Origin of the sequence: Streptomyces sp. NPDC088766 (assembly GCF_044750845.1) — a bacterium.
Classification (GTDB): Bacteria; Actinomycetota; Actinomycetes; order Streptomycetales; family Streptomycetaceae; genus Streptomyces.
Map to the genome: position 1 here is coordinate 161,258 of NZ_JBIVKQ010000004.1, position 55,228 is coordinate 216,485.

Sequence of the window (55,228 nt, forward strand, 5' to 3'; positions counted from 1 at the left end):
CACGACCCCGAGCCGTCCGCGGAGGACGATCCGCAGGTCTGGGGCGGACCGGTGGCGCCGGGGGACGCGCGGGCGTCGCTGGCGACGGTACGGCTGGAACTGGCCCGCATCCTGGGCCGCAGCTCGTTCCCCGCCGGACCTCAGGAACTGGCGGGGACCCTGCGTCGCAAGAACGCGCCGGACACGCTCGTCGAGGCGGTACGGCAACTGCCGCACAAGCAGCGCTACGCCACCGTGCAGGAGCTGGCCGAGACCCTGACCAGGGCCTGAACAGGGCCTGAACAGGGGCAGCGCCCGAGCGGAAACACCGGGAAACACCAGAAAGGACGTTGAACGATCATGCGCATCGCGTTTCTGACGGCCCCCGAGGGCGTCGAGCAGGTGGAGCTGACCGACCCCTGGCAGGCGGCGGTGGACGCGGGACACGAACCCGTGCTGGTGTCGACCGAGCGGGGTGAGATCCAGGCCTTCAACCATCTCGACAAGGCGGACACCTTCCCCGTCGACGAGGTGGCCGGCGAGGCCTCGGCGGACTCCTTCGGCGGCCTGGTGCTGCCGGGCGGGGTCGCGAACCCCGACGTCCTGCGCGCCGACGACAAGGCGGTGGCGTTCGTCAAGGCGTTCTTCGAGCAGGGCCGGCCGGTCGCCGCGATCTGCCACGCCCCGTGGACGCTGGTCGAGGCGGACGTGGTGCGGGGCCGGGTGCTGACCTCCTGGCCGAGCCTGCGGACCGACATCCGCAACGCCGGCGGCGACTGGGTCGACGAGCAGGTCAAGGTCTGCGACCACGGCCCGAACAAGCTCGTGACCAGCCGCAAGCCGGACGATCTGAAGGCGTTCTGCGAGACCTTCCTGGACGTGTTCGCCCAGGAAGCCGCCTGAGGGGCTGCCGCGCGCCGGGAGATCAGGTGGGCGGAGCGGCTCCGGCGGGGTTCAGACCCGGCCGGGGCCGTTCGCCGTGCCGGGACCCCACTTGCCGACGGGCGTGCCCGGGCGGTCGGTGCCGTCGGCCCGGCCGGCGCGTTCCCGGGCACCGTCGCGGGTGCGGCCGGGCGAGACGAAGCGGCGCGGGTTGCGGCGCAGGTACTCGCCCTCCAGCTTCGCCATCCGGTCGTTGTGGGCGCGCAGGGCGTCGTTCGAGCCGTACAGCAGGGTGTCGTGGCGGGTGCGGTGGATCGTCTCCAGCTCTTTCATGAGCTGCTGGTCGTCCAGCCGGTCGGGGTCGACTCCGGTCATCGTGGTACCCCACTCGTCGTGTGCGTCCATGGGGTCCGGGTACCCGCCCGCGCGGCACGGACGTCCGGCCGGCATCCGGGAGGGGCCATGGATCTCGCATCCTTGAGTCCACTGTACGAACAATCCGGCTCCCGGGCCTCCGGCTGCGTCGGCACCTCCCGGCACGCCGGGAACCCGGCCTCCGAGCCCCACCTGACCGCGGGCCGCCCAGGGACGCCCCTGCGCCGGGCGTGCGGGCCGCCCCCGGCCGCTACCGGACGCGCTCCACGCGGCGCTCGTCCCACACCGGCTCCGGGGTCTCGCGGACCCGGCCGTCGCTGCCGAAGACCAGGTAGCGGTCGAAGGAGCGGGCGAACCAGCGGTCGTGGGTGACGGCCAGGACCGTGCCCTCGAAGGCCTCCAGCCCCTCCTGGAGCGCTTCGGCGGACTCCAGGTCGAGGTTGTCGGTCGGCTCGTCGAGGAGGAGGGCGGTGACGCCCTCCAGCTCCAGCAGCAGGATCTGGAAGCGGGCCTGCTGCCCGCCGGACAGCCGCTCGAAGGCCTGCTCGGCCTGCTGGGTCAGCTCGTAGCGGCGCAGCCGGGACATGGCCGCGCCGCGGTCCTGGGAGTGCTCCTGCCACAGGATGTCCAGGAGCGTGCGGCCCAGCAGTTCCGGGTGGGCGTGGGTCTGCGCGAAGTGGCCCGGCACGACCCGCGCCCCCAGCTTCCACTCCCCCGTGTGCGCCACGGTGTCGCCGGCCAGCAGGCGCAGGAAGTGCGACTTGCCGGAGCCGTTGGAGCCGAGGACGGCGACCCGCTCGCCGTAGAAGACCTCCAGGTCGAAGGGTTTCATCAGGCCGGTCAGTTCGAGGCCCTTGCAGGTGACGGCGCGCACGCCGGTGCGGCCGCCCTTGAGGCGCATGGTGATGTCCTGCTCGCGCGGCGGCTCGGGCGGCGGTCCCGCCTCCTCGAACTTGCGCAGGCGGGTCTGGGCTGCCTGGTAGCGGGAGGCCAGCTCATGGCTGACGGAGGCCGCCTGACGGAGGCTCAGCACCAGCTTCTTGAGCTGGGCGTGCTTCTCGTCCCAGCGGCGGCGCAGCTCCTCGAAGCGGGCGAAGCGTTCGCGCCGGGCCTCGTGGTAGGTGGCGAAGCCGCCGCCGTGCACCCAGGCGTCGGCGCCGGCCGGTCCCGGCTCCACGGAGACGATCTTCTCGGCGGCCCGGGAGAGGAGTTCGCGGTCGTGGGAGACGAACAGGACCGTCTTGCGGGTCTCCTTCAGCCGCTCCTCCAGCCACCGCTTCCCGGGCACGTCGAGGTAGTTGTCGGGCTCGTCGAGCAGCAGCACCTCGTCGGTGCCGCGCAGCAGCGCCTCCAGCACCAGCCGCTTCTGCTCGCCGCCGGACAGGGTGCGCACCTGACGGAACTGGGCCTTGTCGTAGGGCACGCCGAGGGCGGCCGTGGTGCACATGTCCCACAGCGTCTCGGCCTCGTAGCCGTGCGCCTCGGCCCAGTCGGACAGGGCCTGCGCGTAACCCATCTGCGCGGCCTCGTCGTCCACGGTCATGATCGCGTGCTCCGCCTTGTCGACGGCCTTCGCGGCCTCCTGGATGCGCGGCGAGGACACCGACACCAGCAGGTCCCGTACGGTCGTCTCGTCCCGTACGGAGCCCACGAACTGGCGCATCACGCCGAGCCCGCCGCCGACGGTGACGGTGCCGCCGTGCGGTTTCAGCTCGCCGGAGATCAGCCGCAGCAGGGTCGTCTTGCCGGCGCCGTTGGGTCCCACCAGGGCCACGACGGCCCCTTCGCCCACCCGGAAGGACACGTCGCCGAGCAACGCCCTCCCGTCGGGGAGGTAGTACTCGAGGTGCGCGGCTTCCAGATGTCCCATGAGGGTGCATTCTGCGGGCCGCCCACCGGATGCGGCAAACCCTTATCCATGCCTCGCCGACGCGGTCCCCGCAGGCGGGGAGATCATCCGGCCGCGCCGAGCGGCTCGCCGGCCGGTCCGTTCCCGCCCGCGGGTGCCACGGTCGCGCCCGCCCAGGTCAGGGCCTCGAATCCGGCGGTGTGGGTGCCGTCGAGGACGATGACGCCGGTGTTGGCGAGTCGGTGGGCGGCGGCGAACGGCACGTCCACGTTGCGGGCGCGGGCCGCCGTCCAGGTGCGGATCGCGGCCCCGTGGCCGACCAGGGCGACGCAGCGGGCGCCGCTCGCGGCCGGCCTCGGCGACCACGGTGTCGTAGCCGGGGGCCGCCGCCGGCACCCGTCCGCCCGGGAGGCTCGCGCCAGGGGCCCGGCCCTGGGCCGCCGCACTGGACTGACGAACCGTCAGTCCATCTTACGGAACAAACTGTCTCACCATGCGGTTGTGGGCGTACGGTGACGCGCATCAGCCCCCGGGCTCCGCCGAGCCCGGGGACCGGACCGTGAAGAAGGGGCTGAGCCATGCCGGAAGCGCGGGAGACCGCCGTCTACACCCACGGACACCACGAGTCGGTACTGCGGTCGCACACCTGGCGGACCGCCGCGAACTCGGCTGCCTACCTGCTCGGTTCACTGAAGCCGCACATGAGGATCCTGGACATCGGCTGCGGTCCGGGCACCATCACCGCCGATCTGGCCGCCCTCGTCCCCGACGGCCACGTCACCGGCGCCGACCACGCGCCCGGCGTCCTGGAGCAGGCGCGGGCCGCGGCCGCCGGCCGCGGCCTGACGAACGTCGACTTCACGGTCGCCGACGTCCACGCCCTCGACCACCCGGACGACACGTTCTGCGTGGTCCACGCCCATCAGGTGCTCCAGCACGTCGGCGACCCCGTGCAGGCGCTGCGCGAGATGCGGCGCGTCACCAGGCCCGGCGGATACGTCGCCGTCCGCGACTCGGACTACGCGGCCATGACCTGGTACCCGGCCTCGGCCGGGATGGACGACTGGCTGGACCTCTACCGTGCGGTGGCCCGCGCCAACGGCGGGGAACCCGACGCCGGACGCCGGCTGAAGGCCTGGGCACGGGAGGCGGGCTTCACGGACGTCACGGCCACCTCCGCCACCTGGACCTTCAGCACCGCCGAGGAGCGGGCCTGGTGGAGCGGCCTGTGGGCCGACCGTACCCTGGCCTCCGCCTACGCGGAACGGGCCGTCGAGGGCGGGCACGCCGACGCGGAGCGGCTGAGGGCCGCGTCCGAGGCCTGGCGGGAATGGGGGCGGCAGGAGGACGGCTGGTTCGCCGTTCTGCACGGGGAGATTCTGTGCAAAAAGGACGCCTGAATCGCGAATTCGGGGAAACCCGGGCGGCAGGAGGTCGAAACTATGGTTCCCATCCTGCTGGTACTGCTTCTGGTGCTGATTCTTTTCGGTGCCGGATTCGCAGTGAAGGTGCTCTGGTGGATCGCGATCGCGGTTCTCGTTCTCTGGCTCCTGGGGTTCCTGATGCGCGGTACCACCGCGAGCGGGGGCCGAGGCCGTTGGTACAGGTGGTGAATGAGCCCCGGTGGTGAATCAGCCCCGGGAGCGTCCCACCGGCGCCCCCTCGGGCGGCGTCCCGTCGTCGGGGTCCCGTCGGGCGGCGTCCCGTCGGGCGCCTCATTCCCGGGGCAGCAGCGGTCCGAGCGGCCCGAGGTCCAGGTTCAGGTCCTCGGGCCGCAGGCCGTAGCGGTCGCGCAGTTCCGTCATCCGGTCGTCGAGCAGCATCAGCGTGAGCCCGATCCGCTCCTCCTGCTCCTCGGACAGGTCGCCCTGGTCGAAGCGGCGCAGCGCCTGCCGTTCCATCAGCTGACGCAGCAGCTCGACGACGGTGAGGACGAGCTTCATCAGATCCCGCTCGACCGTGTCGGGCTCGAGATCGACATGACGCTTGCGCGGCGTGGTCACGAAAGCTCCTCCCAGGGCGACGGAACATTCTCGTTCACGGAGCTGATCAGCGCGTTCAGGTCGATGCGGACCAGGTCGACGTCCGCGATCCGCAAGGTGATGTCGCCCTTGATGACGACCCCGCCGGCCAGCAGCCGGTCGAGCAGGTCGACGAGGGCGATCTCGCGGCGCTCCACGACGGTCATGAGCCCGCCTCCCCCGCGGTCCCGCCACCGCCCGCTTTCTGCGTGCCGCTCCCGGCGCCTTCCTCCGCGGCGGGCTCCACGAAGGAATACGCCGCCCACGGTCCCGTGAGTTCGACGCGCATTCCGGGTTCCTCGTCCTTCGTGCGGTCCACGAGTTCCACGAATTCCTCGGATTCCGTGCGGGGCACGAGATAGGCGGCATTCAGCACGTTCTGCCCCGAGGAGCGGGAGAGGGCGGAGTTCTGCGGTGCGTGGAGGCGGGCCGCGTCCGCGTGTTCCGACAGCAGGGAGTGCAGCCGGCCGGCGAACCGTTCCGCCCGCTGCCAGGTGTCCTCCTGCGCCCTCGTCTTCCTGCGCCGCTGGAGGAGGTAGTCGCGCCCCGAGGCGGGTTTCGCCGCCGCGGCGTCCGGGCCGGCGGCCTCCTCGCCCGTGGGCTCGACGTAGACCTTCACGCCCCATTCCACGCGCCCCTCCAGCCGGTCCAGGGTGCGGCGGAAGAACTCTTCGCGTTCCTCCATCATCACGCGGACGCCGCTGTCGTCACGGAAGACGGTGGCGAGCCGCAGGGGCAGGGGGGTGGTGACCGCGGTGAGCGCGTCGATGACCTGCTGGTGGCCGCGCGCGGTCGCGGCCAGCCAGTCCAGGTCCTCCAGGTGGGCGCGGAGCGGCTCCTCGGCGAAGTCCTGTGCGGGCACGTCGCTGACGACGGCGATCAGGCCGTGGTGGTGCAGCATCTTGGCCGGTGCGCCCGCCACACCCGTCAGCTCGGCCTGCAGGGGCGCGCCGACCGGCCGGCAGACGGCGTACACGTACCGCAGTCCGGTCATGAGGACTCCTCCCCGGTGCGGGCACGGCCCGGCTCCAGTTCCTCCAGGCGAGCCAGTCGTTCACGCAACTCGGCGTTCTCCTTGGTGAGTTGGTCACGTCTGGCACGGGTGGACAGTGCCGGGTCGTCCTCCCACCAGTCGATGCCCATCTCCTTGGCCTTGTCGACCGAGGCGACGATGAGGCGGAGCTTGATCGTGAGCAGTTCGATGTCGAGCAGGTTGATCCGGATGTCACCGGCGATGACGATGCCCTTGTCGAGGACTCGTTCCAGGATGTCCGCGAGGTTGGCGCCGCCGCCCTGGCCGTACGGTTCCGGCATCCGGCTCGGCATGCTCATCGACGGCTCCTCCTGTCCTCGTCCTGCGGGGCCTCTTCCTCGTCTTCCTCGTCGTACTCGTCGTACTCGGCCTCGGGCTCGCCCTCCTCGTCCTCTTCGTACTCGGCCTCGGGCTCGGGCTCACCCTCCTCCTCGTCCTCTTCGTCCTCCTCGTACTCGCCCTCGGGCTCCTCGTCGTACTCCGCCTCCGGCTCGTCCTCGTCGTACTCGCCCTCGGGCTCCTCCGACTCCTCCGACTCCTCCGACTCCTCGGGCTCCTCCGACTCCTCCGACTCGCGCTCCTCCTCCTCGAGGGCGTCCTCGTGGGAGCGGACGACCTCGCCGTCGCGGATCTCGCCGCGCCAGCCGTCCTCCGCCTCCCCCTTGATGGTGATGAAGCGGGCGAAGTTCTTCAGGTCGAGGCGGGCACGACGGCCCTGGGCACGCCAGATGTTGCCGGTCTTCTCGAACAGGCCCGTCGGGTAGTACTCCATGACCAGCACGACACGGGTGAGGTTCTCGGCGATCTCGTGGAAGGAGACGACGCCCTTGGTGGTGCCCTTGGCGCCCTCGGACGTCCAGGAGATCCGGTCGTCCGGGACCTGCTCGGTGGTCTTCGCCTTCCAGCTCCGGTTGGACCAGAAGACCTTCAGCTGCCAGTCGCTGGTGGTGTCGTCGGCGCGGCTCGCGCTCTTGACGCCCTTGGCGAAGGTGCTGAAGTCCTGGTACTTGGTCCACTGGTCGTAGGCGGTGCGCAGCGGCACGCCGACGTCGATCTGCTCCATGATGACGGTGGGCTTGGAGCCCGACCCGCTCTTGCCCTTGCCCTTGCCCTTGCCCTTGCCCTTGCCGCCACCGAGGTTCTTGAAGGCGCCGGTCACCTTGTCCTTGATGTTCGAGGCGCCGAGCTCCACGGCGGTGCGCATCGGGCTCTTGCCCTCGGCCAGCTTGCGGCCTCCGTCGAGGGCCATCTTGGCCAGACCGGGGCTCTTGCCCTCGGCGATGTCGTTGAGTTTGCCGGTGGTCTCACCGAGCTTGCGGCCGAAGCCGACCAGCACGCGCTGGGCCTGCGCGGCGAGGTACTCCTGCGCCTCCGCCTTGAGCCGGTCGGCGGCCTCGCTCTGCGCGAGGTCCGTCAGCGGGTTGCCGCCTGCCTTGTCCGTCGCCTTGCCGGCCGCGGACTTCGCCGATCCCAGTGTCTCGGTCATCACTCACCGCCTCCCTTCGGCCGCCGGGCCCGCGACGCGGTCTTCGCGGCCGTCTTCCGGGCCGCGCCGGCGGTCTTCCGCGAGGCCGCCCCGCGCGCGGGCGCCTTCTTGGCAGGGGCCTTCTTGGCAGGGGCCTTCTTCGCCGCGGTCTTCTTGGCCGCCGCCTTCTTGCGCGGCGGCTCCTCCTCTTCGGCCTCTTCCTCGTCGGCCTCGTCGGCCCGGTCCTCGGCGTCCTCGTCGTAGTCCTCGTCCTCGTCGCGCGCGGACTCGGGCTCCTCGTACTCGTACTCGTCTTCGTCGCCGTCGTCCGCCTCGTCCCGCGACTTCCCGCCCGGCACGTCGGGGACGACACCCTCGAGCTCGTCACGGACCCGGTTCGTACGGCTGTGCAGCCGGTCGGCGAGGGCGCTCATCTGCCGCTCGACCATCGCGCCCGAGGCTGCCTTGCCGACACCGCGCAGTTCTCCGCGGAGCTGTTCGGTGATCTCCTTGAACTGCGGGTTGTCCTTGAGCTGCTGGGACACCAGGTCGGCCACGCCGCGCGGGGTCAGGTTCAGCTTCTTGCCCGCGACCATCGAGCCCACGGCGAGCGCCAGTTTCATCTTCTTCGTACGTCCCAGGAGGTATCCGGCCCCTACCGCGAGGCCCAGTCCCACTCGGTTCATCGTGCTGTCCCGTCGTCGGTTCCCGTACTCCTGCGCATGGCGGTGTCCAGCCGGTCGAGGAGCTCGTCCTCCATCCGGTCGAACTCCTCCTCCGTGATCGACCCGTCCTCCAGCTGCTCCTCGAGGCGGGAGAGCTCGGCCCGAACCGTGGCGGGGTCGTAGTAGATCCGCTCGGCCTCCTGAACGACCTGCCGGATCACCCAGCCGCTGCCGCGCACCGGGGCGAACGGCAACAGCAGCACCTCTGAGATCAGGCCCATCTCCCTGCTCCTTCGCTGGTGTGCCCCCGCTAGCCGGCCGCCGGTACGGCGGGCTTCGCGGGGCCGGGCTCGACGAAGCTGTACGGCGGCAGCGGGCCGTTCACCCGCACCTCCAGGTGGGGACGGCTCTCGCGCAGTCCGTCCGCCGCCTCCAGGAAGCGCGCGGCCTCGTCCCGGTCCACCAGGAACGAGACGTTGGCGAGCCAGCCGGTGGACTCGGGACCCGGCTCGACGCTCGCCGCGAGGGGCTCAAGGACCCGCTGCACCTCCGCCGCGTCCTCGGCCTCGCGGGCCTTGACCGCGGCCGCCACCATCTCGCCGAGCTGGATCTTCTGCTCGTACGAGCCGCCGCCGGCCTGCCGGTTCGCCTCGGCCATGGCGCGCAGCTCGGGGCTGTCCGCCATCACCTGGTGCAGTACGGCGTCCTCGACGTGGGAGGCCTTGATGTTGTACTCGACCTTGTTCTCCAGGGCCCGCAGCCGCTCCAGGTAGTGCTCGGCGCGCTCGGTCAGGACGCCGGTGACCGCGTCGTCGTCGGGGGCGACGCTGCCGAACCGCATGGGCAGCACGCACCCCTGCGCGCCCGCCTCGCCGAGGACGGTCTGGTGGGCGAGGAGATCGCGGCGCTTGGGCCGGAGGTTCTCGGGGGCGTCGCTGACGACGGCCGCGAGATCACCGGCGTGCAGCACCCGTACCGGCAGCGGGGGCTCTCCCACCCCGCTCAGCCCCTCCGGGAGGGCGGGGTGCGAAGCGGCGGTGATGCCGTAGACGTAGGTGGTCACTCCTGCTCCTCCTTCCGGCGGGCGGACGTCGACTTGCGCGCACGCGGCCTGGACTGGGTCTCGCCTTCCTCACGGGCCTGCTTGAAGGCGCCGGAGATGGTCTCGGCGGCGCCGGACAGCGCCCCCTTGGACTTGCCGCGCGCTCCGGACTCGGTGACGTCGCCGACGATCTCGGGCAGGCCGGGGCTCTTGCGCGGGCCCGCCTCCAGGTCGAGGCGGTTGCACGCCTCGGCGAACCGCAGGTAGGTGTCGACGCTGGCCACGACGACCCGTATGTCGATCTTCAGGATCTCGATGCCGACCAGGGAAACCCGCACGAAGGCGTCGATGACGAGCCCCCTGTCGAGGACGAGTTCCAGAACGTCGTAGAGGCCACTGGAGCCGCCTCCGCCACCGGACTGTTGTGCCGGGACCACGGTCATGCCGACCGCACCTCCTTGTGTGTGATGAATGGATGAATGGTTGTGGAGCCGGGCCGTTCGACGGGCGAACGGCCTACCGGCCACCGGGCCGTGCGTCGGCCCGCCCGCGCTCGTAACGGCGGACGCGGCGGTAGCCGGTCAACTGGCCCTCCGGGTCGAGTTCGACCTCGTAGCTGCCCATGAGGCTCATGGTGTCGGGCACCCGCTCGAGCTCGAGGACCTCAACCTCCAGGGACCAGCCGTTCTCGGTCTGCGAGAAGGACGAGACGCTCTCGGCGGTCATGCCGGTCAGCTCGGCGAGCTGGGCACGCGCCTGGCGCAGCACCTCCATGGGCTTCGGCCGGTCGTCCGTCACGGTGTCGTCCCTGCCCTCGTTCTGGTCGTCGGTCGGGGAACCGCCCTTCGGGCGTCTCCGCGAAGTCCGCGCGTTTCGTGAAGCCTGTGTATCTGCCGTGTTCTTCGTGTTGGACATGGCCACCTCTTCCTTCCGTGTGGCCGCAAGGACCATGGCCAAACCTTCAGGAGCGCACGCGTCTGCGCCGACCGCCGGACGTCCCGCACCCCGGCGGTACATGCATCAGCCACGCAGAGCGTCGAGGCGGCGCCGGGCGGGTCCCAGGGCACGTCCCCGGCCGCTCGTCCCGGACCACGGCCGGGTCCGGGCCTGCTCGAGGGCGTCGGCGAGGGTCCACCGGCGGGGCCCGAGACCGGGGTCGTCGAGCTGGTCCCGGCCGATGGGCATGGCGACGGGGGCGCCGGGACGGGCGCGCACGGTGAAGGGGGCGACGGCGGTCTGCGCGTAGCCGTTGCGCTGCACGTCGAGGTAGAGGCGCTCGCCCCGGTCCTTCTTGCGGGCGGCGGTGGTCAGCTTCTCCGGGTGCTCGGCGGCGAGCAGCTCGGCGGCGTCCCGCGCGAAGGCGCGCACCTCGTCGAAGCCGTGCTGTCCGTTCAGGGGGACGACGACGTGCAGTCCGCGCGAGCCGGTGGTCATCGGGGCGGAGGGCAGCCGCACCTCGTCGAGCAGGTCGCCCAGCCACCGGGCCGCCTCGCGCACGGTGGCGAAGTCGTCGCCGGAGGGATCCAGGTCGAAGACCATCAGGTCGGGGCGGTCGGCCCGGCCGGCCCGCGACAGCCAGCGGTGGAAGGTGAGGCAGGCCTGGTCGGCGAGGAACACCAGGGTGGCGGTGTCGTTGCAGAGGGTGTGCAGGACGGTGCCGTCCTCCTTGCCGACCCGCGCCCGGGTGATCCACTCCGGGTAGTGCCCGGGGGTGTTCTTCTGCATGAACCGGGGGCCGTCGACGCCGTCCGGATGCCGTTCCAGCATCAGCGGCCGGCCGCGCAGGTGGGGCAGCATGAACGGGGCCACCGACCGGTAGTACGTCACCAGGTCGCCCTTGGTGTACTCCTCGCCGTCGGGACCGGCCGGGAAGAGCACCTTGCCCGGCCGGTGGACCTCGACGGTGCGGCGTCCGGCCCGCACCCGGCGAACGTCGCCGTCCACGGGACGACTGTCATCGCCCTCAGGACGACGGCCGCCGTCACCGTCCGGACGGCCGCCGTCGTTCCGGGACCGACGGCCGTCGCTCACGGGACGACCGCCGTCTCCACCAGCAGCCGGGCGGAGGCGGCGATCGACTCGGCGTCGATGCCCGCCGCGTGCAGTTGCTCCTCGGGGCTCGCCGAACCCGGCATCGTCCGCACGGCGAGCCGCACGAGGCGGGGCACCGGACGTCCGTCGGTGAAGGCGTCGAGGACCGCGTCGCCGAGCCCGCCCTCCTCGTGGTGGTCCTCCACGGTCACCAGGCAGCCGGTCTCCTCGGCGGCCCGCCGCAGGGTGGCCCGGTCGACGGGCTTGACGGAGTACAGGTCGATCACCCGGACCGGGATGCCCTCGGCGCCGAGGGCGTCGGCGGCCTTCAGCGCCTCGTGCACGGTCACGCCGGCCGCGACGACGGTCAGCCGGTCGTCGCCGGAGGAGCGCAGCACCTTGCTGCCGCCGACCGGGAACTCCTCGTCGGGCCCGTAGATCACCGGGCTCTCGCCGCGCGAGGTGCGCAGATAGCGGATGCCGTCGAGCCCGGCCATGGCGGCGACCAGGTGGGCGGTCTGGTTGGCGTCGCACGGGTACAGGACCGTGGAGCCGTGCACGGCCCGGAACATCGCCAGGTCCTCCAGGCCCATCTGCGAGGGCCCGTCCTGGCCGATGGCCACCCCGGCGTGCGAGCCGACCAGGTTGATCCCGGCGCCGCTGACCGACGCCATGCGCACGAAGTCGTACGCCCGGGTCAGGAAGGCCGCGAACGTGGAGGCGAAGGGCACCCAGCCGCGGGTGGCCATGCCGACCGCGGTGGCGACGAGCTGCTGCTCGGCGATGTAGCACTCGAAGAAGCGGTCGGGGTGCTCCTCGGCGAAGAACTCGGTGCGGGTGGAGTCGCCGACCTCCCCGTCGAGGGCGACGACGTCGCCGCGGGCCGTACCGAGGGCGGCGAGGGCCTGCCCGAAGGCGTCGCGGGTGGCGACGCCCTTCTCGGGGTCGCCCTTGTGCCAGCGGGGCAGGTCGAGACGGCCGGTGGGCACGGAGTGCAGCATGCGGGTGGCGGGCGGCTCGTGCACCTCGACGCGCAGGTCGCGGACGCCGCCGAGTTCCGCGATCGCCTCGTCGGCGTCCGGCAGCGGCTTGCCGTGCAGCCCCTCGCGGTCCTGGACGGCCTCGACGCCCCGGCCCTTCAGGGTGCGGGCGAGGATCGCGGTGGGCCGGCCCTTGGTGGAGACCGCCTCGCCGTACGCACGGTCGACGGCGTCCACGTCGTGCCCGTCGACCTCGACCGTGTGCCAGTCGAAGGCCTGGAAGCGGCGGGCGTAGGCGTCGAGGTCGTGGCCGTGCCGGGTGGGGCCGCGCTGGCCGAGCCGGTTGACGTCCACGATCACCGTGAGGTTGTCCAAATGCTCGTGGCCCGCGTGCTCGGCGGCCTCCCACACCGAGCCCTCGGCCATCTCGCTGTCCCCGCACAGCACCCACACCCGGTGGTCGAAGTGGTCCAGCCGCTGGCCCGCGAGGGCGATGCCCACGCCCACGGGCAGTCCCTGGCCGAGGGAGCCGGTGGCCGTCTCGACCCAGGGCAGGCGCTGCGGGGTGGGGTGTCCTTCGAGGCGGCTGCCGAGTGCGCGGAAGGTGAGGAGTTCCTCGTCGTCGATGGCGCCGGCCGCCTTGTACGCCGCGTACAGCAGCGGGGAGGCGTGGCCCTTGGAGAGGACGAAACGGTCGTTGGCCGGGTGTGCGGGGCGGTCGAAGTCGTAGCGGAGGTGGTTCGCCAGCAGGACGGCCATCAGGTCCGCGGCGGACATCGACGAGGTCGGATGCCCGGACCCCGCGGCGGCGGAGGCACGGACGCTGTCCACTCGCAACTGCTGTGCGAGCTCGCTGAGTTCGGCGGTGTCCATCGGGTTACTGCTCTCCTTCTCGGGGGAGGGGACGCGGCTGGTCACCGGCGGGCCCCGGGCCGGGCCGGTTCCCGGCGGGCTCGCCGCCGGGCCGGTTCCTCGCCGGTTCGCCGCCGGGCCGGTTCCTCGCGGGCTCACCGCCCGGCTGGTTCCTCGCGGGCTCACCGCCGGGCCGGTTCTTCGCGGGCTCACCGCCCGGCTGGTTCCTCGCGGGCTCACCGCCCGGCTGGTTCCTCGCGGGTTCGCCGCCGGGCTGGTTCCTCGCCGGCTCCGGTGCCTGGCGGTTCCTGGCCGGCTCGCTCTTCACCGGCTCGGGGGTCGGTGAGGTGATCGTCCGGGAGGTGTCGTCACCGCCGCCTCCGCCCAGGGCCTTCTGCCCGCCGGTGGCGGGGACGCCGGCCGCGGACGTCGCGTCCCGCTGCCGTTCGCGCCCGTCCGGCATCCGTGCCAGTTCCGGCGAGGCCGTGTCCAGGGGCACCGACCAGGACCGGACGAGGCCCAACTGGACGGCCTGGCGCGGCAGTACGGCGTCCAGCAGCCAGTCGGCCGCGACGCGCACGCGGTTGCCGGGCATGGCGGCCAGGTGGTAGCCGCGGGTGACCGCGCCGGCCGGCAGCCCCGACAGCGGGACACCCAGCGGGTTCGCGGCGGCCTTGACCCCGCCGAGGTCGACGACGAAGCCCAAGTCCTTGTGCCGGTAGGGCCGCAGCTCGCGCCCGGTCAGCGAGGCGGCGATGTTGTGTCCGGCGACCTTGCCCTGCCGCCAGGCGTGCTGCGCCGTCATCGGCGTGTACGCCCCCGGCTTCTCCAGATCGGGGACGGCGGCGGCGTCACCGCACGCGAACACCTCGGGCCGGCCCGGCACGCGCAGGGTCGGCTCGACGAGGAGCCGCCCCCGCTCCATGGGCAGCCCGAGGGACTCCGCGAGGGGATCGGGCCGTACGCCCACGCACCACACGAGGGTGCGGGTGCCGACGAACTCGCCGTCGGTGAGCAGGACTCCGTCCGGGGTGGCCTCCTTCACGGAGGTCCCCATCCGCACGTCGACACCCCGTTCGCGCAGCACCCGGTCGGCGGTGGCGGAGAGCCGTTCGTCGAGTTCGGGCAGGACCCGGTCGGCGACGTCGAGCAGCAGCCAGCGCGGCCGCATGCCCTTGCGCAGGGGGTGGGCGCGCACCAGCGCGTCGGTGAACAGCTGCCCGTGGGCGGCGACTTCGGTACCGGTGTAGCCGGCGCCGACCACCACGAACGTACAGCGGGCCGTGCAGAGTGCGGCGTCGTCGGCGGCGGGGGCCAGTTCGACCTGGCGGGTCACGTGGTCGCGCAGGTAGAGCGCCTCGGGCAGGCCGCGGAAGCCGTGCGCGTGCTCGGCCACGCCGGGGATGGGCAGCAGTTTGTTGACGCTGCCGGCGGCCAGCACCAGCCGGTCGTAGCCGAGGGTGCCCGTCTCGCCCTCGGGGCCGGTGTAGTGCACGGTGCGCCCGTCGAGGTCGATGCGGCCGGCCTCGCCGAGCACCAGCCGCACGTCCGGCAGGGTGCCGGCGAGGGAGACGGTGACCCGGCGCGGTTCGAGGATGCCGGCGGCCACCTGGGGCAGCAGGGGCAGGTAGAGGAAGTAGTCGGTCGGGTTCAGCAGGATGATGTCGGCCCGGCCGCGGGCCGCCCGCGCGAGGGTGCGGGCCGTGCGGTACCCGGCGAAGCCGGCTCCGACGATCACGATGCGGGGTCGACTCACGTTCGCCTCCGGTGGCCCCGCGCCGTCCGGGCCGCGGGGAAGTGTGTCGTACGGGGGTTTCCGCGTCCCCCGGGGCAGGCCCGCCAAACGTCCGCCGGTCCCTGCGGGGGCGCGGTTTCCCGCTCGCGCGCGGGGTAACCCGGACCGCGACCGCCCACCCGCCGCACCCCAGCGGAGGTCCCCCATGCCCGAGTACGGCTGTTTCCTGTCCTGCGGGGAGCTCGGCCCCGCGGACCTGGTCGAACAGGCGCGGACGGCCGAGCAGGCCGGCTTCACGGCGCTCTGGATCTCCGACCACTACCACCCGTGGAACGACGCACAGGGCCGGAGTCCGTTCGTCTGGTCGGTGATCGGCGCGCTGTCGCAGGCGGTGTCGCTGCCTGGCGAGATGGGCCAGGTGCTGCCCACACCGAGCCACTTCGAGCAGCTGGAGCCGCTGATCACGGAGGAGACGGTGGCCGGGAACACGGTGTGCGGCGACGACGTGGACGCCCATGTCACGGCGCTGAAGGCGTTCGCCGACGCGGGCTTCGACCGGATCCACGTCAACCAGATCGGCCCCGACCAGCGCGGCTTCTTCGACTTCTGCCGCACGAAGGTGCTGCTGCAGCTTCCCTGAGCCGCGGTTTCCCCGAGCCGCCGGACCGGGCCGGGGCCGAGGGCTCGGCCCCGGCCCCACCCGGCCCCGGTCACCACGACGGTCCTGCCAGGCGTCCACATCGTGCGTCAGGCCCGGTGGTGGGGTGTCCCGGGGGCGATACCGCCGGGCCGCGGCGCCTCGCCCGGCGCGGGGACGCCCACGCCGGGCGCGGTGGGCGGCATCGGCGGGTAGGGCGTACCCGGGCCGGTCGCCGCGCCCGTGGACGGTGCGGCGGGTCCCGGCCGTGCGGACGGGTCCGTACCGTGGTGGGCCGGGTGCGGGCGGGCGGCGCCGCGCAGGACGTGGGCCAGCACGCCGAGGAGGGCCGCGGTGATCAGCGCGGCGGCCCAGCCGGGCAGCCCAATGTCGAGGGCGAGGCCCACGGCCAGCGCGAGGGCGGCTCCCGCGTACAGGGCGAGCGCGCCGGAGGCGGCGTACAGCGCGGCCCTGCGGCGCTGCTTGCGGGTCTGTTCGCGCAGTTCCTCGCGGATGGTCTCGCGTGCCACCTGCGCCAGCTCGTCGACGAGGTGCTTGTCCAGATGCTCCAGGTGATCGATGCGTTCCATGCCTCCCGGGTACCCGGCGCCATCGGCCGGTAACGCGGTGCGGTGCGGGTGCGCGGGCCCTGCGGGGGCCGCCGAGGGGATCGGGTGAAGGGATCTCCGCGGCCCGTCCGGCCCAACTAGGCTTTCGTGCATGAACATTCTGGGAGCCACCCTGCGTGTCTGTGTGGACGATCTGGAAGCCGCCGTCCCCTTCTACGAGCGTCTCTCGGGCGCCCCGGCGCTGCGCTTCGAGCGCGGCGGCGTGCGGGTCGCCGCGGTCGGCTGCTTCCTGCTGATGAGCGGGCCCGCGGCCGAGCTGGAGGTGCTGCGCAAGGTCGCCGCGACGATCGCCGTGACCGACGTCGACCAGGCGCACAAGACTCTGGACGAGCTGGGCGCGGACATCATCGCGGGGCCGGTGGCGACCCCGGCGGGCCGCAACCTGATCGTGCGGCATCCGGACGGCGCGGTGTACGAGTACGCGGACCGCCGCCCGGCGTGAGGCAGGCGGCGTGAGGCAGGCGGCGTGAGGTAGGCGGCGGGCGGCGGTTCAGGAGCGGCCGAGGGCGGCGACGACGAGGTCGGCGAGCAGCACGCCCGCGGTGCCGTCGGGGTCCAGGTCGGGGTCGTAGACGGTGACGTTGAGGCCCGCGCAGCGCGGCGAGGCGAGCAACGGCCTGAGCAGCGCAACGAGTTCGTCGGGGAAGAGGCCGTTGGGGTCGGGGCTGTCGACGGCGGGCATGACCGTCGGGTCGAGGACGTCGGCGTCCAGGTGCACCCAGAAGCCGTCCAGCTCGGGGATCCCGAAGGCGCGAGCGGTGGCCCCGCCGAGCGCCTCGGGGCCGTGCTCGCGCAGTTCGCCCACGGTGACGACGGGCATCCCCAGGGCCGCGGGTTCGGCGGTGTCGTCGGCGAACTCGTCGCGGATGCCGAGGAACCGCACGTCCTCGTCGCGCAGATAGGGCTTGAGTCCCTCCAGGTCGGTGAGGTCGTCCTGGCCCCGGCCGGTGGCGAGCGCGACCTCCTCGCCGGCCGCCGCGCCGACCGCGGTCGAGTTGCCGGGGTGACGGAAGTCGTGGGAGGCGTCCACCGCGGCCAGCCCGTACCGGCCGATGCGGCGCAGCGCGAGGGAGGCGCCGAGCTGGATCGAGCAGTCGCCTCCCAGGACGACGGGGAAGTCCCCGGCCCGCACATGCCGTTCGACGCGGTCGGCGAGCCGGCGCGTGTAGGAGGCGAGGGCGGCCGCGTTGAAGACGCCGTCGCCCTCCCGCCAGTCCCCCCGGTCGTAGCGCGGGGGGACGACGACCCCGCCCTCCGCGGCGCCCAGCCTCCGCACGATCCGCTGGTCGCGCAGGGCGCCCGCGAGCTTGTGGCAGCCGGGCACGGTGCCGGGGGCGGGCGGGCGCAGCCCCAGGTTGGAGGGAGCGTCGAGCACCACGAAATTCCGCATGCCCGGCATCCTCGCCGACGTACAGTCGGGCGTTCAACGGCTTTCCCGCAGGACGCGCGGGACACGCGGGACACGAAGGAGCGGACGCGGTGAGCGAGCAGACGACCGAGCGGCACACCTACCGGGTCATCGTCCGGGGCACCTGGGACGGTCTGACGGAGGTGGCGCGTGCCCGGCTGCTCGCCGGGGCCGGCGAGCACGGCCTGACGAGCATGCGGTTCACCGAGGAGGGCTCGCTGACGTACGAGCCGGCGCCGCTGAAGCACTTCTCGCTGCGTTACGTGGTGGTCTCGGACGCGGCGGACGGCGAGGAGATGGCGGGCGCGCTCGCCGAGGAGCGCGCCGAGACGACGCTGCGGGAGCTGGGCTACGGCTTCACCGGTCTGAAGTCGACGGTCACGGACCTGGACACGATGAAGATCAACCGGAAGGGCGGCCGGTCCCGGGGGAACGCGGGGCATCCGGGGAACGCGGGGCATCCGGGGAACGCGGGGAGCGCATCTCGGCGGTGAGCGCCCACCGCTCGTGGTCGCGCCAGTCACCGTCGATGTAAATCATCTTCGGGGAGAAGCCCTCCAGCCGGAACCCGCAAGCCCGCGCGAGGGCGATCGAGGCGGCGTTGCCGGGCTGCACGTTGATCTCCAGCCGGTGCAGCCGCATCGGCCCGAAGGCGTGGGCCACCACGAGGCCGAGCCCCTCGCGCATCAGTCCGCGCCCGGCGGCGTGCGCGAAGGCGCCGTAGCCGAGCGCGCCGCACTGGAAGCCGCCCCCGACGATGTTGTTGATGTTGATGAACCCGGCGAGGGCCCCGTCGTCCAGGGTGCACACGAGGAACCCGGCCTTCGTCGGGTCCTCGATGAGCCGTCCCGCGTAGGCCCCGTACGCCTCGGTGGTGGCCGGCGGGAACAGCCACGGACGGTGCAGGTCCCTGCTCTCCCGGACCCGGGCCGTGAACTCGGCCGCGTCGGCGTGGGAGAAGTGGCGTATGCCGACGCGGGAGCCCTCGGCGAGGTGGCGGGATGTGGGGTGCGGCATCGGGCCAGCGTACGGCGTGGTCAGTCGCGCCGTCTGACGGCGTACGCGCCGCACAGCGCGCCGACGGCCCCGGTGGCGAGCATCGCCGTCCACAGCGGCACCGTCACCGTCGCCTCGGGGACCAGCAGCCTGATCCGGGTGGAGCCGGTGTTCTCGAAGATGAAGATCAGTGCGAGGAGGGCGAGCGCCAGGACGGTGATCCGGGTGGGCGTCGGCGCGCCACCCGTCCCGCTGGTCTTCCCGCCGCTCTCGGAGGTCTTCGGACTCATACGACCAGGGTGGGCCCGCCGGAGCCCTCCCGCGCGGCGGAGGACTGCCCGCGGGTGACACCCCGGCCACCCGCCCCGGCCACCCGCCCCGGCCACCCGCCCCGGCCACCCGCTCCGGCCGGCGGTGGCCGGGCGGGTGACGGGCCCGGCCGGGGGTCAGCTCAGGGCGGACGTGGCGAGGGTGAGCGTGCCGGTGTCCGCGTCGAGTTCGGCGGCGACCCCGAAGGGCACCGTCAGTGCGCCGTCGCAGTGGCCGAAGCCGAGTTCCTCGACGACCGGCACGCCGAGCCCGCCGAGCCGGTCGGCCAGCACGGGCCGCAGTTCCGCGTAGGGGCCGCACTGCGCCCAGGAGCCCAGCGCGATCCCGGCGACGCCGTCGAGCCAGCCGGTGCGCAGGAGGTGGGTGAGCGTGCGGTCGACGCGGTACGGCCGTTCCCCGACGTCTTCCAGGAGCAGCAGTCCGCCGCGGGCGCCGGACCGGGTGTGCGGGGTGCCGTACCCGGTGGCGAGGAGGGTGAGGCAGCCGCCGAGGGTGACGCCGCGGGCCCGGCCGGGAGCGAGGGCGGTGCCGGTGGAGGTGAGGGTGCGGACGGTCTCCGGGGCGAACAGGGTGGCCTTGAGGTGTTCCTGGGCGCGGGTGTTCTTCACGAAGTCGAGGCCGGCGGCGACGGGGCCGTACAGCGTGACCAGGCCGAGGCGGACGGCGAACGCCTCGTGCAGGGTGGTGCTGTCGCTGAAGCCGAGGAACACCTTCGGTCCGGCGGCCCGCATGGCCTCCCAGTCGAGCAGGTCGACCATGCGCTGGGCGCCGTACCCGCCGCGGGCGCAGATCACCGCGTCGACGGACGGGTCGCACCAGGCGCGCTGGAGGTCGGCGGCCCGGTCGGCGTCGGTGCCGGCCAGGTGGGGCAACGCGCCGTGCACGTCCAGGACATGGGGTGCGGCGAACGGGTCGAGGTCCCAGCCGCGCAGCAGGTCGAGGCCGGCCTGGAGCCGTTCCTCGGCGACGGGTCCGCTGGGCGCGACGACCGCCACCCGGGCGCCGGGGGCGAGCCGGGGCGGCCGCACGAGTTCCTTCACTTCGACAGCTCCAGGACGGGGATGCCGGGCACGTTCAGCCCGAACACCTGCGCGTACAGGGACAGTTCGGCCTCCAGGGCGCGCGCCACCGTCTCGGCCCGCCGGAAGCCGTGCTCCTCGCCCTCGAAGGCGAGGTAGGCGTGCGGCACCCCGCGCCCCGCGATGCGGGCGAGGAGCCGTTCGGCCTGGGCGGGCGGACAGATCACGTCGTCGAGGCCCTGGAGCAGCAGGAACGGTACGCCGATGCGGTCGGCGTGCTCGACGGGCGAGCGTTCCGCGTAGCGGGCGGGCACCTCGTCGAGGGGGCCGACCAGGGTGTCGAGGTAGCGCGACTCGAAGTCGTGGGTCTCCCCCGTCGCCCAGGCCGTGAGGTCGAGGACGGGGTAGCTGATCGTGGCGCAGGCGTAGACGTCGGTGCCGGTCAGGGAGGCTGCGGCGGTCCAGCCGCCCGCGCTGCCGCCGCGGATCGCCAGCCGGCCGCGGTCGGCGGTGCCCTCGTCGGCGAGGGCGAGGGCCACGGCGGCGCAGTCCTCGACGTCGACCACGCCCCACTGCCCGCGCAGCCGGTCCCGGTACGCGCGCCCGTATCCGGTCGACCCGCCGTAGTCGACCTCGGCGACGCCGATGCCGCGGGAGGTGAAGTAGGCGATCTCCAGGTCCAGTACGAGCGGGGATCGGCCGGTGGGCCCGCCGTGCGCCCAGATCACGTAGGGCGGCAGTTCGGCGCCGGGGGCGACGCAGCCGGGGTTGTGCGGCGGGTGGACGTGGGCGTGGATCTCACGGCCGTCGGGGCCGGTGAAGGTGCGGATCCGCGGTTCGGGGTAGTACGCCGGGTCCACGGTGTCCTCGTGCCGGGCGCCGATCGCCCGGGCGCGGCCGGTGCGCGCGTCCAGCTCGACGACCTCGTGGGCGCTGCGCGGGCCGGCGCCGACGGCGACGACCCGCTCCCCGTGCACGGCGAGGGTGGAGGCGAACTCGGTCCAGGGCCCGGCCACGTCGACGACCTCACCGGTCTCGGGGTCGAGGACGCCGAGCGCGGCGGCCCCGCGGCCGTGCACGACGGCGACGAGGCCGTCCGCCAGCGGGGCGAACCAGCGGTGGCCGAGCTTCCAGAGCGCGCCGCCGAACTCCTCCTCACGCGGGCACACGGGCCGGTGGTCCCGGTACAGGTTCCACCAGCCCGTACGGTCGCTCGCATACAGCAGACAGCCGTCCGTCGACCAGTCGACCTGCGCGATCGACTCCTCGGGACCGCCGGCCACCACGAGGGGTTCCCCGAACGTCCCGTCGGCACCGACCTCGGCGACCAGCGCCTCCGTGCCGTCCCACGGCATCCGCGGATGGTCCCAGGCCAGCCAGGCGGCCCGCCGGCCGTCGGGCGACAGCCGGGCCCCGGTGACGAACCGCCGCCGTTCGTCGGTGAGTTCGCGCACGGCACCCCGGTCCGATGCCGCCGACCCGTCCAGCGGTACGGCGGCCAGGACCCGGCGCACGTCGGTGGGACCGTCGCCGGTGAACTCCTCCAGCACGCACCACACTTCGTCGCGCCCGGCCGGGAACTGCGGTTCCGCCCAGCGCAGTCCGCCGCCCACCTCCGACACCGGGGTCAGCGGACGGGGCTCACCGCCGGGCTCGCAGGCGTACAGGCGCTGGTCGGCGAAGTGCACGAACACCACCAGGGCCCGGCCGCCCAGCACCTGGCCCGCCCAGGGCTGTCCGCCGTACTCGAGGACCCTGCTGCGCACGTTCCACGGCGCAGGCAGGACCGACTCCTCGGTGCCGTCGGCCCGCCGTCGCACCAGCGTGCGCCGACCGCCCTCGGTGGGCCGGGGGGCCGTCCACCACACCTCGTCGCCGACGAAACCGACGTACTCGGGGCGCCCGTCGTGCGCGGCGGCGAGACGCGCGTCGAGGGGGGAGGGCCAGGTGCCGTACGGCAGGTTCTGCACGTCTCGCTCCTCTAGGCCGTGCGCAGGAAACGGTCGAGGACGTCGACGCCGAAGTGCAGCGCCTCGACGGGGACCCGTTCGTCGACACCGTGGAAGAGGGCCTGGTAGTCGAGGCCCTCCGGCAGCCTCAGCGGGGCGAAGCCGTAGCCGGTGATCCCGAGCCGCGAGAACTGCTTGGCGTCCGTACCGCCGGACATGCAGTACGGCACCACGTGCCCCTCCGGTGCGAACTCCTCGACGGCCGCCCGCATCCTGGCGTACGTCGGCGAGTCCACCGGCGCCTGGAGGGCGACCTCGCGGTGCTCGAACTCCCAGTTCACGTCGGGCCCGGTGAGCGCGTCTAGGGTGGCGCGGAACTCGTCCTCGCAGCCCGCGAGATACCGTCCGTCGACGTACGCCACCGCCTCCCCCGGAATCACGTTGATCTTGTAACCGGCGTCCAGCATGGTCGGGTTGGCGCTGTTGCGGACGGTCGCCTCGACCAGTTTGGCCGCCGGGCCGAGCTTCTCCAGCAGACCGTCCACGTCGTCCAGGTCGGCCTCGATGCCGTAGAGGGCGGCGAGTTCGGTGAGCGCGGCCGTCACCGTGGGGGTGAGCCGCAGCGGCCACTCGTGCTCGCCGATGCGGGTGATCGCGGCGGCCAGCCGGGTCACCGCGTTCTCCCGGTTGACCTTGGAGCCGTGTCCCGCGCGTCCGCGCGCGGTCAGCTTCAGCCAGCCGGTGCCGCGTTCGCCGGCCGCGATGGGGTAGATCTCGCGTCCGGTGCCGTCGTGGAAGGTGAACGCGCCCGACTCGCTGACGCCCTCCGTGCAGCCTTCGAAGAGGTGGGGGTGGCGGTCCGCGAGGAACCCGGAACCGTCCTCGGCGCTGGCCTCCTCGTCGGCGGTGAAGGCGACGACGAGATCGCGCCGGGGCCGGACGCCCCGGCGGGCCCAGGACCGGACGACGGCGAGGATCATCGCGTCCATGTTCTTCATGTCGACGGCGCCGCGCCCCCACACGACGCCGTCGCGCACCTCCCCGGAGAAGGGGTGCACGCTCCAGTCCGCGGGCTCGGCCGGCACCACGTCCAGGTGCCCGTGGACGAGCAGGGCGTCCGCGGACGGGTCGGTGCCCTCGATGCGGGCGACCACGTTGGTGCGGCCCGGCGTGCGCTCCAGCAGCGTCGGCTCCAGTCCCGCCGCGGCGAGCTGTTCGGCCGCGTACTCGGCGGCGGGCCGCTCCCGGCAGTCCCCGCCGCCCCGGTTGGTCGTGTCGATCCGGATGAGGTCCGAGGTGAACCGGACGACCTCGTCCCTCGCCTGCCCGTCAGCCATACTGTTCCTCCACCGCGGCCGAGACGACCGTCGTGACCGCTTTGAACGTGCGAATGCCCTCGTACATGGTGCCGCTGGTGTAGGCGACCCTGCGCTCCCCGGTCCGCGCCACGCCCGGCACCACGGTCGCGGCCATCGCCAGGTGCTCGGCGTCGAACTCCACGGCGACGGTGAACGGCCCCGCGTCCACCGGCTCCCGGCGCACCGCCAGCCGGGCGGCCTCCCTGGCCGCGGCCCGGATGTCGGCGGCGGTCCTGGCCGGGGTCCGGCACACCGCCGCGTACCGCGACACGTGGTCCTTGACGGCGACCTTCAGCGCCTCGGGCGCGTACCCGAGCGCGTCCTCGCAGGCCACGTCGTCGCCGGTGACCAGCACGACCGGCACCCCGTACTCGGCGACGACCCGCGCGTTGAGCAGCCCCTCGCTGGCCCGTACGCCGTTCAGCCACACCCCGGTGATGGAGTTGGCGAGGTAGGTGTGGGCCAGGACGCCCTCCGCGCCGGCGCCGGCGTGATAGCCGACGAACGCGATGCCGTCGACGTCGCCGTGCTGGACGCCCTCCACCATCGACAGCGACTTGTGCCGCCCGGTGAGCATCTGCGCCCGCTCGTCGAGCCGCTCCAGGAGCAGGTTGCGCATCGTCCAGTGCGCCTCGTTGATCAGGACCTCGTCGGCACCGCCGTCGAAGAACCCGAGGACGGCCGCGTCGACGTCGGAGGTGAACAGCGCCCGGCACCGCTCCCACTGCGGCGTCCCCGGCAGCACGTCGGCCGGCCAGGTCACGCCGGTGGCGCCCTCCATGTCGGCGCTGATCAGGATTTTCATGCGCGCGTCCGTCCTCTCCCGGAAAACCCCCTGAGCTTAACGGTCCGTCGCCGAAGCCTGTCGCGCCCCGGGCACGGGTGTGTCCGTCGTGGAGGTGGGTGAGGGGGAGCAGGGCCCGCCGGGCCGCGGCCGGACGCCGCCGTCGGGTACCAGGGGCGCGGCGATGTTCCCCCGGGGTGCCGGCCGGACGACCGCGACCGGTCCCGGCGGTAACGGCCGGCCCGGCCGTTACCGGGACGCGCTCCCGGCGATGCCCGCGGGCCCGTAGGCCGCGGTGAGCAGGGTCGGAAGGTCGTCCGGGGCGACGTCGTAGGACTGGGTGCCGACGGCCGCCAGCGCGAGGCTCGCCAGGACCGAGCCCGTCCGCGCGCAGCGCACCGCGTCCAGGCCCGCCGCCAGGGAGGAGAGGTAGCCGGCGCGAAAGGCGTCGCCGACCCCGGTCGGGTCGGCGACGACGGCCGCCGGGGCCGCCGGGACGTCCACGGGCGGCTCGCCCGCCCGCTCGACACGGCTGCCCTTCTCGCCGAGCGTCGTCACCCAGGTGCCGACCCCGGCCAGGACGTCGGTGTCGGACCAGCCCGTCTTCTCGAGCAGCAGCCCGTGCTCGTACTCGTTGGTGAACAGGTGGTCGGCGCCCTCGACGAGTTCGCGGATCTCGGCCCCGTCCAGGCGGGCCAGCTGCTGGGACGGGTCGGCCAGGAAACGGACACCGGCGGCCCGGCAGGCCCGGGTGTGCCGCAGCATCGCGGCCGGGTCGTCGGCCCCGATCAGCACCAGGTCGACGCCCGCCCCCAGGACCCGCGCGAGGTCGATGGCGGAGGCCTCCGCCATCGCCCCCGGGTAGAACGACGCGAGCTGGTTGCCGTCCGGGTCGGTGGTGCACAGGAAGCGGGCGGTGTGACGGGTGGCGGAGACGCGTACGGCGCTCGTGTCCACCCCCAGGCCGCCCAGCCGGATCCCGTACGCGTCGAAGTCGGCGCCCACCGCCCCCACCAGCATCGGGCGGTGCCCGAGCCGGGCCAGCCCGTACGCGATGTTGGCGGCGACCCCGCCCTCCCGGATCTCCAGGGTGTCCACCAGGAACGACAGGGAGATCCGGTCGAGACGGTCGGCCAGCAACTGGTCGGTGATCCGGGCGGGGAAGGTCATGAGGTGGTCGGTGGCGATGGAGCCGGTGACGGCGATCCTCATCTCACACCCCGGCCGCGGCCCGCAGCGCGGCCGCCCGGTCGGTGCGCTCCCAGGTGAAGTCGGGCAGCTCGCGGCCGAAGTGACCATAGGCGGCGGTCTGCGCGTAGATCGGGCGGAGCAGGTCCAGATCACGGATGATCGCGGCCGGACGCAGGTCGAAGACGCCGACGACGGCGGCCTGGATGCGGTCCACCGGCAGGGTCTCGGTGCCGAAGGTCTCCAGGAACAGACCGACCGGCTCGGCCTTGCCGATCGCGTACGCCACCTGGACCTCGCAACGGGACGCCAGCCCTGCGGCGACCACGTTCTTGGCTACCCAGCGCATCGCGTACGCCGCCGAGCGGTCCACCTTCGACGGGTCCTTGCCCGAGAAGGCACCGCCGCCGTGCCGGGCCATGCCGCCGTACGTGTCGATGATGATCTTGCGGCCGGTCAGGCCGGCGTCTCCCATCGGACCGCCGACCTCGAAGCGGCCGGTGGGGTTCACCAGCAGCCGGTAGCCGTCGACGTCCAGTTTGATGCCCTCGTCCAGCAGCGCCCTCAACTCCGGCTCCACCACGAACTCGCGGATGTCCGGGGCCAGCAGGGACTCCAGGTCGATGTCGGAGGCGTGCTGGGAGGAGACGACGACCGTGTCGAGGCGGGCGGCGCGTTCGCCGTCGTACTCGACGGTGACCTGGGTCTTGCCGTCGGGGCGCAGGTAGGGGACCGCGCCGTTCCTGCGGACGGCCGTCAGCCGCTGGGAGAGGCGGTGGGCGAGCCGGATGGGGAGCGGCATCAGCTCGGGCGTCTCGTCGGTCGCGTAGCCGAACATCAGGCCCTGATCGCCGGCGCCGCCGGTGTCCACACCCTGCGCGATGTCGGGGGACTGGGCGCCGATGGACACCGAGACGCCGCAGGAGGCGCCGTCGAAGCCCTTCCTGGAGGAGTCGTAGCCGATCTCCAGGATCTTGTCGCGCACCAGCTGCGGGATCGGCGCGTACGCCTTGGTGGTGACCTCGCCGGCCACGTGCACCAGGCCGGTCGTGATCAGGGTCTCCACTGCGACCCGGGAGGCCGGGTCCTCGCGCAGGAGAGCGTCGAGGATCGTGTCGCTGATCTGGTCGGCGATCTTGTCGGGGTGGCCCTCGGTCACGGACTCCGAGGTGAACAGGCGACGGGACATGACGGGGACGTCTCCTTACCGGCGGGCGGGGGCGGCACCGCACCGCGAGGCCGCGGTGCGGTGCCGGACGAGTGCGGAGCGGACGGCGTCAGCCCTCCGGGTGGTGGACGGCGAAGACCGTGTACGCGTGCGGGTCGGGCTTGGCCAGCGCGGCCGCGCGGTCGCGGTAGACCTGGACGTCCGGGTCGTCCATGGTGGCCTTGATGGCGCGCTTGCTCTCCCACTGCGCGTAGTAGACGAGACGCTTGCCGTCGAGGCTGGTCATGATGTTCACCGAGATGCAGCCGGGACGGTGCCGGATGAACTTCTCGGCGCCCTCGCTGAGCACCTCGGCCAGCTCCGTCTGCTTCTCCGGCTCCACCTCGAAGACGTTGATCATCGCGAAGGTTCCGTCGTCGGTGCGGATGACGGTCTCGGACATGGTGTCTTTCCTCTCCACTGGGCTTGCTCACGGGGCTGCGGTCACCGGCTCCTCGAGGCGGACTCGAGGTGCCGTCGGGACGGGGGTCTTCACGCGGGCGGGTCCGCCCACGCGCGGGCCACCTCCACCGCCTGGGCGGGGTTGAGGCGGGGGTCGCAGTGGGACGCCGGGCCGCCGGTCCGGCCGGGCGCGGTGTCGAGTTCCGCCGGGTCCGCCCAGACGCACTCGGCGACGTCGTACGGCGTGGTCTCCAGATGCAGTCCGGCGGGCGTGCCGCCGGCCTCGGCGACGACCCGCAGGAAGGTGCGCACCTCCTCGATCACCGTGCGCACCGAGCGGACCTTGACGCCCGACGGCGACCTGACGGTGTTGCCGTGCATCGGGTCGCACAGCCACGCCACCGGATGGCCGGCCTCGCGCACGGCGGCGACCAGCGGTGCCAGCGCGTCGCCGACGGCCCCGGCGCCCATCCGGGCGATCAGCGTGAGCCGTCCCGGCTCGCGGGCCGGGTCGAGGCGGGCGCACAGCGCGAGCAGTTCCTCCGGCCGGGTCGTCGGACCGACCTTGCACGCGACCGGGTTGGTCACCTGAGCGAGCATCATGACGTGCGGCCCCTCCGGGTGGCGGGTGCGCTCGCCGATCCAGGGCAGGTGCGTGGAGGCCAGCAGGATGTCCCCGGCGGCGGTCCGCCGCAGCAGCGGCAGCTCGTAGTCGAAGACGAGCGCCTCGTGGCTGGTCCACACCGGCGCTCCCGCGGGCAGCGCCCAGGCGCTGGTGCGCTGCCGCAGGCAGGAAACGGCGCGGTGGGCCGCGTGGTAGCCGTCCAGCAGCCGGCGGGGGTCGGGGCGGCGGGCCGCCCGGGTCGGCTCGGGACCGTTGACCAGGTGGCCCCGGTACACGGGGAGTTCCACCCCGTCCACGACCTCGGTGGGCGCGCTGCGCGGCTTGGCGAACTGGCCGGCGATCCGGCCGATGCGCACCACGGGCCTGCCCGTGCCGGCGGCCATGATCCCGGCCAGCGCGTCCAGCAGCCCGGCCTTGCGCAGGACCGCCGGAGGTTCGCACTCCGCCGGGTCCTCGGCACAGTCGCCGGCCTGGATCACCAGGTAGTGTCCGGCGGCGGCCTCGGCGAGCAGGGTCCGCAGCAGGCGGACCTCCTCCGAGCCGGCCAGGCCCGGCAGCCGGGCCAGTTCGGCGCGGGCCGCCGCCACCTGGACGGGGTCGTCCCAGTGCGGCTGCTGTTCGGCGGTGCCCAGATCGCGCGGGAAGTCCTCGTCGAGGCCGTCGAGGGGGTGCTCCGTCGTGAGCGTGTGCGGCGGGTGTCCGGGACGGGGCGGCCCAGTCACGGTCGTCCTCCTGTGGGTCGGGGCGGCTGGTGGGGCGGGGCCGGGGATCCGGCGGGCGCCATCAGAACGGCGACTCTCCGGCAGGCAGCCGCCGTGCCATGGTCAGACCGTCCGCGACCGGCAGCATCACGAGCTGGACGCGCTCGTCCCGGCGGGCGTGCTCGTTGAACTTGCGGATGGCGGCCGCCTTCTCGCCGGGGAAGTCGGCGATCACCTCGCCGCTGAAGAGCGTGTTGTCGACGAGCAGGAGCGCGCCGGGCTTCATCCGGGGGACCAGTTCCTCCCAGTAGGAGATGTAGCCGGGCTTGTCGGCGTCGATGAAGGCGAGGTCCAGGTGCGGTTCGGCGGGCAGGGCCCGCAGCGTTTCCACGGCCGGGCCGAGCCGCAGCTCGATGCGGTCGTCGACGCCCCCGAGGGCCCAGAACTCCCGGGCCGTCGCCGTCCATTCGTCGGAGACGTCGCAGGTGATCAGCGAACCGCCCGGCGGCAGCCCGCGGGCCAGGCAGAGCGAGGAGGTGCCGGTGAAGGTGCCCACCTCGACGATGCGGCGGGCGCCGAGCAGCCGCACCAGGAAGGTCAGCAGGGCGCCCTCCTCGGGCGCGACGACCATGTGTGCCTGGTCGGGGACGACCGCCCTGGTCCGCTCCGCCATCTCCACCAGGAGCGGGTCGGGGGTCATCCGGCCGGCGGTGAGCAGGTAGTCGTGGAGGTCGGGGGTGAGCGCGATGTTCCTGAGCGTTTCGTTCCGCAGCACGGGGTGACTCCCGGTGGTCGTAGGGACGGGTGCGCAGGGTGGGGACGGGGGTGGGCAGGGACGGGGCACGCCCGTCTCAGACGGCCGGGCGGGGAACGGGGGGCGGCCACCTGTCGTAGGCCCGGCGGACGGCGTCGTCCTGGCGGGGAAGGGCCGCGGTGACCTCGCGCAGATCGCCGGCGCAGTGCAGTTCGAAGCGGCGCCGGCCCGCGGGGCGCGCGGGATCACGGACGAAGTACAGGACGGTCGAGCCGTCGGGTGTGCCCTCGTGCGGGTTGTGGCCGCCGCCCTCCCACAGCAGCCCGGCCTCGGCGTGCCAGGCGGTGACGAGCCGCCGCAGCAGCGGCCCCTGCGGGCGGCGGACCACGAACGCCGTGTGGTCCTCGAAGCGGTGCGCGGCCTCCGACTCCTCGATCCGCCGGTCGAACGCGCGGCTGTCGCGGGGGAAGAGGAACACCTCCACCGCGGGGTGCCGCCGTCCGTCCGGCAGATCGAGGCGCAACCGCGTGATGTGGACCTCGCTCCGGGCCGGGTCGAGGCCGTGACGTTCGCTCAGCCGCCCCCGGACCACCGTGCTCGGCACGGTCGGCGAGGGAGCCAGCCCGGCCCGCTCCAGGTCGTGCAGCCCGGCTGCGAGGGTGGCCGGGAACAGCAGCACCGCGCAGTGGTCGAACACGCAGTCACGTTCCGCCAGTGACACCGCCGCGCCCCGCGGCGGGACCGGCGCGAGGAGGTCGGACACCGGTGCCGTGGAAGCGAGGCGGGCGTCCCGGATGGTCTCGTCCAGCCGGCGCAGATCGGCGCCGGAGAATGCGCCGCCCCCGCGCCTTCCCGCGGACGTCAGCGCCATTTCCTCGGTTTTTCCAGAAGGACGAACGAAGGTCATTGATACCTCCTGCATCAGGGCCGACGGAATTCTGTGTCGGTCTTCGGCCGCCGGGCAAGAGCAACTTTGCGGGGTGCGGGTCACGGAGAGGGGAAAAGGGCGCACGGGACTCCAGCGCACCCGGCTGAACAGGAAAAACGCAGATAGTTCGCCCTTCTCGATGACTCTCATCGGACCAGCCGATCGACCGCGCCGACCCTCGTTCCGACCCCTTCCACAAACGGAACTCGCTATTTCTCTATTGAGATTCCTTACCGTCCGGGGAGCCGCGGGTTTCCCACGCGCAGCGAATCCCGCGACAGGGCTGCATTCGGTTCCGCCGATGGACCTCATCGGCGGAACCGAACAGAGGGTGCGGGCCGCCCGAAAACAGTTCCCACACCCAACCGGAACCGCTTCGATAAGGCTTCTCTATCCGGGCGTGGCGGCGAATGCCCATCAGGATTTCTTATCGGGTGCCGCTGGACGATCCCTTCGGCCGCCGCACAGAATCCGTGCCGCAAGGCAGTGACCGTTTCTCTGCCGCAGACGGAGGTTTCCTCGTGAACGCTCCCGCACTTCCCATGGAATCCCCGACGGCGTTCCCCACGTTCTCCGACGCGCTGGGACGTGCCGCCGCGCGCCGCACCGGGCCCGCCCTGTGGGACGGCGGCCGGTGGCGGACCTGGCAGGACTGCCTGCGCCAGGCCGAACGGACCGCCGGCGCCCTGCACCGGCGCGGGTTCACGGCCGGGGACGTACTGGCGGCCCAACTCCCCAACTCGTGGGAGCTGGTGGTGCTCCATGCCGCCACGGCCCGCCTCGGCGTCCTGCTGCTGCCTCTGCACCGCGCCTACGGCTCCCGCGAGGCACGGGTCCTCATCGAGCAGTCCGGCGCGATCGGCCTGGTCACCGACTCCTTCCGCCGCGGCCACGACCGCGTCGGCGAGATCCTGACCCTGCGCGAGCGGTGCGCCTCGCTGCGGCACGTGTGGGTGCGCACGACGGGGGCGCCCTTGACCGGCGCCGCGCTCCGCGACCACACCGAGCTGTTCGACGAGGAGCCGGAGCCGTCCTCGGAGCTACCGCCGGCGCCCCGGGACCCGCACGCGCCGCTGGTGCTGCTCGCCTCCTCCGGGACGACCTCGCAGCGGCCGAAACTCTGCGTCCACAGCCACGGCGGGCTGCTCGGCAACGCCGCGGCCGTCGCGGCGGACGGCGGGCTCGGTGCCGCCGACACCGTCGTCTCCGCGAGCCCCCTCAGCCACGCCTTCGGCCTGCTGTCGGTGCACCTCGCCCTGGTGACCGGCGGTGCCGTCGGACTCTTCGGCGCATGGGACGCCCGGCGTTTCGCGGACGCCCTGGCCGCCACGTCGGCGACCGCGGCGTTCGCGGTCCCCGCCCAGCTGCGCGATCTGATCGGCCTGCCGGCCGCCGACGGCGCCCCCGCAGGCCCGGTCCTGCCCGCCCTGCGGGAGGTTCGCACCGGCGGCGCCCCCGTGCCCCGCGAACTGGCCGACGGCGTACGGCGGACGCTGGGCGCGCGGCTCGTCGTGCAGTGGGGGATGACGGAGGTCGGTGCCGGCACCTACACCCGGCCCGGCGACCCGCCCGAGGCCGCGTTCACCATCGGCCGTCCGGCGTCCGGCGCCCAGGTCCGGGTGCTGAACGGGGACGGCGATCCGGCCGCTCCCGGCGAGACCGGCGAACTCCAGTACCGCAGCCCCTACATGTTCAGCGGCTACTTCCGCGCCCCGGAGCAGACCGCCGCGGCCCTCACCCCCGACGGCTGGCTGCGCTCCGGAGACCTCGCCGCGCTCGGCCCGGACGGGTCGGTCAGCTACCGGGGCCGTTCGGACGAGCTGATCAACCGCGGCGGGCTGAAGTTCAGCGCCCTGGAGGTGGAGGAACTCCTCGACGACCTCCCGCAGTTGGCGCAGCACGCCGTGGTGGGCCGGCCCGACCCCCGGCTCGGCCAGCGCTCCTGCCTGCTCGGCGCCCTCCGCGAGGGCGCGCGGCTGACCCTGGAGGACGTCACCGAGCACCTCTCCCGCAAGGGACTCGCGACCTACAAGCTCCCGGAACAGCTGGTCCTCGTCGACCGCCTCCCGACCACGGTCACCGGCAAGATCGCCCGCGCCCGCCTGAAGACGATCCCGCTGCCCCCGCTCGCCCCGCGTACGCCCCGCCGCGCGCCCGAGCCGGTGGCCGCACCGGCTGCCGGAGAGACGACGTGACGCCCCGGGACGTGACGCCCCGAGGACCCGTCCCGCCGTCCCGCCCGCCGACGGCTGCCGCCCGGGCCCCGGGCCACGGGGCCGTCCTTTCCGCCCCGCCGGCCTGTCCGTTCGCGTCCCGGGCCCCGCGCCGCGAGGCCCGGCCCTCAAGCAGCCAACTGCTTGCGCAGCACCGTCTGCAGTCCGATGAGGTTGGGGTTGGTGGAGTTGCGGTCCAGCCAGGTCATCGTGACCGGCGTGCGCAGATCGGCGTCGTCGACCTGGACGACCGCGACCTCGCCCCTCTCGGCCTGGGCGCGCACCGCGAGCGACGGCAGCAGCGCGCAGCCCATGCCGGCCGCCACGCAGGCCCCGAGCGTGCCGATGCTGGACACCTCCGCGACCGGCTCCTTCGCGGCGGACCCCGTGAAGGCGTTGTCGTACATCTCCCTGAACCCGCAGCCCCGTTCGGTGGCCAGGAAGGGCTCCGCGGACAGCTCCACGAGGCCGGCCCTGCCGCGGCCGGCCAGCGGATGCTCCGGCGGCACGATGACCACCAGCGGTTCCTCCGCCAGGGTCTCCGCCCGCAGACCGGCGTCCGGCGGCGGATCGCCGAAGGTCAGGCAGACGTCCAGGTCGCCCCGGCGCACCGCCTTGTACAGCTCGCCCCGGTTGCCCTGGGTCACCCGCACCCGCGCCTCCGGGTACAGCGAGCGGTAGCGCGAGAGCACCCCGGGCAACAGGTTCAGCCCCACCGTCTCCAGCGCTCCGACCGCAACCTCCGAGCCGGGCCGGGCGACTGCCCAGCGCGCCTCCTCCAGCAGTTTCAGGATGCGCTCGGTGTACTCCGACAGCGCCACTCCCTGCGGTGTCAGCCGTACCTGCCGCTGCGAGCGGTCCAGCAGCTCCACCCCCAGGTCGCGCTCCAGCGCCTGGATCTGGTCGCTGACGCTGGACTGCGCGTAGTGCAGTTCCTTCGCCGCCCGGGTGACGCTGAGCGTCCTGGCGACGGTTTCGAACGTCCGAAGATGTCGTAACTCCACGACCCCGGGTCCCCCTTGGCTGAACGATCGGCTGAGCCGATGTTACCCATAGGGCATTCCCGGCGTCAGCAGCGGCAATTCGCCTTTCCGGTCGGCTTGAATGGTTTGTGCCGCCGCCAACTCTTCTTGCGCGGACGCGATTTATCGAAACGGAAACGAAGGAGAAAACATGTCGACGCAGGCGGAACCGCAACGGGCTTCCGTCGCACCGGCACGAACCGACAAGCCCTCCCGGACCTTGCTGACCGGCCTCTCGCTCGGCTACTTCATGGTCCTGCTGGACATGACGATCGTTTCGGTGGCGCTGCCCGCCATCTCCACTGACCTGCACGTAGGGCTCAGCGGTCTGCAGTGGGTCACCAACGGCTACACCATCACCTTCGCCGCCCTGCTGCTCACCGCCGGCTGGCTCTCCGACCGCTACGGCGGCCGCCGGATCTTCCTCTGGGGGCTCGTGACCTTCGGGGTGCTGTCGGGCGTCTCGGCCGCCGCGACGACCCTGGAGACCCTGGTCGTGCTGCGGCTCGCGCTCGGCGTCGCCGGCGCGCTGCTGCTGCCGGCCTCCCTCGCCGTGATCACCAACGCCTACTCCGACCCCGCCGACCGCGCCCGCGCCGTCGGCAACTGGGCGGCGATCACCGGCGCGGCGCTCGCGGCGGGCCCGCTGGTCGGCGGCGCGCTCACCGACACCGTCGGCTGGCGCGCCATCTTCCTGATCAACGTTCCGCTGGCGCTGGTCAGCCTCGTCATCACCGTCCGCCTGGCCCCGGAGACCGCGCGCAAGCAGCGCAGCGGCCTCGACGTCACCGGCCAGCTCAGCGCCGTGGTCGCCCTGGGCGCCCTGGTGTACGCGCTGATCGAGGGTCCGGACAAGGGCTGGGGCACCGGCCCGGTGGTGGGATCCTTCGTGGTGGCGGCGGTCGCGGCCGTCGTGTTCGTCACCGCCGAGGCGCGGGGCGGCGACGCGGCGATGCTGCCGCTGCGCATGTTCCGCAGCAAGGGCTTCTCCGCCGCGCTGGGTGCCGGTCTGCTCGCCAACTTCGGCCTGTCGGGCCTGCTGTTCGTGCTGTCGCTGTACTTCCAGGAGAGCCGCGGCTACTCCTCCTTCAGCGCCGGCCTGGCCTTCCTGCCGCTGACCCTGCCCACCGCCTTCAACCCCATCTACACCGGGCGCTTGGTCGGCCGGATCGGCCCGCGCCGTCCCGCCACCACCGGCTTCCTCCTCATGGGCGTCGGCGCACTGCTCCAGGCGCCGTTCACCGACGACTCCGCCCTCGCGCTGGCGGCCACCGTGGTGGGCCTGCTCGCCTTCGGCTTCGGCGTCTCCTTCGCCCTGCCCGCCCTGGTGGCCGGCATGGCGAGCTCCGTCCCGACCGAGCTGGCCGGCATCGGCGCCGGCGCGCTCAACTCCGCCCGCCAGGTCGGCGCCTCCCTCGGGGTCGCCGTCCTCGGCGTGATCCTCAACCTGTCCTCGACCAACGCCGACGGCACGCGCTGGGCGCTGGTCGTCGGCGGAGCGACCCTGCTGCTCGGGGCGCTCATCGCCGGCACGGGACTGCGGGGGCGTTCCGCGAACTGAACGCACCCGAACCGGCCCCGTCGACGCGCAGCGCCCTGCTGTCCTGCCGCCATCCCAGGAGGAGCATTGGCTACCGCATCACCGTCCGCCCGTCCCCGCGCCGGCCGACCGGGCCTGCACGTCGACGGGGTCGACCACCTCGCCTTCGTCACATGGAAACCGCGCGCGACCGTCGAGTTCTACACGCAGGCCCTCGGCATGCCCCTGGTGCACGCGATCACCGCGACAGGCTGGGTCACCGACGACTACCCGGACTTCGTCCACTTCTTCTTCGACATGGGCGCGGGCAACCGCATCGCGTTCTTCTACTACTTCGGCCTGCCGGAGGAGGACGGCCCCAGCGACCTCATGCACCGCTCACGGCACCTCGCCTTCCACGTCGACACCGAGGAGGAGCTCCTCGCCTGGCGTGAACGCCTGAAGGCGCACGGGGTGCGGGTCACCCGTCCGCTGGCCCACGAACTCATCGAGTCGATCTACTTCGACGACCCCAACGGAATCCAGCTCGAGATCACCCGCCCGCTGCGCGAGATGTCCGGCGTCGACTCGCGGGACGCGAAACTCACGGTCCGCGCGCTCGCCGACGTCGCGGAGTCCCCGCGGCCCACGGTCCAGGCGCTGTGGCAGCGCAAGGCGGAGCTCGTCCGCAAAGACGCCCGGACGGAGGTGGCGCGGTGACGCTGGCCCTCTACGTGCTCGACGTCCCGGAGTTCGAACCCGTGGTCCGCACCGCCGAGGCCGCCGGCATGGCTGTCCGCCGCACCGGCGACTACCTCGAGCTGAGCACCGCCGAGGAGGAGATCGTGCTGCACCGCGACCCGGACACGATCCGCACCGCGTTGTGGCACGCCTTCCTCACCGGCGGCCTCGACGGCCGCATCGTCTCCTTCACCTCCGACACGCTCCACCTCGCCAAGGAGGAGGCATGAGCACCCGGCCCCGCCCCGGTACGACGCCCCGGCATCCGGTCCTGGTGGCGGGCGCGGGCCCGGCCGGCCTGAGCGCCGCCCTGGCCCTGCGCGCCGCCGGAGTGCCCGCCGTGGTGCTGGAGCGCCGTACGGAGGAGTCGGTACGGCCCGGCAGCCGGGCCGCCTATCTGCACGGCGCCTCGCTGCGTGAGCTGGAACGGCTGAGCCCCGGCCTCGGTCACGAGATAGCCGGCCGCGGCACGATGTGGGCCACCAAGCGGTCCTACTGGGCCGGTCGGGAGGTGTACACCCACACCTATCCGGTACCGGCGCGCGAGGGGCTCCCGCCGTTCACGAGCCTGCCGCAGGTGATCACCGAGGACCTGATGGCCGCCGCGTGCCGCAAGGCCGGGGTGGAGTTCCACTGGGGCGTGGAGGTGGCGTCCGCCGAGTCCACGCCCGACGGGGTGCGGCTCACGGACTCCGGCGGCGGCGAGTGGCTCGCGGACTACGTGATCGCGGCCGACGGCTCGCGCTCGGTCCTGCGGTCCGCCATCGGCAGCCCGCTGGAGGGGCCGCGCTCGCGGAACACCTTCGTGGTGGTCGACCTCGAGGACGATCCCGACCATCCGATGCCCAACGAGCGGGTCTTCCACTACCGCCACCCCCGGGCCGGCGGACGCAACGTGCTGACCGTGCCCTTCGCGGGCGGCTGGCGGCTCGACCTGAACCTCCTGGTCCACGACGACCCGGAGCGGTACGTCTCCCCGGAGGGCCTGCGCCGCTGGATCCCCCGCATCCTGCCGGAGGCGTACGGCGAGCGGGTGCGGTGGGTGTCGACGTACCGGTTCGCCCAGCAGGTGGCCGCCCGGTTCACCGACGCCCACCACCGGGTGCTGCTGACCGGCGAGGCGTCCCACCTGTTCGCACCGTTCGGGGCCCGCGGCATGAACTCCAGCGTCCCGGACGCCGTCCGGGCGGTGGACGCGGTGGTGGAGGCCCTGCAGGCCGACGGGGCGTCCGCCGCCGAGGCGGCGGTCGCCCGGTTCGCGCGGGAACGCAAGGAGGCGGCGGACTACAACCGCGCCTGCGCCAGCGCCGCCCTGGAGCACATGCTCGCGCACCGTCCCTCGCTGTGGCTGCGCCAGCGGGCCGCGGCGGCGGTGGCCACCGCGGGGCGCCGGGCGGGCGCGTGGCTGGATTCCGCGCCCTACGGGCCGAAGCTGGCCGCGCGCGGCGCCGCGCGCAGCTCGTACTGACCCGCTGTCCCCGCACCTCCTGGAACCGCCCCCGACGGCGGCGTGCCGGACCGGTTCTCCCCCGGACGGTCCGCGGGCGTCGCCGCCGGGGGCCCGCTCAGGGCGGGGACAGGGGTGCGCCCTCGAGTGTGGCGCGGGCCGCGGAGCGGGCTGCGTCGACCACGGACGGGCTCACCGTGGGCGAGAGCGCCAGATAGACGGGCAGCGGGGCCGGCGCCGGGCCGAGTGTCCCGGGCCGGGCGGGCCGCAGTTCGGGGTGGTTGTGGTGGGCGTTCTCGTCCAGCGCGGTGTAGGCGAGCCCCGCCTGTACGGCCGCCCGGACCGCCAGCGGGTCGGTGTTCCAGGGGACGGGGCGCCAGGCGATCCCGTGTTCGGCGAGCGTCTCGACGATGCGGATGCTCAGCGCCGACCGGTCGCCGGTCAGCGCGATCGGGACGCGCTCCCCGGGGGCGACGGGGACGTGGCCGTACCAGCCCAGACGCAGGTGCCCCAGCGTTTCGCGGCGGTCGGTCACCGTGCCCAGCAGCAGGGCCGCCTCCAGTTCGCCTTCGGCGACCTGGTCGGCGAGCGTGGCGCTGACGCCGGTGACCATGCAACATCGCAGGTTCGGTCTTTCGGCCGCGAGTTGGGTGAGCATGGTGCGTAGTCCCTCGGCGAAGTGGATCGAACAGCCCATGCGGAAGGACTCGTGGCTGCGGATCGCCGACAGTTTGTCGAGGACCTCGTTGTTGAGCAGGATGACGCGTCGCGCGTGCGCCACGAGTTCCCGGCCGGCCGGGGTCAGCCGTAAAGGACGCTTGGTACGTTGGAACAAAGGCGCCTGGATGATGGATTCCAGCCGCTGCATCTGCTGGCTCACGGTCGGCTGGGTCACGTGGAGCGACTCCGCGGCACGGGAGAAACCGTCTTCGTTGACCACGGCCAGAAGGGTGCGCAGGAGCTTCACCTCTATGTCTCGCTGTAACACCGCATCACACCTGTTCCGACGGGAACGGCACCGGAGCACCTGGAGAGGCGACGTTTCCGGTGGCGGTTTTTCCGGACGTGCGGCAGCACAACATGGGCCCCCCGTAGCTCGCATATCCAAAAGGCAGGTGGAGGTATTGATACCTGATCGCTCGGATGTGCGACGAGAGCCGCTTCGTGAAAAATGGCGATAAATGCCCGTGTCGTCCGCCAGATTTTACCGGTTCTTCGACTTGGGGGACTTGGCGGGGCCGGGAGCTCGAGGTAATACCCAGCCCGCTCGTCCCCGAAACGCGCATGTTCGGTGCGCCGTTTCCGGCCACCTCACTTTTCGCCGCCTCGCCGGAGAATACCGGGAACCGGAAAGCGGGAATGTGCCGGGGTTCGACACGGAGAGCGCCCGGGCCCGGAGCCCCCCTCCTCGGCCCCGGGTACGGACACCGCCCCGCCTCCGCGCTCGAGGGGTCCCGCGCGGCACCCGTCCCACCGCACCGGCCGGGCCACCGAACTCGTGCACCGCGGGAACGCCGGTCAGCGCCCGGGAAGGGCCAGTTCGAACCAGACCGACTTGCCCGCGGCGGTCCGGCTGGTGCCCCATTCCCTGGCCAGCGTGCTCACCACCCGCAGCCCGCGCCCGGACTCGTCGTCGGGTCCGGCGCTCAGCAGGGTCGGCAGCTCGTGGTCGTCGTCGTCCACCTCGCACAGCAGCGTCTCCCCGCGCACCAGCCGCAGGGTGACCGGCCGTCCGTGCGCGTGCCGTACGGCGTTGGTCACCACCTCGCTGACCAACAGCTCGGCCGGGTCGGCCAGCTGCGCGAGCCGCCAGTCGTGGAGCTGTTCGCGGACCGCGGCGCGGGCCCGGCCGGCCTGGGCGGGGTCGAGGGGGAGGGTCCACTCGGCGACGTCGCCGGGTCCGATGCCGTGGAGACGGGCCATCAGGAGTGCCACGTCGTCCTTGCGGCTGCCCCGGCCCGCCTTCGAGAACGTATCGGCGAGGGCGCGGACGATGGTGTCGCAGGCGTCGTCCATGGAGGCGGCCGGGTGGGCGGCGGACTCGCACAGGGCCGCCAGGCCCACGGCGATGTCCTCGCCGCGCATCTCGACGAGTCCGTCGGTGCACATCACGAGCCGGTCGCCGGGCGCCACGCGCACGCGTACCGCCTCGAAGGGCACTCCGCCGACGCCGATGGGGGCGCCGGTGGGCAGGTCGAGCAGTTCGCTGCGGCCGTCGTCGGCGCGCACCAGCACGGGCGGGACATGGCCCGCGTTGGCGAGGTGCAGCTCGCTCGCGATCGGGTCGTAGACGGCGTACAGGCAGGTGGCGAGGTAGGTGTCGCCGAGGCGCTGGGCCAGGTCGTCGAGGTTGCGCAGGAGTTGCGCGGGCGGCAGGTCGAGCGCCGCCATGGTCTGCACGGCGGTCCGCAACTGGCCCATCCTGGCGGCGGAGTGGAGACCGTGACCCATCACGTCGCCGACGACGAGCGCGGTGCGGGCGCCGGGGAGTTTCACGGAGTCGAACCAGTCGCCGCCGACCCGCCCCAGCAGGGTGCCGGGCAGATAGCGGGTGGCGATGTCGCAGCCCGCCATCCGCGGCGGTATGTGCGGCAGCATGCTGTCCTGGAGGGTCTCGGCGACGCTCTCCTGGTAGGTGTACATGCGCGCGTTGTCCAGCACCAGGCCCGCCCGGGCGGCGAGTTCGGCGCCGGTGACCCGGTCCATGTCGTTGAACTCGGCACGCTCGGGGTGGCGCAGCAGGACCATGAAGCCGAGGACGACGTGGCGGGCCTTCAGCGGGACGACGAGCATCGAACGGCCCGTGATCAGGGGCCGGAGGTCGCGCTTGTCGAACTGCGAGGCGACGGCGTGGCCCAGCTGCTCGCTGATGCGCGGGACGAGGACGGGTTCGCCGCTGGTCATGCACTGGAAGAACGGGGTGTGCTCCGGGAAGGGCATGGCCTCGCCGACGGGCACCACGTCGTCCCAGCGGCCGGGTTCGTCGGTGTGCTCCAGGGCGACCCGGTGCCACATGGTCCTGGTGTCCGGCACGCCCTCGGGGAACCCCTCGCCGGCGACGACCTGTTCGCGCAGATAGGTGCAGGCGACGTCGGTGAAGCGCGGTACGACGGCCCTGCTGACCTCGCCGATGGTGCGGGACAGGTCGAGGGAGGTGCCGATCCTCCCGCTGACCTCGTTGAGGAACTCCAGGCGCTCGCGGACGGCGGCGTGCTCGAGGTCCTCGCCCTCGTTGCCCTCGTCGCCCTCGTCCTCGGGCGCGGACCGACCGGCGGCCGCGGCGCGGGCGGCCCGCTCACGGCGGGCTCTGCGCTCGACGCGCCGCGCGACACCCCAGTCGGGGGTGACGGGCACTCGGTCGTTCTGGCTGAACTCCAGGATGGGATAGCCCAGTTCGAGGACCTGGGAGACGATGCGGGCGCTCTCCTCGACGCTCATGCTGGGCAGGATGTCGGGGAGCCTGCGGGCCAGGTCCTCGGCGCCGGGGAAGTCGGTGTGCAGGGCGAAGCCGGGCGCGATGCGCTCGACGCGCGGGCCGTCGTCCCGGTCGGGCCGGTGCAGGCCCTCGGCGTCGGCGGCCAGCACCAGCAGCCGCTCGCTGCCCGGTCCGACGAGGGGGTACGCCCACCACAGCACGTCGACGCGGGGCCTTTCCCACCCGGCGGGCCGGGGCTCCGTCCCGCCCTGCTCGGGCAGGGTCAGCCGGGCCCGCCCGGCGGCCGGGTAACCCAGCCCGCGGTCGAGGGAGTTCCCCAGCCCGGGTCCGAGGTCGTCGTAGGGCGCGTGGTCGTCGTACGGCAGGTGGTCGTCGTACGGCAGGTGGTCGTCGATGTCGGGGAGGGCGCCCGAGACGGGCAGCAGGTCGATGGCGGGCTCGCCGATCGCCTCTTCCCTGGAGACGCCGAACAGTCGGCGGGCGCCGCTGCTCCAGTGCGAGACGAGGCCGGCCCGGTCGACGACGACCACGGCGAGCGGGATGCGTCCGGTGTCCGCGGCCCCGGGTGGCGCACCACTGCCCGCTCCGCGGCTGGGAGGTGTGTCCCTCTCGGTGCCACGGTCCATGGCCCAGACCCTCTCTCCCCAGAGCTGCACATGATCTTCCCCGCAGTCACCACCGTACGGCGCGCGCCGCTCGGGAGTGCGATAATTCTGGAATTGGTTTCACCGGGGAAGTGCTGGGTAACGGGCTCCCCCGGGGTTCCCTCAGTCCTCGTGGCCCAGTTGCAGATCACGCTCCGTGCGGCCGCCGCCCGCCACTTGCAGCACGGTGGCGACCGGCGGGTAACCCGCGGCGATGACGGTGTACTCGCCGGAGGACAGGTCGACGAAGCGGAAGGTGCCGTCCGGGCCCGTGGTGAGGGTGTCCACCACGTTGCCCGCGGCGTCCAGGAGCGTCACGCGCGCGTCCTCGACGGGCCTCCCGCCGGTGGCCCGGACCGTGCCGCGCAGCACCGCGCCGCCGGCGAGTTCGACGTCCTGGCGGGTCTCCCGCGAGGCCTGCACGGTGACCGGCAGCGCGGCGGGGCGGAAGGCGGGGGCGCTGGCGGCGAGGGTGTACTCGCCGGCCACCAGCTCGGTGATGACGTACCCGCCCTCCCGCCCGCTGCGGGTACTGGCGACGACCTCGCCGTGGACGTTGGTGAGGGTGACGGCGGCGTCCCGCACGGGGGTGCCGTCGGCGGTGACGACGGCACCGGCGAGGCGTCCGGCACCGCCGAGGACGACGTCCAGCTCGACGGGGCGCTCACCGACGGTCACGGAGACCGCCTGCGGCTGGTGCCCGCCGGCGGCGGCGATCAGGACGTACGACCCGGAGCCGGGCGTGGCCAGCGCGTACCGTCCGTCCTCGCCGCTGGCGCCACGCCCGATCTGCTGTCCGGCCACGTCGATGAGGGTGAGCGCGGCGCGCGGCACGGCGGTTCCGTCGGGATGCTGCACCGTGCCGCAGACGGGGATGCCCGCGGTGTACGCGGCACGGGCCTGCGGGATGGGGGTGGTCACGGGCGCGGGCTCCGTTTCGGTGGCGTGGTGGGACACCAGCGGTTTCTCCTTGAGGAAGAAGGCGAGGACGAGGCCGAGGACGAGCACCGGCACCAGGTACAGGAAGATCCTCGGCATGGCGTCGGCGTACGCGCCGATGTAGGCGTCGCGCAGCGCCGGGGGCAGGGTGTGGACGAGCTGCGGGGTGATCGACTCGGGGTCGGGGAGGCCGGCGTCCGCGCCGCCGGGGAGGCGCTCGCGCAGGGAGTCGGCGAGTCGGTCGGCGAAGAGCGTGCCGAAGACGGCGGCGCCGACGCTGCCGCCGATCTGGCGGAAGTAGTTGTGGGCGCTGGTGGCGGTGCCGAGGTCGGCGGGGCGCACGGAGTTCTGCACGGCGAGGACGAGGACGGGCATCACCAGCCCGATGCCGGCGCCGAGGACCGCCATCCAGAGGCTGTAGTGCAGCCGGGGCGTGTCGGCCTCGAGCCGGGACAGCAGCCACATGCCGAGCACGGCGAGGCCGCCGCCGAGGACGGGGTACATCCGGTAGCGGCCGGTGTGGGTGATGAGCTGTCCGGAGACGACCGAGGTGACGACGATGCCGCCCATCATGGGCAGCATGAGCAGCCCGGACTCGGTGGCGGAGGCGCCGTCGACCATCTGGAGGAAGGTCGGCAGATAGCTGGCGGCGCCGAAGAGGGCGACGCCGGTCACCAGCCCCACGAGGCTGGTCAGGGTGAAGACGGAGTCGCGGAACAGCCGCAGCGGGATGAGGGGTTCGGCGGCGAAGCGCTCGGCGACCAGGAAGAGGACGGTGGCCAGGGCGGCGCCCGCGCCGAGGGACAGGACGAGGCGCGAGTCCCAGGCGTGCTCGGTGCCACCCCAACTGGTCAGCAGGACCAGGCAGGTGGAGGCGGCGGCGAGCAGCAGGGTGCCGAGCACGTCGAAGCGGGGCCTGGTACGGGGCTTGGGCAGCTCGAGGACGACGGTGACGACGGCGAGGGTGAGCATGCCGAAGGGGACGTTGATGTAGAAGCACCAGCGCCAGGACAGGTGGTCGGTGAAGTAGCCGCCGAGCAGCGGTCCCGCGACGGAGGCGAGGCCGAAGGCGGCGCCGATGAGGCCCATGAAGCGGGCGCGCTGCCGGGGCGGCACGATGTCCGCGATGATCGCCTGTACGCCGATCATGAGCCCGCCGGCGCCGACGCCCTGCACGGCGCGGAAGGCGATCAGCTGTTCCATGGTCCGCGCCCGTCCGGCCAGCGCGGAACCGACGACGAAGACGACGATCGCGAACTGGAAGACGCCCTTGCGGCCGAGGAGGTCGCCGAGCTTGCCGTAGACCGGCAGTCCGACGGTGGCGGTGAGCAGGTAGGCGGTGATCGCCCAGGACATCTTGTCCAGGCCGTGCAGTTCGCCGACGATCTTCGGCAGCGCGGTGGCGACGATCATCTGCTCCAGCGCCGCGAGGAGCAGCGCGAGCATCAGCGCGAAGAAGACCAACCGCACCTGGCGGGGGCTCGGTCCGGCGCGGCGGGCGGTCCCGGGCGCGGCGGGCGGTGGAGGTGTTGCCGCCGGCGCGCTCCGCGCTCCGTCGTGCAGGTCTGCCTGCACCAGAGTGGTCCCACCCACCTACCGCTCCCCTCGTCGCACCTGCCGCACAAGTCCCGCGTGAAGCGACAACTCCGAGCAGGCGCGACGAGTTACGGCGCCGACCCGGTCCGAAGGGAGAACCACTCGAACCGGTGAGGTGGAGCAACGGTCAGGAGCCGTCGGGCTCTTGACGTTCGGTGAACTGCTCGTCGACCGTGAGCTACTTCTCGAGCTCGGTGGCGAGGTTGGCGAGGATCGCGTCGTAGATCCGGCCGAGGCCCTTGGGGGCGAAGGTCCGCTCGAAGAAGCCGCCGATGCCGCCCGCACCGGTCCAGGTGGTGGTCACGACGACGCGGGACCTGCCCTCCCCGGCCGGGGTGACCCGCCAGACGGTGACCATGGAGGAGTTGCGGTCCTTCTCGACCAGCTCGCCGTCGGTGGGCTCGGTGACCTCCAGGAGACAGTCGCGGACGCGCTTGCTGGTGGCCTGGAGCTTCCAGTGGACGAGGGTGCCCTCTCCGTCGCCGCCCTCGCGCACCTCGTACTCGCTGAACTGCTCCGGCAGCAGCTTCGCGCGCGTGCCGCTGTAGTCGGCGATCGCGTCGAACACCGTGTCCGGGGCCGCCGCGACGACCCGCTCGGTGGTGGCCTCGACCTGCGCCATGGGGTTCCTCCAGGTCCTTGTTGCTCGGTGGTTCCTCGGATCGGGGCAAGCCAACCACCCCGGTCCCCGGCCGCCCAAATCGGGGTTGCGCAAGCGGTCGCGGGCCGGTCGGAAAACACCCTCGCACGATCATGGGAACAAGTGTTCTATTGTGAGTCCAGTGCTACCGAGGAGACGTCATGCGCCGGGAGAACCTCACCGCGGAACCCCGCCACGACCGGCCGGCGGACGCCGCGCTGTTCGGCGCGGACGCGGTCACCACCAGGACGTTCGACAGCCCGGAGTTCGCCGGGATCACGTTCCACGAGATCCGGGCCCGCACGATCCTCAACCGGGTGCCGGGCGCCTCCCGGATGCCGTTCGAGTGGACGGTGAACCCCTACCGGGGCTGCACGCACGCGTGCGTGTACTGCTTCGCCCGCAGGACGCACGGCTACCTCGACCTGGACACCGGCGTCGGCTTCGACACCCAGATCGTGGTGAAGGTGAACGCGCCGGAACTGCTGCGCCGCCAGCTGGCCTCGCCGCGCTGGCACGGCGAGCACGTCGCGATGGGCACCGACGTGGACTGCTACCAGCGCGCCGAGGACCGCTACCGGCTGATGCCGGGCATCCTCACCGCCCTGCGCGACCGGGCGAACCCCTTCTCGATCCTGACCAAGGGCACCCTGATCCTGCGCGACCTCGACCTGCTGAAGCAGTCCTGCGAGGTGACCGACGTCGGCATCTCCGTGTCGGTCGGCTTCACCGACACGGAGCTGTGGCGCACCGTCGAGCCGGGCGCCCCGGCCCCGCAGCGGCGCCTGGACGTGGTCCGGACGCTGACGGCGCACGGCATCGGCTGCGGGGTGCTGATGGCGCCGGTGATCCCCTTCCTCGGCGACCGGCCGGACCAACTGCGGGCCACCGTGAGGTCGATCGCGGCGGCCGGGGCCACCTCCGTCACCCCGCTGGTGCTGCACCTGCGGCCCGGCGCCCGCGAGTGGTTCATGACCTGGCTCGGACAGCACCACCCGCATCTGGTGCGCCGCTTCGAGCGGCTGTACGCGGACGGCGCCTACGCGCCGAAGTGGTACCAGCGCCGGATCACCCGTCAGGTCCACGACCTGGCCGAGGAGTACGGGATCGGCCCCACGCGCGCGGGAACGCCCCGCCGGATCCGGCCGCCCGGGCCGGCGGCTGAGCCCGGCGCGGCCGGACCGGCCCGGCTCAGCCTGCTCTGAGCGCGTTCGTGGGCAACCGGCGGCCCAATCGGGTCAAGTATCGGCAGAACAGGTTCTTCCGGGCGCCGATTCCGGGACGATGCGCCGAGGACCGTGATCCACGCGGTCCGTCGACCTCCGTCCTGGGAGGACCCCATGAGGAAACGCGCAGCAGCACTGTGCGGTGCGGCCGCCGTCGTGGCCGGGGCGTTGACCGCCGTGCCCGCCGGCGCGAGCCCGTCGCCCGCCGCACAGGCCGCGCCGACGGCCGGACTCTCCTGGAAGAAGTGCGGCACCACCGACCATCCGACGCTCCAGTGCGCGTCCCTGGCCGTGCCGCTCGACCACGCCGACCCGGGCGGGAAGCAGATCACGCTCGCGCTGTCCCGGGTGCCGCACACCGCCAAGGCGTACCAGGGGCCGCTGCTCGTCAACCCGGGCGGGCCCGGCGGCAGCGGACTGACGCTCGCCGGATTCGTCGCGTCGTCGCTGCCGAAGAAGGTGGCCGCGCAGTACGACGTCATCGGCTTCGACCCGCGCGGGGTGGGCCGGAGCACCCCGGCCCTGAACTGCCGGCCGGGCCACTTCGCCCCGGTCCGCCCGGACTCCGTCCCGTCCACCGGTGAGATCGAGCGCGCCAACCTCGCGCGGGTGAAGGCCTTCGCCGAGGACTGCGGGAAGAAGTACGCGCATGTGCTGCCGTACCTCGACACCCTGAGCGCGGTCCGGGACATGGACGCGATCCGCCGGGCCGTCGGCGCGCCGGAACTGAACTACTTCGGTTACTCGTACGGCACCTACCTCGGCGCGGTCTACGCCAAGCTGTACCCGGAGCGGGTGCGGCGCCTGGTGCTCGACTCGATCGTCGACCCCACCGGCGTCTGGTACGACAACAACCTGACGCAGAACCAGGCCTTCAACGACCGCCACCGCGCCCTGATGGCGTGGATCGCGCGGCACGACGCCACCTACCGGCTCGGCACCGACCCGGAACGCGTCGAGGCGAAGTGGTACGCCATGCGGGCCGCGCTGGCGAAGGAACCGGCGGGCGGCAAGGTGGGGGCCGCCGAGCTGGAGGACACCTTCATGCCGGGCGGGTACTACAACGGCTACTGGCCCTACCTGGCCGACGCGTTCGCCGCGTACGTCAACGACCGCGACGACGATCCGCTGATCGAGACGTACGAGAACTTCGGCGCCGTCGACGCCGCCGGGGGCAACGGCTACAGCGTCTACACGGCGGTGCAGTGCCGCGACGCCCACTGGCCGCGCGACTGGGACGAGTGGCGCTCCGACAACTGGTCGGCCTACCGGAAGGCGCCGTTCATGACCTGGAGCAACGCCTGGTACAACGCGCCGTGCGCGTTCTGGCCGACCCGCTCGCGAGGGCCGGTCGACGTCGCGAACGGCCGGCTGTCGCCGGCACTGCTGTTCCAGGCGACGGACGACGCGGCCACCCCGTACCAGGGGGGCGCGATGATGCACGCCCTGCTCGGCGGATCCAGCCTCGTCGTCGAGGAGGGCGGCGGCAACCACGGCATCACGCTGAGCGGGAACACCTGCCTGGACAAGCATCTGGCGGCCTACCTGGGCGACGGCACGGTGCCGCGCGGGACCGGTCGGGCCGACGCGGTGTGCGAGGCGCTGCCCGACCCGAAGCCGCTGAGCGCGAAGGTCGGCTCGGGTACGGCGCACGGTACGACGCTGCACGGGCTGCTCGGCTTCCGCGGCTGACGCAGCGTCGGCCGCGACCCCGTCGGGGGCGTTGTCACATCCGTGGTCCACCATGGACGCATGAGTGAGCTGACCAGGATTCCCGCCCCCGACGGCGTCGCCGCCGCCGCCCAGTACACGCACGTCGTGCTGGGCACGGGCCGTTTCGTGGCCGTCTCGGGCCAGCTGCCCCTGGACGAGCGGGGCCGGACGGTCGGCGAGGGCGATCCGCGGGCCCAGGCCCGCCAGGTCTTCGAGAACCTGCGGCGCTGTCTGGCCGCCGCCGGGGCGGGCTTCGACGACGTCGTCAAACTCACCTACTTCGTCACCGACATGGCGCACATGCCGGCGATCCGCGAGGCCCGCGCCGCGTACATACCCGACGACCGGCTGCCGGCCGCCTCGGCCGTGCAGGTGGCCGCGCTGGTCCGGCCGGAGTTCCTGATGGAGATCGAGGCGTTCGCGGTGGTCGGCGCATGACGGCCCTCCGGGTGCGCGAGATGACCCTCGGCGACTGCGACCGCGTCTCGGAGATCCGCGTCAGCGGCTGGCGGAGCGCCTACCGGGGCCTGATGCCGCAGTCCCACCTCGACGCCCTCAGCGTGACCGAGGACGCCGAGCGGCGCCGCGGCTGGTTCACGAGCGGCGACGGCAGCGTGGTGAACCTGGTCGCGGAGCGGGCCGGCGAAGTGGTGGGCTGGGCCGCGCACGGCGCCTACCGCGAGGGTGAAGTGCGCACCGAAGACGCCGAGTTGTACGCGATCTACGTCGACCCGGCCCGCGTCGGCGGCGGCATCGGAGGGGCGCTCCTGGCCGAGTCGGTACGGCGGAGCACGGCCGCCGGCCACCACCGCATGCACCTCTGGGTACTCAGGGACAACACCCCGGCCCGCCGCTTCTACGAACGCGCGGGCTTTCGGGCGGACGGCACGGAGGAACCCTTCGAGGTGGCAGGCACGTGGGTACCGGAGGTCCGCTACACCCGGTCCTTGACGGCCTGACGGCCTGACGGCCTGACGGCCCGGCAGCCCCAGCGGTCCCCTCCCGTCCTGTCGGTCCGGTGAGCCGCGGGACAGCCTCCGCGAGCCCGCGGCCGAGGCCCTGGCGCCCGGCCGACGCGACGCTCCGGCCCGGCGCCCCGTCCCGCCCCGCCCCTCCGCTCACCGCTGCCGGGGGATGCGGGCCAGCGCGCGTACCGCCGCCTCCGCGAGGACAGGGTGGGCGAGGGCGTCGTCGAGTACGGGGCGGGCGCGGTCGTCGCCCAGGTCGCCGAGGCCGTCCACGCACGCGAGGGCGACCCGCCGGTACGGGTCGTGCGGGCGCAGCCGCCGCCGCAGCGTGGTGATCAGCGCGGGCACCGCCTCGGGTGCGCGCAGCTCCACCAGGAGCCGGACGGGGTGCAGGGCGTAGGCGACGCGCAGTTCGTTGGTCGCGAGGGCGGCCGCCGCCCTGGCGGTGCGCGGGTCGCCCAGGCGGGCCAGGGCGTGGGCGGCGCAGGCGCAGCGGGGCGGGTCGCGGTGGTTGAGGAAGAGGACGAGGGCCTCGAAGGCGCGCCGGTCCCCGGCCAGCCCGAGGCGGAACGCGGCCAGTTCCCTTGCCCACAGGGGCTGTCCGGCGGCGGTGAGCACCTCCGCGAGCGCGTCGTGGTCCCCGGTCGCCGCCAACTCCTCGAAGGCGGCGGTCCCTCCCGACTCCTGCCGTAAGCGCTCCGTGAGCGCTCGCAACTCTTCGTCCATGGAGCCGAGCCTAGAGCGGTGGCACCGGCGTCGGGACGTACATCACAAACACGGGGGCTGGCGCGCTCGTTACCCACCGGTTAAGCTCATACGAGCGAGTTACCCACTCGCACCCCCGTTCGTGACGGCCTGGTGACGCAGCCGCCGCGACGGAGTCGGTTCGGTACCCCAGGTACCGCTTCGCCCGGCCACGGGACAGGGCCGGTCGTCATCACCGTTCCCCGGACGTGTGCACGTCCGCTGTGACGGCCCCGGGCGTGTGCGCTCGCAGCCCGGCAACACCCGCACCGAGCACTCCTCTTCACGCACCCCCGGTGCGTCCGGCCCGCCCTTCGGGGCCGCCGGGCGCACCCGGGGCCGCTTCCAGTCGTCACCCTCATTCCTGGAGTCCCGCCATGGCCACTCCCCTGTCCCCCGCCCCCCTCTCCGACCTGCGGACGATCGCCGTCGTCGGTCTCGGCACCATGGGCACCGGCATCGCCGAGGTCCTGGCCAAGGCCGGCCGCACCGTGATCGGCATCGACGTCAGCGAGGCCCAGGCCGCGCGGTCGTTCGCCGCCCTGGAGGCCGCCACCGCCCGCGCCGTGGAGCGCGGCCGGCTCACCGGTCGGGAGCGCACCGACGCCCTCGCCCGGATCCGTACCTCCACCGACCTCGCGGCGGCGGCCGACGCCGACCTGGTCATCGAGGTGGCGCCGGAGTCGTACGAGATCAAGCAGCAGATCTTCCGGGAGCTGGACGGGATCGTGCGGCCCGAGGCGATCCTGGCGACCGGCACCAACGCGCTGTCCGTCACCCGGCTCGCCGCCGACTCGGCGCGCCCCGAGCGGGTGCTCGGCCTGCACTTCTTCAACCCGGCGCCGGCGATGAAGCTGGTCGAGGTCGTCTCCTCGGTGCTGACCGCCCCCGCCGCCGTCGCCGCGGTCACCGACCTCGCCCTCGACCTGGGCAAGGAGCCGGTGGCGGTCGGGGACCGCCCCGGTTTCGTCGCGGACGGGCTGCTGTTCGGCTACCTCAACCAGGCCGCCGCGATGTACGAGGCGAAGTACGCCTCCCGTGAGGACATCGACGCCGCGATGCGGCTCGGCTGCGGTCTGCCGATGGGCCCGCTCGCGCTGCTCGACCTGATCGGCGTCGACACCGCGCGGACGGTCCTGGAGGCCATGTACGCCGAGTCCCACGACCGGCTGCACGCCCCCGCGCCGATCCTCAAGCAGCTCGGCGAGGCGGGCCTGACCGGCCGCAAGTCGGGCCGCGGCTTCTACACCTACGACGCCCCCGGCAGCGCGACGGTCGTGCCGGACGCGCTGACGCCCGCCGGCGGCGCGTCCGGCACCCCCGGCCGTCCGGTGCGCACCGTCGGCGTCGCCGGCTCGGGCACGATGGCCTCCGGCATCGCCGAGGTGTTCGCGAAGGCGGGCTACGACGTCGTCCTGGCCGCCCGCAGCGAGGAGAAGGCGCAGACGGCCAGGGCCCGGATCGGCAAGTCCCTCGCGCGTTCCGTGGACAAGGGCCGGCTCACCGCCGAGGCCGCTGCGCAGACGCTGGAGCGGATCACCCCGGCAGGCTCCTACGACGCCTTCGCCGACGTCGACCTGGCCGTCGAGGCGGTCGCCGAGGACCTGGACGTCAAGCGGCAGCTGTTCGCGGCACTGGACAAGGTGTGCAGGCCGGGCGCGGTGCTGGCCACGACCACCTCCTCGCTGCCGGTCGTCGCGCTGGCCCGCGCCACCTCGCGTCCGCAGGACGTGATCGGCATGCACTTCTTCAACCCGGCGCCCGCGATGAAGCTGGTCGAGGTCGTCCGCACGGTGCTGACGGCCGAGGACGTCCACGCAACGGTCCACGAGGTCTGCGGCAGGGTGAGGAAGCACGCCGTGGACTGCGGCGACCGGGCGGGCTTCATCGTGAACGCCCTGCTGTTCCCGTACCTCAACAACGCGATCAAGATGGTGCAGGAGCACTACGCGTCGCTCGACGACATCGACGCGGCGATGAAGCTGGGCGGCGGCTATCCGATGGGCCCCTTCGAGCTGCTGGACGTCGTCGGACTGGACGTCTCGCTGGCGATCGAGAAGGTCCTGCACCGTGAGTTCCGCGACCCGGGGCTGGCCCCGGCGCCGCTCCTGGAGCACCTGGTGGCCGCGGGCTGCCTCGGCCGCAAGACGGGCCGTGGCTTCCGCGAACATGCCCGCCGCTGACGGCGTCGGCGACCGGTTCGGGGCCGGTGAGGACTGGGGCGGGCTGCTCGGACCGGCGGCCCCTCCCCCGCCCGCGTGGGGCGGGGGAGGCCCCGGACACGCGCACCGAGCTGCGCACATGCAGTACGTTCAGGGCATGCCCCAGCCCGCCAAGTCCTCACGTACACCAGCCACGCCCGACGCGCCGGAGAGTGCCGCCGGCTCCCGCGCGGCGGCCCAGCGGCTCAAGATGCGCCGCGAACTGGCGGCTGCCGCGATGGAGCTGTTCGCGACCAAGGGGTACGAGGCCACCACCGTCGACGAGATCGCGGCCGCGGCCGGGGTCGCCCGCCGGACCTTCTTCCGTCACTTCCGCTCCAAGGAAGAGGCGATCTTCCCCGATCACGACGACACCCTGATCCGTGCCGAGGCGGTGCTGAACGCGGCTCCCGCGCACGAGCACCCGCTCGACACGGTGTGCCGCGGCATCAAGGAAGTGATGAGGATGTACGCGGCCCGGCCGGAGATCTCGGTCGCCCGCTACAAGCTGACCCGTGAGGTGCCCACCCTGCGCGAGGCGGAGATCGCGTCGGTGGCGCGCTACGAGCGTCTCTTCACCCGTTACCTGCTGGGTCACTTCGACGAGCACGCCCACGACGACGACGCCAACGACGACCCGCTGCTGGCCGAGGTCGCCGCCTCCGCGGTGGTCACCGCCCACAACCACGTCCTGCGGCGCTGGCTGCGGGCCGGCGGCCAGGGCGACGTCGAGGCCCAGCTCGACCACGCCTTCGGGATCGTGCGGAAGACGTTCGGCACCGGTATCGGCGCCGGACGCAGCACCGCCGGGGCGCGTCCGGCCGCCGCGGCGGTCTCCGAGCAGGGCGAGGTCCTGGTGACGGTCGCCCGCACCGACGCCCCGCTGCACGAGGTGATGCGGACCATCGAGCAGGCCCTCAAGGAGCGCTGAACCGCCCCGCGCGAGCCCATGACGCTGTGACGACGGCCACCCCACCGGGTGGCCGTTTTGGCATGTCAGAGCCCCTTTTCACGTGGATTTCCGAGCCCGTTCGATCGATCATCGCTCATTTGTTACGTAAAGATTTCATCTGAGGCGAAGTTCTGGCACTCAGTGCCTTGCAGGGTGACACGCGGTGTCATACGTTGAAGGTGTCCGGGCGGCCGGCGTGCAGAGACCTTTCGTACGTCGGCTGTCCCCGCAAGCCCTCCCCCAGCGCCCCACCGGCCGGGGGGACCCCCGGCTCGCGCGCCCGGACGCCTGCGTCACAGGCAACCTCCCGCGCCACAAAGCGCCGCCGCACAGCACCACCCGCCGAACCGACGGCACACCCCTACCCACCCTCAGCAGCACCGACGCAACCATCGGCGCCCCTCCCTCAGGGCGCTCACCGCCGGAGGCAACACCGTGACCGTGAAGGACATCCTGGACGCGATCCAGTCGCCGGACTCGACCCCCGACGACTTCGCCGCTCTGCCGCTCCCCGAGTCGTACCGCGCGATCACCGTGCACAAGGACGAGACGGAGATGTTCGCGGGGCTCGCCACCCGCGACAAGGACCCCCGGAAGTCGATCCACCTGGACGACGTGCCGGTGCCGGAACTCGGCCCGGGCGAGGCCTTGGTGGCCGTGATGGCCTCCTCGGTCAACTACAACTCCGTGTGGACGTCGATCTTCGAACCGCTGTCGACGTTCGGCTTCCTGGAGCGCTACGGCCGGCTCAGCGAGCTGACCAAGCGCCACGACCTGCCGTACCACATCATCGGCTCCGACCTCGCGGGCGTCGTCCTGCGCACCGGCCCCGGCGTCAACTCCTGGAAGCCCGGTGACGAGGTCGTCGCGCACTGCCTGTCGGTCGAGCTGGAGTCCTCGGACGGCCACAACGACACGATGCTCGACCCCGAGCAGCGCATCTGGGGCTTCGAGACCAACTTCGGCGGCCTCGCCGAGATCGCGCTGGTCAAGTCCAACCAGCTGATGCCCAAGCCGGACCACCTCAGCTGGGAGGAGGCCGCCGCCCCGGGCCTGGTCAACTCCACCGCCTACCGGCAGCTCGTCTCGCGCAACGGCGCCGGGATGAAGCAGGGCGACAACGTCCTGATCTGGGGCGCCAGCGGCGGACTCGGCTCCTACGCCACGCAGTTCGCGCTGGCCGGCGGCGCCAACCCGATCTGTGTCGTCTCCTCGCCGCAGAAGGCGGACATCTGCCGGGCGATGGGCGCCGAGGCGATCATCGACCGCAACGCCGAGGACTACAGGTTCTGGAAGGACGAGCACACCCAGGACCCGAAGGAGTGGAAGCGCTTCGGCAAGCGCATCCGCGAACTCACCGGCGGCGAGGACATCGACATCGTCTTCGAGCACCCGGGCCGCGAGACCTTCGGCGCGAGCGTCTACGTCACCCGCAAGGGCGGCACCATCACCACCTGCGCCTCGACCTCGGGCTACATGCACGAGTACGACAACCGCTACCTGTGGATGTCGCTGAAGCGGATCATCGGCTCGCACTTCGCGAACTACCGCGAGGCCTGGGAGGCCAACCGCCTCATCGCCAAGGGCAAGATCCACCCGACCCTGTCGAAGGTCTACTCCCTGGAGGAGACCGGCCAGGCCGCCCACGACGTGCACCGCAACCTCCACCAGGGCAAGGTCGGCGTGCTGTGCCTGGCCCCCGAGGAGGGCCTGGGTGTGCGCGACGAGGAGAAGCGCGCCCGGCACATCGACGCCATCAACCGCTTCCGCAACATCTGAGGGGCGTCGTATGAGCGAGCGTCAGAAGGACCGGCCGTGGTTGATGCGGACCTACGCCGGCCACTCCACGGCAGAGGCGTCCAACGAGCTGTACCGGCGCAACCTCGCCAAGGGCCAGACGGGCCTGTCGGTGGCGTTCGACCTGCCGACGCAGACCGGCTACGACTCCGACCACGTCCTCGCCCGCGGCGAGGTCGGCCGGGTCGGCGTGCCGGTGGCCCACCTCGGTGACATGCGCCGGCTGTTCCAGGACATCCCCCTGGAGCAGATGAACACCTCGATGACCATCAACGCCACCGCCATGTGGCTGCTGGCGCTCTACCAGGTCGTCGCCGAGGAGCAGGGTGCGGACATCACCCGGCTCCAGGGCACGACCCAGAACGACATCGTCAAGGAGTACCTGTCCCGCGGCACGCACGTGTTCCCGCCGGAGCCGAGCCTGCGCCTGACGACCGACATGATCGCGTACACGGTCTCCCACCTGCCGAAGTGGAACCCGATCAACATCTGCAGCTACCACCTGCAGGAGGCGGGCGCCACGCCGGTCCAGGAGATCGCGTACGCGATGTCGACGGCGATCGCCGTGCTGGACGCGGTCCGCGACAGCGGCCAGGTGCCGCAGGAGCGCATGGGCGACGTCGTCGGCCGCATCTCCTTCTTCGTCAACGCGGGCGTCCGCTTCGTCGAGGAGATGTGCAAGATGCGCGCCTTCGGCCGCATCTGGGACCGCATCACGCGCGAGCGGTACGGCATCGAGGACCCCAAGCACCGCCGCTTCCGCTACGGCGTCCAGGTCAACTCGCTCGGACTGACCGAGGCGCAGCCGGAGAACAACGTCCAGCGGATCGTGCTGGAGATGCTGGCCGTGACCCTGTCCAAGGACGCACGCGCGCGTGCCGTGCAGCTTCCGGCCTGGAACGAGGCCCTGGGCCTGCCCCGCCCCTGGGACCAGCAGTGGTCGCTGCGCATGCAGCAGGTGCTGGCCTACGAGAGCGACCTGCTGGAGTACGACGACATCTTCGAGGGCTCGAAGGTGATCGAGGCGAAGGTGGGCGAGCTGGTCGAGGAGTCGCTCACGGAGATCGAGCGGATCCAGGAGATGGGCGGCGCGATGGCCGCCGTCGAGTCCGGCTACCTCAAGTCGCAGCTGGTGTCCTCGCACGCCGAGCGCAGGGGCCGCATCGAGTCGGGCCAGGAGAAGATCGTCGGCGTCAACGTCTTCCAGGCGACGGAGCCCAACCCGCTCACCGCGGATCTCGGCACGGCCGTCCAGACGGTCGATCCGGCGGTCGAGGCCCGGGTCGTCGCCTCCCTCCGGAACTGGCGCGACACGCGCTACCAGCCGCCCTTCAACCACCCGCGCCCCTGCAAGGCGCTGGAGAAGCTGAAGGAGGCCGCCAAGGGCACCGCCAACCTCATGGAGGCCACCCTGGAGTGCGCCCGCGCCGGGGTCACGACCGGTGAGTGGGCCGGGGCGCTGCGCGAGGTGTTCGGCGAGTTCCGTGCCCCGACCGGTGTGTCGTCGGCGCCGGTGGCGGTGCCGGCCGAAGAGGGCTCGGCCATGGCCGACGTCCGCCGCAGGGTCGACGTGACCGCGAAGGACATGGGCGTCGGCAAGCTGCGC

At 72.8% G+C, this 55,228-nt stretch carries 55 protein-coding genes and 1 pseudogene (2 of these 56 cut by a window edge); 20 read left to right on the top strand and 36 right to left on the bottom strand.

Going from position 1 to position 55,228, the window contains the following annotated elements; translation table 11 throughout:
* On the top strand, positions 1–270 hold the 3' portion of the coding sequence (locus tag ACIP5W_RS07890) for a DUF2795 domain-containing protein (RefSeq protein ID WP_401468339.1). Its footprint begins 105 nt before the window's first position; only the last 270 of its 375 coding nucleotides appear in the window; its start codon lies beyond the left edge, outside the window; its stop codon occupies positions 268–270.
* A gap of 69 nt (positions 271–339) precedes the next feature.
* Positions 340–882, top strand: a complete 543-nt coding sequence (locus ACIP5W_RS07895; protein WP_401468342.1) for a type 1 glutamine amidotransferase domain-containing protein — start codon at positions 340–342, stop codon at positions 880–882.
* Between the two features lie 51 nt (positions 883–933).
* Here ACIP5W_RS07895 and ACIP5W_RS07900 read toward each other — a convergent pair whose 3' ends face one another.
* From ACIP5W_RS07900 to ACIP5W_RS07910, 3 genes are all read right to left on the bottom strand, one after another.
* Positions 934–1,266, bottom strand: a complete 333-nt coding sequence (locus ACIP5W_RS07900) for a DUF6158 family protein (protein ID WP_401468345.1) — start codon at positions 1,264–1,266, stop codon at positions 934–936.
* Between the two features lie 220 nt (positions 1,267–1,486).
* Positions 1,487–3,106, bottom strand: coding sequence for an ATP-binding cassette domain-containing protein (locus ACIP5W_RS07905; RefSeq protein WP_401468348.1), 1,620 nt, complete (start codon positions 3,104–3,106; stop codon positions 1,487–1,489).
* Positions 3,107–3,189: 83 nt separating this feature from the next.
* Complete coding sequence (locus ACIP5W_RS07910) at positions 3,190–3,531, bottom strand: hypothetical protein (protein ID WP_401468351.1); 342 nt, start codon at positions 3,529–3,531, stop codon at positions 3,190–3,192.
* 132 nt (positions 3,532–3,663) lie between these two features.
* On the opposite strand from ACIP5W_RS07910, the gene ACIP5W_RS07915 reads away from it, so the two are divergent.
* Positions 3,664–4,485 (top strand): methyltransferase domain-containing protein, encoded by an 822-nt coding sequence (locus ACIP5W_RS07915; RefSeq protein WP_401468354.1) that lies wholly within the window; start codon positions 3,664–3,666, stop codon positions 4,483–4,485.
* Between the two features lie 42 nt (positions 4,486–4,527).
* On the top strand, positions 4,528–4,698 hold the full coding sequence (locus tag ACIP5W_RS07920; protein WP_401468357.1) for a hydrophobic protein: 171 nt from the start codon (positions 4,528–4,530) through the stop codon (positions 4,696–4,698).
* Positions 4,699–4,800: 102 nt separating this feature from the next.
* Here ACIP5W_RS07920 and ACIP5W_RS07925 read toward each other — a convergent pair whose 3' ends face one another.
* The 13 genes from ACIP5W_RS07925 to ACIP5W_RS07985 all read right to left on the bottom strand — a co-directional run bounded on the left by ACIP5W_RS07925 (position 4,801) and on the right by ACIP5W_RS07985 (position 14,930).
* On the bottom strand, positions 4,801–5,088 hold the full coding sequence (locus ACIP5W_RS07925) for a gas vesicle protein K (RefSeq protein ID WP_401468360.1): 288 nt from the start codon (positions 5,086–5,088) through the stop codon (positions 4,801–4,803).
* Positions 5,085–5,273, bottom strand: a complete 189-nt coding sequence (locus tag ACIP5W_RS07930) for a gas vesicle protein (protein ID WP_363088727.1) — start codon at positions 5,271–5,273, stop codon at positions 5,085–5,087. Before ACIP5W_RS07930 ends, ACIP5W_RS07925 begins: the two co-directional genes overlap by 4 nt.
* The gene (locus tag ACIP5W_RS07935; protein WP_401468364.1) at positions 5,270–6,100 is read right to left on the bottom strand and encodes a GvpL/GvpF family gas vesicle protein; all 831 of its coding nucleotides are present in this window, start codon (positions 6,098–6,100) and stop codon (positions 5,270–5,272) included. The genes ACIP5W_RS07930 and ACIP5W_RS07935 overlap by 4 nt, the downstream gene beginning before the upstream one ends.
* Positions 6,097–6,438, bottom strand: a complete 342-nt coding sequence (locus ACIP5W_RS07940) for a gas vesicle protein (protein WP_398095665.1) — start codon at positions 6,436–6,438, stop codon at positions 6,097–6,099. The genes ACIP5W_RS07935 and ACIP5W_RS07940 overlap by 4 nt, the downstream gene beginning before the upstream one ends.
* Positions 6,435–7,625: an SRPBCC family protein gene (locus ACIP5W_RS07945; RefSeq protein WP_401468367.1), complete on the bottom strand. Its 1,191-nt coding sequence runs from the start codon at positions 7,623–7,625 to the stop codon at positions 6,435–6,437. The genes ACIP5W_RS07940 and ACIP5W_RS07945 overlap by 4 nt, the downstream gene beginning before the upstream one ends.
* Entirely contained in the window at positions 7,625–8,290 is a 666-nt protein-coding gene (locus tag ACIP5W_RS07950) for a DNA primase (protein WP_401468370.1), read from the bottom strand. Before ACIP5W_RS07950 ends, ACIP5W_RS07945 begins: the two co-directional genes overlap by 1 nt.
* The gene (locus tag ACIP5W_RS07955; RefSeq protein ID WP_401468373.1) at positions 8,287–8,550 is read right to left on the bottom strand and encodes a gas vesicle protein GvpG; all 264 of its coding nucleotides are present in this window, start codon (positions 8,548–8,550) and stop codon (positions 8,287–8,289) included. The genes ACIP5W_RS07950 and ACIP5W_RS07955 overlap by 4 nt, the downstream gene beginning before the upstream one ends.
* A 29-nt stretch (positions 8,551–8,579) precedes the next feature.
* Positions 8,580–9,332, bottom strand: a complete 753-nt coding sequence (locus tag ACIP5W_RS07960) for a GvpL/GvpF family gas vesicle protein (protein ID WP_401468376.1) — start codon at positions 9,330–9,332, stop codon at positions 8,580–8,582.
* Entirely contained in the window at positions 9,329–9,754 is a 426-nt protein-coding gene (locus ACIP5W_RS07965; RefSeq protein WP_401468379.1) for a gas vesicle structural protein GvpA, read from the bottom strand. The genes ACIP5W_RS07960 and ACIP5W_RS07965 overlap by 4 nt, the downstream gene beginning before the upstream one ends.
* A 73-nt stretch (positions 9,755–9,827) precedes the next feature.
* A complete protein-coding gene (locus tag ACIP5W_RS07970; RefSeq protein WP_401468382.1) occupies positions 9,828–10,226 on the bottom strand; it encodes a gas vesicle protein in 399 nt (132 codons plus the stop codon).
* A gap of 105 nt (positions 10,227–10,331) precedes the next feature.
* On the bottom strand, positions 10,332–11,255 hold the full coding sequence (gene ligD, locus ACIP5W_RS07975) for a non-homologous end-joining DNA ligase (RefSeq protein ID WP_401468385.1): 924 nt from the start codon (positions 11,253–11,255) through the stop codon (positions 10,332–10,334).
* Positions 11,256–11,338: 83 nt separating this feature from the next.
* Complete coding sequence (locus ACIP5W_RS07980; RefSeq protein WP_401468388.1) at positions 11,339–13,195, bottom strand: transketolase; 1,857 nt, start codon at positions 13,193–13,195, stop codon at positions 11,339–11,341.
* 4 nt (positions 13,196–13,199) lie between these two features.
* Positions 13,200–14,930, bottom strand: a complete 1,731-nt coding sequence (locus ACIP5W_RS07985; RefSeq protein ID WP_401468391.1) for an FAD-dependent oxidoreductase — start codon at positions 14,928–14,930, stop codon at positions 13,200–13,202.
* Between the two features lie 184 nt (positions 14,931–15,114).
* On the opposite strand from ACIP5W_RS07985, the gene ACIP5W_RS07990 reads away from it, so the two are divergent.
* Positions 15,115–15,549: an LLM class flavin-dependent oxidoreductase gene (locus ACIP5W_RS07990; RefSeq protein ID WP_401468394.1), complete on the top strand. Its 435-nt coding sequence runs from the start codon at positions 15,115–15,117 to the stop codon at positions 15,547–15,549.
* Positions 15,550–15,656: 107 nt separating this feature from the next.
* Here ACIP5W_RS07990 and ACIP5W_RS07995 read toward each other — a convergent pair whose 3' ends face one another.
* A complete protein-coding gene (locus tag ACIP5W_RS07995) occupies positions 15,657–16,136 on the bottom strand; it encodes a phage holin family protein (protein ID WP_401468397.1) in 480 nt (159 codons plus the stop codon).
* A 130-nt stretch (positions 16,137–16,266) separates the two neighbouring features.
* On the opposite strand from ACIP5W_RS07995, the gene ACIP5W_RS08000 reads away from it, so the two are divergent.
* A complete protein-coding gene (locus ACIP5W_RS08000; protein WP_401468400.1) occupies positions 16,267–16,617 on the top strand; it encodes a VOC family protein in 351 nt (116 codons plus the stop codon).
* 48 nt (positions 16,618–16,665) lie between these two features.
* Here ACIP5W_RS08000 and ACIP5W_RS08005 read toward each other — a convergent pair whose 3' ends face one another.
* Positions 16,666–17,565, bottom strand: a complete 900-nt coding sequence (locus ACIP5W_RS08005) for an arginase family protein (protein ID WP_401468403.1) — start codon at positions 17,563–17,565, stop codon at positions 16,666–16,668.
* Positions 17,566–17,654: 89 nt separating this feature from the next.
* Between ACIP5W_RS08005 and ACIP5W_RS08010 the strand changes: the two are divergent.
* Positions 17,655–18,011 (top strand): annotated as a pseudogene (locus ACIP5W_RS08010) (DUF6204 family protein); the annotation flags it as partial.
* Here the strand turns inward: ACIP5W_RS08010 and ACIP5W_RS08015 are convergent.
* The 12 genes from ACIP5W_RS08015 to ACIP5W_RS08070 form a co-directional block, all read right to left on the bottom strand.
* Positions 17,986–18,600, bottom strand: coding sequence for a GNAT family N-acetyltransferase (locus tag ACIP5W_RS08015; protein ID WP_401468406.1), 615 nt, complete (start codon positions 18,598–18,600; stop codon positions 17,986–17,988). The pseudogene ACIP5W_RS08010 and the gene ACIP5W_RS08015 overlap by 26 nt on opposite strands.
* 20 nt (positions 18,601–18,620) lie before the next feature.
* Entirely contained in the window at positions 18,621–18,869 is a 249-nt protein-coding gene (locus ACIP5W_RS08020) for a DUF1049 domain-containing protein (protein ID WP_401468409.1), read from the bottom strand.
* 156 nt (positions 18,870–19,025) lie between these two features.
* A complete protein-coding gene (locus ACIP5W_RS08025) occupies positions 19,026–19,949 on the bottom strand; it encodes an LD-carboxypeptidase (RefSeq protein ID WP_401468412.1) in 924 nt (307 codons plus the stop codon).
* Complete coding sequence (locus ACIP5W_RS08030) at positions 19,946–21,898, bottom strand: prolyl oligopeptidase family serine peptidase (RefSeq protein WP_401468415.1); 1,953 nt, start codon at positions 21,896–21,898, stop codon at positions 19,946–19,948. Before ACIP5W_RS08030 ends, ACIP5W_RS08025 begins: the two co-directional genes overlap by 4 nt.
* Positions 21,899–21,909: 11 nt before the next feature.
* Positions 21,910–23,214: a M20/M25/M40 family metallo-hydrolase gene (locus ACIP5W_RS08035; protein ID WP_401468418.1), complete on the bottom strand. Its 1,305-nt coding sequence runs from the start codon at positions 23,212–23,214 to the stop codon at positions 21,910–21,912.
* Positions 23,207–24,040 (bottom strand): M55 family metallopeptidase, encoded by an 834-nt coding sequence (locus ACIP5W_RS08040; protein WP_401468421.1) that lies wholly within the window; start codon positions 24,038–24,040, stop codon positions 23,207–23,209. The genes ACIP5W_RS08035 and ACIP5W_RS08040 overlap by 8 nt, the downstream gene beginning before the upstream one ends.
* Positions 24,041–24,268: 228 nt before the next feature.
* A complete protein-coding gene (locus ACIP5W_RS08045; protein ID WP_401468424.1) occupies positions 24,269–25,231 on the bottom strand; it encodes a carbohydrate kinase family protein in 963 nt (320 codons plus the stop codon).
* A 1-nt stretch (position 25,232) separates the two neighbouring features.
* Positions 25,233–26,396, bottom strand: a complete 1,164-nt coding sequence (gene metK / locus ACIP5W_RS08050) for a methionine adenosyltransferase (RefSeq protein WP_401468427.1) — start codon at positions 26,394–26,396, stop codon at positions 25,233–25,235.
* An 88-nt stretch (positions 26,397–26,484) separates the two neighbouring features.
* A complete protein-coding gene (locus ACIP5W_RS08055; RefSeq protein WP_401468430.1) occupies positions 26,485–26,817 on the bottom strand; it encodes an antibiotic biosynthesis monooxygenase family protein in 333 nt (110 codons plus the stop codon).
* 89 nt (positions 26,818–26,906) lie between these two features.
* Positions 26,907–28,073 (bottom strand): 3-deoxy-7-phosphoheptulonate synthase, encoded by a 1,167-nt coding sequence (locus ACIP5W_RS08060; RefSeq protein ID WP_401468985.1) that lies wholly within the window; start codon positions 28,071–28,073, stop codon positions 26,907–26,909.
* Between the two features lie 151 nt (positions 28,074–28,224).
* Positions 28,225–28,917 (bottom strand): O-methyltransferase, encoded by a 693-nt coding sequence (locus ACIP5W_RS08065; protein WP_401468433.1) that lies wholly within the window; start codon positions 28,915–28,917, stop codon positions 28,225–28,227.
* A 76-nt stretch (positions 28,918–28,993) separates the two neighbouring features.
* Positions 28,994–29,803 (bottom strand): hypothetical protein, encoded by an 810-nt coding sequence (locus tag ACIP5W_RS08070; RefSeq protein WP_401468436.1) that lies wholly within the window; start codon positions 29,801–29,803, stop codon positions 28,994–28,996.
* 542 nt (positions 29,804–30,345) lie between these two features.
* Here ACIP5W_RS08070 and ACIP5W_RS08075 point away from each other — a divergent pair.
* The gene (locus ACIP5W_RS08075) at positions 30,346–32,019 is read left to right on the top strand and encodes a class I adenylate-forming enzyme family protein (protein ID WP_401468439.1); all 1,674 of its coding nucleotides are present in this window, start codon (positions 30,346–30,348) and stop codon (positions 32,017–32,019) included.
* 146 nt (positions 32,020–32,165) lie between these two features.
* On the opposite strand, the gene ACIP5W_RS08080 is transcribed toward ACIP5W_RS08075, so the two are convergent.
* The gene (locus ACIP5W_RS08080) at positions 32,166–33,041 is read right to left on the bottom strand and encodes a LysR family transcriptional regulator (protein ID WP_401468442.1); all 876 of its coding nucleotides are present in this window, start codon (positions 33,039–33,041) and stop codon (positions 32,166–32,168) included.
* A 169-nt stretch (positions 33,042–33,210) separates the two neighbouring features.
* On the opposite strand from ACIP5W_RS08080, the gene ACIP5W_RS08085 reads away from it, so the two are divergent.
* From ACIP5W_RS08085 to ACIP5W_RS08100, 4 genes are all read left to right on the top strand, one after another.
* Positions 33,211–34,620, top strand: coding sequence for an MFS transporter (locus ACIP5W_RS08085; RefSeq protein ID WP_401468445.1), 1,410 nt, complete (start codon positions 33,211–33,213; stop codon positions 34,618–34,620).
* Between the two features lie 66 nt (positions 34,621–34,686).
* On the top strand, positions 34,687–35,298 hold the full coding sequence (locus tag ACIP5W_RS08090) for a VOC family protein (protein ID WP_401468448.1): 612 nt from the start codon (positions 34,687–34,689) through the stop codon (positions 35,296–35,298).
* A complete protein-coding gene (locus tag ACIP5W_RS08095; protein ID WP_401468451.1) occupies positions 35,295–35,549 on the top strand; it encodes a hypothetical protein in 255 nt (84 codons plus the stop codon). The genes ACIP5W_RS08090 and ACIP5W_RS08095 overlap by 4 nt, the downstream gene beginning before the upstream one ends.
* Complete coding sequence (locus ACIP5W_RS08100) at positions 35,546–36,787, top strand: FAD-dependent monooxygenase (protein WP_401468453.1); 1,242 nt, start codon at positions 35,546–35,548, stop codon at positions 36,785–36,787. Before ACIP5W_RS08095 ends, ACIP5W_RS08100 begins: the two co-directional genes overlap by 4 nt.
* A gap of 97 nt (positions 36,788–36,884) precedes the next feature.
* Here the strand turns inward: ACIP5W_RS08100 and ACIP5W_RS08105 are convergent, their stop codons facing one another.
* From ACIP5W_RS08105 to ACIP5W_RS08120, 4 genes are all read right to left on the bottom strand, one after another.
* Positions 36,885–37,754 (bottom strand): LysR family transcriptional regulator, encoded by an 870-nt coding sequence (locus ACIP5W_RS08105; protein ID WP_401468456.1) that lies wholly within the window; start codon positions 37,752–37,754, stop codon positions 36,885–36,887.
* 530 nt (positions 37,755–38,284) lie between these two features.
* Positions 38,285–40,828, bottom strand: a complete 2,544-nt coding sequence (locus ACIP5W_RS08110; protein WP_401468459.1) for a SpoIIE family protein phosphatase — start codon at positions 40,826–40,828, stop codon at positions 38,285–38,287.
* Between the two features lie 141 nt (positions 40,829–40,969).
* Positions 40,970–43,378: an MFS transporter gene (locus ACIP5W_RS08115; protein ID WP_401468462.1), complete on the bottom strand. Its 2,409-nt coding sequence runs from the start codon at positions 43,376–43,378 to the stop codon at positions 40,970–40,972.
* 181 nt (positions 43,379–43,559) lie between these two features.
* On the bottom strand, positions 43,560–44,003 hold the full coding sequence (locus tag ACIP5W_RS08120) for an SRPBCC family protein (protein WP_401468465.1): 444 nt from the start codon (positions 44,001–44,003) through the stop codon (positions 43,560–43,562).
* Between the two features lie 179 nt (positions 44,004–44,182).
* On the opposite strand from ACIP5W_RS08120, the gene ACIP5W_RS08125 reads away from it, so the two are divergent.
* From ACIP5W_RS08125 to ACIP5W_RS08140, 4 genes are all read left to right on the top strand, one after another.
* Positions 44,183–45,226 carry an Rv2578c family radical SAM protein gene (locus ACIP5W_RS08125; protein WP_401468468.1) on the top strand — a complete coding sequence of 348 codons (1,044 nt, stop codon included), beginning with the start codon at positions 44,183–44,185 and terminating at the stop codon, positions 45,224–45,226.
* Between the two features lie 135 nt (positions 45,227–45,361).
* Complete coding sequence (locus tag ACIP5W_RS08130; RefSeq protein WP_401468471.1) at positions 45,362–46,939, top strand: alpha/beta hydrolase; 1,578 nt, start codon at positions 45,362–45,364, stop codon at positions 46,937–46,939.
* Positions 46,940–46,999: 60 nt separating this feature from the next.
* Positions 47,000–47,398, top strand: coding sequence for a RidA family protein (locus ACIP5W_RS08135; RefSeq protein ID WP_401468474.1), 399 nt, complete (start codon positions 47,000–47,002; stop codon positions 47,396–47,398).
* A complete protein-coding gene (locus ACIP5W_RS08140; protein WP_401468477.1) occupies positions 47,395–47,919 on the top strand; it encodes a GNAT family N-acetyltransferase in 525 nt (174 codons plus the stop codon). The genes ACIP5W_RS08135 and ACIP5W_RS08140 overlap by 4 nt, the downstream gene beginning before the upstream one ends.
* A gap of 159 nt (positions 47,920–48,078) precedes the next feature.
* On the opposite strand, the gene ACIP5W_RS08145 is transcribed toward ACIP5W_RS08140, so the two are convergent.
* Complete coding sequence (locus ACIP5W_RS08145) at positions 48,079–48,654, bottom strand: adenylosuccinate lyase (protein WP_401468480.1); 576 nt, start codon at positions 48,652–48,654, stop codon at positions 48,079–48,081.
* Positions 48,655–49,049: 395 nt separating this feature from the next.
* Between ACIP5W_RS08145 and ACIP5W_RS08150 the strand changes: the two genes are divergently transcribed.
* The 4 genes from ACIP5W_RS08150 to ACIP5W_RS08165 form a co-directional block, all read left to right on the top strand.
* A complete protein-coding gene (locus ACIP5W_RS08150; protein WP_401468483.1) occupies positions 49,050–50,855 on the top strand; it encodes a 3-hydroxyacyl-CoA dehydrogenase family protein in 1,806 nt (601 codons plus the stop codon).
* A gap of 136 nt (positions 50,856–50,991) precedes the next feature.
* Positions 50,992–51,804: a TetR family transcriptional regulator gene (locus tag ACIP5W_RS08155; protein ID WP_398095697.1), complete on the top strand. Its 813-nt coding sequence runs from the start codon at positions 50,992–50,994 to the stop codon at positions 51,802–51,804.
* Positions 51,805–52,266: 462 nt separating this feature from the next.
* Complete coding sequence (gene ccrA / locus ACIP5W_RS08160; RefSeq protein ID WP_401468988.1) at positions 52,267–53,604, top strand: crotonyl-CoA carboxylase/reductase; 1,338 nt, start codon at positions 52,267–52,269, stop codon at positions 53,602–53,604.
* A 10-nt stretch (positions 53,605–53,614) separates the two neighbouring features.
* Positions 53,615–55,228, top strand: partial view of a protein meaA gene (locus ACIP5W_RS08165; RefSeq protein WP_401468486.1) — the 5' portion only. It continues 414 nt past the right edge of the window; the window shows 1,614 of its 2,028 coding nt (coding positions 1–1,614); it begins with the start codon at positions 53,615–53,617; its stop codon lies off the right edge, out of view.

Excerpts from the sequence above, each read along its gene's own strand:
- ACIP5W_RS07895 (WP_401468342.1), top strand. The coding sequence starts at position 340 with ATGCGCATCGCGTTTCTGACGGCCCCCGAGGGCGTCGAGCAGGTGGAG.
- ACIP5W_RS07900 (WP_401468345.1), bottom strand. The coding sequence starts at position 1,266 with ATGGACGCACACGACGAGTGGGGTACCACGATGACCGGAGTCGACCCC.
- ACIP5W_RS07905 (WP_401468348.1), bottom strand. The coding sequence starts at position 3,106 with ATGGGACATCTGGAAGCCGCGCACCTCGAGTACTACCTCCCCGACGGG.
- ACIP5W_RS07915 (WP_401468354.1), top strand. The coding sequence starts at position 3,664 with ATGCCGGAAGCGCGGGAGACCGCCGTCTACACCCACGGACACCACGAG.
- ACIP5W_RS07920 (WP_401468357.1), top strand. The coding sequence starts at position 4,528 with ATGGTTCCCATCCTGCTGGTACTGCTTCTGGTGCTGATTCTTTTCGGT.
- ACIP5W_RS07930 (WP_363088727.1), bottom strand. The coding sequence starts at position 5,273 with ATGACCGTCGTGGAGCGCCGCGAGATCGCCCTCGTCGACCTGCTCGAC.
- ACIP5W_RS07935 (WP_401468364.1), bottom strand. The coding sequence starts at position 6,100 with ATGACCGGACTGCGGTACGTGTACGCCGTCTGCCGGCCGGTCGGCGCG.
- ACIP5W_RS07940 (WP_398095665.1), bottom strand. The coding sequence starts at position 6,438 with ATGAGCATGCCGAGCCGGATGCCGGAACCGTACGGCCAGGGCGGCGGC.
- ACIP5W_RS07945 (WP_401468367.1), bottom strand. The coding sequence starts at position 7,625 with ATGACCGAGACACTGGGATCGGCGAAGTCCGCGGCCGGCAAGGCGACG.
- ACIP5W_RS07950 (WP_401468370.1), bottom strand. The coding sequence starts at position 8,290 with ATGAACCGAGTGGGACTGGGCCTCGCGGTAGGGGCCGGATACCTCCTG.
- ACIP5W_RS07955 (WP_401468373.1), bottom strand. The coding sequence starts at position 8,550 with ATGGGCCTGATCTCAGAGGTGCTGCTGTTGCCGTTCGCCCCGGTGCGC.
- ACIP5W_RS07965 (WP_401468379.1), bottom strand. The coding sequence starts at position 9,754 with ATGACCGTGGTCCCGGCACAACAGTCCGGTGGCGGAGGCGGCTCCAGT.
- ACIP5W_RS07970 (WP_401468382.1), bottom strand. The coding sequence starts at position 10,226 with ATGTCCAACACGAAGAACACGGCAGATACACAGGCTTCACGAAACGCG.
- ACIP5W_RS07980 (WP_401468388.1), bottom strand. The coding sequence starts at position 13,195 with ATGGACACCGCCGAACTCAGCGAGCTCGCACAGCAGTTGCGAGTGGAC.
- ACIP5W_RS07990 (WP_401468394.1), top strand. The coding sequence starts at position 15,115 with ATGCCCGAGTACGGCTGTTTCCTGTCCTGCGGGGAGCTCGGCCCCGCG.
- ACIP5W_RS07995 (WP_401468397.1), bottom strand. The coding sequence starts at position 16,136 with ATGGAACGCATCGATCACCTGGAGCATCTGGACAAGCACCTCGTCGAC.
- ACIP5W_RS08000 (WP_401468400.1), top strand. The coding sequence starts at position 16,267 with ATGAACATTCTGGGAGCCACCCTGCGTGTCTGTGTGGACGATCTGGAA.
- ACIP5W_RS08005 (WP_401468403.1), bottom strand. The coding sequence starts at position 17,565 with ATGCGGAATTTCGTGGTGCTCGACGCTCCCTCCAACCTGGGGCTGCGC.
- ACIP5W_RS08015 (WP_401468406.1), bottom strand. The coding sequence starts at position 18,600 with ATGCCGCACCCCACATCCCGCCACCTCGCCGAGGGCTCCCGCGTCGGC.
- ACIP5W_RS08020 (WP_401468409.1), bottom strand. The coding sequence starts at position 18,869 with ATGAGTCCGAAGACCTCCGAGAGCGGCGGGAAGACCAGCGGGACGGGT.
- ACIP5W_RS08035 (WP_401468418.1), bottom strand. The coding sequence starts at position 23,214 with ATGGCTGACGGGCAGGCGAGGGACGAGGTCGTCCGGTTCACCTCGGAC.
- ACIP5W_RS08040 (WP_401468421.1), bottom strand. The coding sequence starts at position 24,040 with ATGAAAATCCTGATCAGCGCCGACATGGAGGGCGCCACCGGCGTGACC.
- ACIP5W_RS08045 (WP_401468424.1), bottom strand. The coding sequence starts at position 25,231 with ATGAGGATCGCCGTCACCGGCTCCATCGCCACCGACCACCTCATGACC.
- metK (WP_401468427.1), bottom strand. The coding sequence starts at position 26,396 with ATGTCCCGTCGCCTGTTCACCTCGGAGTCCGTGACCGAGGGCCACCCC.
- ACIP5W_RS08055 (WP_401468430.1), bottom strand. The coding sequence starts at position 26,817 with ATGTCCGAGACCGTCATCCGCACCGACGACGGAACCTTCGCGATGATC.
- ACIP5W_RS08070 (WP_401468436.1), bottom strand. The coding sequence starts at position 29,803 with ATGACCTTCGTTCGTCCTTCTGGAAAAACCGAGGAAATGGCGCTGACG.
- ACIP5W_RS08085 (WP_401468445.1), top strand. The coding sequence starts at position 33,211 with ATGTCGACGCAGGCGGAACCGCAACGGGCTTCCGTCGCACCGGCACGA.
- ACIP5W_RS08100 (WP_401468453.1), top strand. The coding sequence starts at position 35,546 with ATGAGCACCCGGCCCCGCCCCGGTACGACGCCCCGGCATCCGGTCCTG.
- ACIP5W_RS08110 (WP_401468459.1), bottom strand. The coding sequence starts at position 40,828 with ATGGACCGTGGCACCGAGAGGGACACACCTCCCAGCCGCGGAGCGGGC.
- ACIP5W_RS08120 (WP_401468465.1), bottom strand. The coding sequence starts at position 44,003 with ATGGCGCAGGTCGAGGCCACCACCGAGCGGGTCGTCGCGGCGGCCCCG.
- ACIP5W_RS08125 (WP_401468468.1), top strand. The coding sequence starts at position 44,183 with ATGCGCCGGGAGAACCTCACCGCGGAACCCCGCCACGACCGGCCGGCG.
- ACIP5W_RS08130 (WP_401468471.1), top strand. The coding sequence starts at position 45,362 with ATGAGGAAACGCGCAGCAGCACTGTGCGGTGCGGCCGCCGTCGTGGCC.
- ACIP5W_RS08135 (WP_401468474.1), top strand. The coding sequence starts at position 47,000 with ATGAGTGAGCTGACCAGGATTCCCGCCCCCGACGGCGTCGCCGCCGCC.
- ACIP5W_RS08140 (WP_401468477.1), top strand. The coding sequence starts at position 47,395 with ATGACGGCCCTCCGGGTGCGCGAGATGACCCTCGGCGACTGCGACCGC.
- ACIP5W_RS08145 (WP_401468480.1), bottom strand. The coding sequence starts at position 48,654 with ATGGACGAAGAGTTGCGAGCGCTCACGGAGCGCTTACGGCAGGAGTCG.
- ACIP5W_RS08150 (WP_401468483.1), top strand. The coding sequence starts at position 49,050 with ATGGCCACTCCCCTGTCCCCCGCCCCCCTCTCCGACCTGCGGACGATC.
- ACIP5W_RS08155 (WP_398095697.1), top strand. The coding sequence starts at position 50,992 with ATGCCCCAGCCCGCCAAGTCCTCACGTACACCAGCCACGCCCGACGCG.